Source organism: Cupriavidus sp. 8B (assembly GCF_054589115.1).
Genome location: NZ_BAAILO010000060.1, coordinates 9,622 through 67,292, shown reverse-complemented (window position 1 = coordinate 67,292; position 57,671 = coordinate 9,622). Strand labels below are relative to the sequence as shown.

Annotated in this window: 44 protein-coding genes and 1 tRNA gene (1 of these 45 running past the window's edge); 19 read left to right on the top strand and 26 right to left on the bottom strand. The window is 67.0% G+C overall.

What is annotated here, in order from left to right; genetic code table 11:
- A protein-coding gene (locus tag ACYP5B_RS05890; protein ID WP_400091639.1) for a 2-dehydropantoate 2-reductase crosses the window boundary here: on the top strand, positions 1-431 show its 3' portion. It extends 553 nt beyond the left edge of the window; only the last 431 of its 984 coding nucleotides appear in the window; its start codon lies off the left edge, out of view; it ends in the stop codon at positions 429-431.
- A gap of 242 nt (positions 432-673) precedes the next feature.
- Here the strand turns inward: ACYP5B_RS05890 and rarD are convergent, their stop codons facing one another.
- Together rarD and ACYP5B_RS05880 are read right to left on the bottom strand one after the other, a co-directional pair.
- Positions 674-1,564, bottom strand: coding sequence for an EamA family transporter RarD (gene rarD, locus ACYP5B_RS05885; RefSeq protein ID WP_267604834.1), 891 nt, complete (start codon positions 1,562-1,564; stop codon positions 674-676).
- 103 nt (positions 1,565-1,667) lie between these two features.
- Entirely contained in the window at positions 1,668-2,801 is a 1,134-nt protein-coding gene (locus ACYP5B_RS05880; protein ID WP_400091638.1) for a TRAP transporter substrate-binding protein, read from the bottom strand.
- Between the two features lie 480 nt (positions 2,802-3,281).
- Here ACYP5B_RS05880 and ACYP5B_RS05875 point away from each other — a divergent pair, with 480 nt between their 5' ends.
- On the top strand, positions 3,282-5,027 hold the full coding sequence (locus ACYP5B_RS05875; RefSeq protein ID WP_459568931.1) for a carbohydrate porin: 1,746 nt from the start codon (positions 3,282-3,284) through the stop codon (positions 5,025-5,027).
- On the opposite strand, the gene ACYP5B_RS05870 is transcribed toward ACYP5B_RS05875, so the two are convergent.
- The 10 genes from ACYP5B_RS05870 to def all read right to left on the bottom strand — a co-directional run bounded on the left by ACYP5B_RS05870 (position 5,011) and on the right by def (position 15,642).
- The gene (locus ACYP5B_RS05870) at positions 5,011-5,811 is read right to left on the bottom strand and encodes an aquaporin (RefSeq protein WP_459568943.1); all 801 of its coding nucleotides are present in this window, start codon (positions 5,809-5,811) and stop codon (positions 5,011-5,013) included. The two genes, ACYP5B_RS05875 and ACYP5B_RS05870, sit on opposite strands and share 17 nt — an antisense overlap.
- A gap of 542 nt (positions 5,812-6,353) precedes the next feature.
- A tRNA-Phe gene (locus ACYP5B_RS05865) sits at positions 6,354-6,429 on the bottom strand.
- A 60-nt stretch (positions 6,430-6,489) separates the two neighbouring features.
- Positions 6,490-7,194, bottom strand: a complete 705-nt coding sequence (locus ACYP5B_RS05860) for a response regulator (protein WP_267604836.1) — start codon at positions 7,192-7,194, stop codon at positions 6,490-6,492.
- Between the two features lie 52 nt (positions 7,195-7,246).
- Complete coding sequence (locus ACYP5B_RS05855) at positions 7,247-9,724, bottom strand: sensor histidine kinase (RefSeq protein ID WP_400091634.1); 2,478 nt, start codon at positions 9,722-9,724, stop codon at positions 7,247-7,249.
- Entirely contained in the window at positions 9,721-10,452 is a 732-nt protein-coding gene (locus ACYP5B_RS05850) for a DUF4390 domain-containing protein (protein WP_400091633.1), read from the bottom strand. Before ACYP5B_RS05850 ends, ACYP5B_RS05855 begins: the two co-directional genes overlap by 4 nt.
- 194 nt (positions 10,453-10,646) lie before the next feature.
- Positions 10,647-11,999: a 16S rRNA (cytosine(967)-C(5))-methyltransferase RsmB gene (gene rsmB / locus ACYP5B_RS05845; RefSeq protein WP_267604840.1), complete on the bottom strand. Its 1,353-nt coding sequence runs from the start codon at positions 11,997-11,999 to the stop codon at positions 10,647-10,649.
- A gap of 232 nt (positions 12,000-12,231) precedes the next feature.
- Positions 12,232-13,092: a zinc metalloprotease HtpX gene (gene htpX, locus ACYP5B_RS05840; protein ID WP_267604841.1), complete on the bottom strand. Its 861-nt coding sequence runs from the start codon at positions 13,090-13,092 to the stop codon at positions 12,232-12,234.
- Between the two features lie 187 nt (positions 13,093-13,279).
- Positions 13,280-13,921 carry a LysE family translocator gene (locus tag ACYP5B_RS05835; protein ID WP_459568930.1) on the bottom strand — a complete coding sequence of 214 codons (642 nt, stop codon included), beginning with the start codon at positions 13,919-13,921 and terminating at the stop codon, positions 13,280-13,282.
- 79 nt (positions 13,922-14,000) lie between these two features.
- A complete protein-coding gene (fmt, locus tag ACYP5B_RS05830; protein WP_459568929.1) occupies positions 14,001-15,014 on the bottom strand; it encodes a methionyl-tRNA formyltransferase in 1,014 nt (337 codons plus the stop codon).
- A gap of 112 nt (positions 15,015-15,126) precedes the next feature.
- A complete protein-coding gene (gene def / locus ACYP5B_RS05825) occupies positions 15,127-15,642 on the bottom strand; it encodes a peptide deformylase (protein ID WP_318234293.1) in 516 nt (171 codons plus the stop codon).
- Between the two features lie 162 nt (positions 15,643-15,804).
- On the opposite strand from def, the gene ACYP5B_RS05820 reads away from it, so the two are divergent.
- The 4 genes from ACYP5B_RS05820 (at position 15,805) to ACYP5B_RS05805 (ending at position 21,603) form a co-directional block, all read left to right on the top strand.
- The gene (locus tag ACYP5B_RS05820) at positions 15,805-16,977 is read left to right on the top strand and encodes a LysM peptidoglycan-binding domain-containing protein (protein ID WP_459568928.1); all 1,173 of its coding nucleotides are present in this window, start codon (positions 15,805-15,807) and stop codon (positions 16,975-16,977) included.
- The gene (gene dprA / locus ACYP5B_RS05815) at positions 16,974-18,116 is read left to right on the top strand and encodes a DNA-processing protein DprA (protein WP_459568927.1); all 1,143 of its coding nucleotides are present in this window, start codon (positions 16,974-16,976) and stop codon (positions 18,114-18,116) included. The genes ACYP5B_RS05820 and dprA overlap by 4 nt, the downstream gene beginning before the upstream one ends.
- Before the next feature lie 98 nt (positions 18,117-18,214).
- Positions 18,215-18,619, top strand: a complete 405-nt coding sequence (locus ACYP5B_RS05810; protein WP_459568926.1) for a thioredoxin family protein — start codon at positions 18,215-18,217, stop codon at positions 18,617-18,619.
- 269 nt (positions 18,620-18,888) lie between these two features.
- Positions 18,889-21,603: a DNA topoisomerase III gene (locus ACYP5B_RS05805; protein WP_459568925.1), complete on the top strand. Its 2,715-nt coding sequence runs from the start codon at positions 18,889-18,891 to the stop codon at positions 21,601-21,603.
- 75 nt (positions 21,604-21,678) lie between these two features.
- On the opposite strand, the gene ACYP5B_RS05800 is transcribed toward ACYP5B_RS05805, so the two are convergent.
- Complete coding sequence (locus tag ACYP5B_RS05800) at positions 21,679-22,581, bottom strand: LysR family transcriptional regulator (protein WP_267604846.1); 903 nt, start codon at positions 22,579-22,581, stop codon at positions 21,679-21,681.
- A gap of 192 nt (positions 22,582-22,773) precedes the next feature.
- Here ACYP5B_RS05800 and ACYP5B_RS05795 point away from each other — a divergent pair, with 192 nt between their 5' ends.
- Positions 22,774-23,079: a hypothetical protein gene (locus tag ACYP5B_RS05795; RefSeq protein ID WP_400091623.1), complete on the top strand. Its 306-nt coding sequence runs from the start codon at positions 22,774-22,776 to the stop codon at positions 23,077-23,079.
- Between the two features lie 330 nt (positions 23,080-23,409).
- Here the strand turns inward: ACYP5B_RS05795 and ACYP5B_RS05790 are convergent, their stop codons facing one another.
- The 3 genes from ACYP5B_RS05790 to ACYP5B_RS05780 form a co-directional block, all read right to left on the bottom strand.
- Positions 23,410-23,886, bottom strand: coding sequence for a hypothetical protein (locus ACYP5B_RS05790; RefSeq protein ID WP_267604848.1), 477 nt, complete (start codon positions 23,884-23,886; stop codon positions 23,410-23,412).
- Between the two features lie 229 nt (positions 23,887-24,115).
- Complete coding sequence (locus ACYP5B_RS05785) at positions 24,116-24,310, bottom strand: YbdD/YjiX family protein (protein WP_006162283.1); 195 nt, start codon at positions 24,308-24,310, stop codon at positions 24,116-24,118.
- A 69-nt stretch (positions 24,311-24,379) separates the two neighbouring features.
- Entirely contained in the window at positions 24,380-26,452 is a 2,073-nt protein-coding gene (locus tag ACYP5B_RS05780; protein WP_459568924.1) for a carbon starvation CstA family protein, read from the bottom strand.
- A 390-nt stretch (positions 26,453-26,842) separates the two neighbouring features.
- Between ACYP5B_RS05780 and ACYP5B_RS05775 the strand changes: the two genes are divergently transcribed.
- Both ACYP5B_RS05775 and ACYP5B_RS05770 read left to right on the top strand, forming a co-directional pair.
- Complete coding sequence (locus ACYP5B_RS05775; RefSeq protein ID WP_459568923.1) at positions 26,843-28,261, top strand: cache domain-containing protein; 1,419 nt, start codon at positions 26,843-26,845, stop codon at positions 28,259-28,261.
- Positions 28,258-28,926, top strand: coding sequence for a response regulator (locus ACYP5B_RS05770; protein ID WP_267604851.1), 669 nt, complete (start codon positions 28,258-28,260; stop codon positions 28,924-28,926). The genes ACYP5B_RS05775 and ACYP5B_RS05770 overlap by 4 nt, the downstream gene beginning before the upstream one ends.
- A 147-nt stretch (positions 28,927-29,073) precedes the next feature.
- Here ACYP5B_RS05770 and ACYP5B_RS05765 read toward each other — a convergent pair whose 3' ends face one another.
- Positions 29,074-30,930, bottom strand: coding sequence for a phosphoenolpyruvate carboxykinase (GTP) (locus ACYP5B_RS05765; RefSeq protein WP_459568922.1), 1,857 nt, complete (start codon positions 30,928-30,930; stop codon positions 29,074-29,076).
- A 569-nt stretch (positions 30,931-31,499) separates the two neighbouring features.
- On the opposite strand from ACYP5B_RS05765, the gene ACYP5B_RS05760 reads away from it, so the two are divergent.
- The 10 genes from ACYP5B_RS05760 to ACYP5B_RS05715 all read left to right on the top strand — a co-directional run bounded on the left by ACYP5B_RS05760 (position 31,500) and on the right by ACYP5B_RS05715 (position 47,691).
- Entirely contained in the window at positions 31,500-32,513 is a 1,014-nt protein-coding gene (locus ACYP5B_RS05760; RefSeq protein ID WP_318234284.1) for a D-2-hydroxyacid dehydrogenase family protein, read from the top strand.
- Positions 32,514-32,670: 157 nt separating this feature from the next.
- Positions 32,671-33,846: an MFS transporter gene (locus ACYP5B_RS05755; protein WP_459568920.1), complete on the top strand. Its 1,176-nt coding sequence runs from the start codon at positions 32,671-32,673 to the stop codon at positions 33,844-33,846.
- 118 nt (positions 33,847-33,964) lie between these two features.
- Positions 33,965-34,594, top strand: coding sequence for an MOSC domain-containing protein (locus ACYP5B_RS05750; RefSeq protein ID WP_318234282.1), 630 nt, complete (start codon positions 33,965-33,967; stop codon positions 34,592-34,594).
- A 198-nt stretch (positions 34,595-34,792) separates the two neighbouring features.
- A complete protein-coding gene (locus ACYP5B_RS05745) occupies positions 34,793-36,025 on the top strand; it encodes an efflux RND transporter periplasmic adaptor subunit (protein WP_459568919.1) in 1,233 nt (410 codons plus the stop codon).
- A gap of 18 nt (positions 36,026-36,043) precedes the next feature.
- Positions 36,044-39,241, top strand: coding sequence for an efflux RND transporter permease subunit (locus ACYP5B_RS05740; RefSeq protein ID WP_459568918.1), 3,198 nt, complete (start codon positions 36,044-36,046; stop codon positions 39,239-39,241).
- A gap of 282 nt (positions 39,242-39,523) precedes the next feature.
- Positions 39,524-41,803 (top strand): TonB-dependent hemoglobin/transferrin/lactoferrin family receptor, encoded by a 2,280-nt coding sequence (locus tag ACYP5B_RS05735; protein WP_459568917.1) that lies wholly within the window; start codon positions 39,524-39,526, stop codon positions 41,801-41,803.
- Between the two features lie 21 nt (positions 41,804-41,824).
- Positions 41,825-45,916 carry a cobaltochelatase subunit CobN gene (cobN, locus tag ACYP5B_RS05730; RefSeq protein WP_459568916.1) on the top strand — a complete coding sequence of 1,364 codons (4,092 nt, stop codon included), beginning with the start codon at positions 41,825-41,827 and terminating at the stop codon, positions 45,914-45,916.
- Positions 45,913-46,422, top strand: coding sequence for a MotA/TolQ/ExbB proton channel family protein (locus ACYP5B_RS05725; RefSeq protein WP_318234277.1), 510 nt, complete (start codon positions 45,913-45,915; stop codon positions 46,420-46,422). The genes cobN and ACYP5B_RS05725 overlap by 4 nt, the downstream gene beginning before the upstream one ends.
- Entirely contained in the window at positions 46,419-46,739 is a 321-nt protein-coding gene (locus tag ACYP5B_RS05720) for a DUF2149 domain-containing protein (protein WP_267604860.1), read from the top strand. The genes ACYP5B_RS05725 and ACYP5B_RS05720 overlap by 4 nt, the downstream gene beginning before the upstream one ends.
- 52 nt (positions 46,740-46,791) lie before the next feature.
- The gene (locus ACYP5B_RS05715) at positions 46,792-47,691 is read left to right on the top strand and encodes a ChaN family lipoprotein (RefSeq protein WP_400098212.1); all 900 of its coding nucleotides are present in this window, start codon (positions 46,792-46,794) and stop codon (positions 47,689-47,691) included.
- 14 nt (positions 47,692-47,705) lie between these two features.
- Here ACYP5B_RS05715 and ACYP5B_RS05710 read toward each other — a convergent pair whose 3' ends face one another.
- The 9 genes from ACYP5B_RS05710 to ACYP5B_RS05670 form a co-directional block, all read right to left on the bottom strand.
- Positions 47,706-49,190: a dihydrolipoyl dehydrogenase family protein gene (locus ACYP5B_RS05710; RefSeq protein ID WP_459568915.1), complete on the bottom strand. Its 1,485-nt coding sequence runs from the start codon at positions 49,188-49,190 to the stop codon at positions 47,706-47,708.
- Between the two features lie 80 nt (positions 49,191-49,270).
- On the bottom strand, positions 49,271-50,203 hold the full coding sequence (locus tag ACYP5B_RS05705) for a patatin-like phospholipase family protein (RefSeq protein WP_459568914.1): 933 nt from the start codon (positions 50,201-50,203) through the stop codon (positions 49,271-49,273).
- A 44-nt stretch (positions 50,204-50,247) separates the two neighbouring features.
- Positions 50,248-50,688 (bottom strand): PaaI family thioesterase, encoded by a 441-nt coding sequence (locus tag ACYP5B_RS05700; RefSeq protein ID WP_318234273.1) that lies wholly within the window; start codon positions 50,686-50,688, stop codon positions 50,248-50,250.
- Positions 50,689-50,727: 39 nt separating this feature from the next.
- Positions 50,728-51,786 carry an AbrB family transcriptional regulator gene (locus ACYP5B_RS05695; RefSeq protein ID WP_400098217.1) on the bottom strand — a complete coding sequence of 353 codons (1,059 nt, stop codon included), beginning with the start codon at positions 51,784-51,786 and terminating at the stop codon, positions 50,728-50,730.
- 144 nt (positions 51,787-51,930) lie between these two features.
- Complete coding sequence (locus ACYP5B_RS05690; protein ID WP_267604865.1) at positions 51,931-53,445, bottom strand: tripartite tricarboxylate transporter permease; 1,515 nt, start codon at positions 53,443-53,445, stop codon at positions 51,931-51,933.
- Positions 53,446-53,458: 13 nt separating this feature from the next.
- Positions 53,459-53,932: a tripartite tricarboxylate transporter TctB family protein gene (locus ACYP5B_RS05685; protein WP_318234270.1), complete on the bottom strand. Its 474-nt coding sequence runs from the start codon at positions 53,930-53,932 to the stop codon at positions 53,459-53,461.
- 242 nt (positions 53,933-54,174) lie between these two features.
- Entirely contained in the window at positions 54,175-55,143 is a 969-nt protein-coding gene (locus ACYP5B_RS05680) for a tripartite tricarboxylate transporter substrate binding protein (RefSeq protein ID WP_459568913.1), read from the bottom strand.
- 374 nt (positions 55,144-55,517) lie between these two features.
- A complete protein-coding gene (locus tag ACYP5B_RS05675) occupies positions 55,518-56,987 on the bottom strand; it encodes a sensor histidine kinase (protein ID WP_459568912.1) in 1,470 nt (489 codons plus the stop codon).
- Entirely contained in the window at positions 56,987-57,661 is a 675-nt protein-coding gene (locus ACYP5B_RS05670) for a response regulator (RefSeq protein WP_043352486.1), read from the bottom strand. Before ACYP5B_RS05670 ends, ACYP5B_RS05675 begins: the two co-directional genes overlap by 1 nt.
- Positions 57,662-57,671 lie beyond the last annotated feature (10 nt).

Genomic DNA, 57,671 nt, shown 5'->3' with positions numbered 1-57,671 from the left:
GCCTGCTCGCCAGCGGCGGCCTGGAGGTCGAGCGCAGCGTCGCGATCCAGCAGGACATCTGGTTCAAGCTGTGGGGCAATATGACGATGAACCCGGTCTCCGTGCTGACAGGCGCCACCTGCGACCGCATCCTCGACGATCCGCTGGTCAATCGTTTCTGCCTGGCGGTGATGGAAGAAGCCAGCAAGATCGGCGCGGTGATCGGTTGCCCGATCGCGCAGAGCGGCGAGGAGCGCAGCCAGGTCACGCGCAAGCTGGGCGCCTTCAAGACTTCGATGCTGCAGGATGCCGAGGCCGGGCGGCCGGTGGAGATCGATGCACTGGTGGCATCGGTGCGGGAAATTGGCGAGCACGTCGGGATCGCGACCCCCAACATCGATGCGCTGCTGGGGTTGGTACGGCTACATGCCCAGGTGCGTGGGCTTTACTGACCGGGTTTGGCGGGGTGAAAGGGTTTTGTTATTCTCCATATAAATCAACTGATCTTGTTTGTTTGGCTATTGATAAATAGTAAGAATGATTTTGCCGCGCACCGCCAGGCCTTGAGGCATTGCTTGCTTGGTGGATGGCTGCAAAGAGGCAAAATTCATTCGTATGAAGAATGTTTGCGTACAATCAACAATACATTTCATTGTTGGTGTAAATATCAAGGGGCCTCAATGAGGCCCCTTCTTCATCCTTGCGTCGCCAGCTTCGCCCGCTGGCGCCCCGCCCATATCCCCTCGATCGCATAGACAGCCAGCGATATCCAGATCATCGCAAAGCCGACCTGCTTGCTGGCCGGGAACGGCTCGTTCCAGAGCCACACGCCGAGCAGCAGCTGCAGCGTCGGGCCGGTGTACTGCAGCAGCCCCAGCAAGGACAGCGGGATACGCCGCGCGCCGGCCGCGAACAGCAGCAAGGGGACGGCGGTGACCGGCCCGGCGAGCAGCGCCAGCAACTGCACCCCGCCGCCGACCTCGGGAAAGTCGGCTTGGCCCGTCGCGAACAGGTAAGCCAGGGCGCTTGCCGCCAGCGGGAACAGCAGCATGGTCTCCAGCGAGAGGCCTTCCAGCGCGCCCAGCGTGGCGGTCTTGCGCAGCAGCCCGTAGCCGCCGAAGGTGGCGGCCAGCGCCAGCGCAATCCAGGGCAGCTGGCCCGCGGCCACGGTCAGCCAGACCACGCCTGCCGCAGCCAGGGCAATGGAGGCCCACTGGCCGGGACGCAGCCGCTCATGCAGGAACAGCACGCCCAGCAGCACGTTGAACAGCGGATTGATGAAGTAGCCCAGGCTGGCGTCCACCACCCGACCGTTCGATACCGACCAGATGTAGAGAAACCAGTTGCCGCTCAGCAGCAGCGCACTGGCAACGAAGCCGGCCAGCAGGCGCGGATTGGTCCAGACTCCGCGCAGCCAGCCCCAGTGGCGCCGCCAGGTGAGCACCAGCCCCAGGAACACCAGCGACCACACCATGCGGTGCAGCAGGATCTCCATTGGCGCGATGCCGTGGAGGGATTTGATATAGAGCGGCAGCAAGCCCCAGACGATGTAGGCGAGCAGCGCGTAGATGATGCCGGTTTGCATGAAGAGTCCCAAGGAATCGGGGGATTCTACCGGCGTAAAAAAGCCCGTGCTGGGCACGGGCTTATGGCTGGCTTGCGCCACCTCGCGGGAGGTGGCAGTGCACTTACAGCTTGTGCGCGAAGCTGAACTGCGAAAATGCTTGCTCGGCCACGTTGAACCACGCTGCTTCGTTGTTGCGGAAGACGCGCCAGTCGTCGTAGATCTTCTTGAACGACGGGTTCTTGGCGGTTTCCTCTGCGTAGGCGTCCTGGGTGGCCTTGAAGCAGGCCTCCATGATTTCCTTGGAGAACGGACGCAGCTTCACGCCGTTTTCCAGCAGGCGGGCCAGCGCTTGCGGGTTGACCGCGTCGTACTTGGCCATCATGTTGGTGTGGACTTCGATGGTGGCCGTTTCCAGCGCGCGCTTGTACAGCGCGGGCAGCTTCTCGTACTCGGTTGCCGAGGAGTAGAAGGACAGCTGCGCGCTGCCTTCCCACCAGCCCGGGTAGTAGTAGTACGGGGCAACCTTGTAGAAGCCGAGCTTCTCGTCATCGTACGGGCCGACCCATTCCGCCGCATCGATGGTGCCTTTTTCCAGCGCGGGATAGATGTCGCCACCAGCGATCTGCTGCGGCACCACGCCCAGGCGCGACAGCACCACGCCGGCGAAACCGGCAATGCGGTACTTCAGGCCCTGCAGGTCGGCAACCGTCTTGATTTCCTTGCGGAACCAGCCACCCATCTGCGCGTTGGTGTTGCCGCCAAGGAAGTTGACGACGTTGTATTCCTTGAAGAACTCGCGCATCAGCTTCATGCCGTTGCCCTGCATCATCCATGCATTTTGCTGGCGCGAGGTCAGGCCGAACGGGACGGTGGTGTCGAAGCACAGCGTCGGGTTCTTGCCGAAGTAGTAGTAGCCGGCGGTGTGGCCGATCTGCACGGTGTTGTTCTGCACCGCGTCCAGCACCTGCAGGCCCGGCACGAGTTCGCCGGCGGCGAAGACCTTGATGTTGAATTTGCCGTCGGTGAGTTCCTTGACCCGTTGCGACAGCAGCTCGGCGCCACCGTAGATGGTGTCGAGAGACTTGGGGAAGCTCGAAGCCAGGCGCCATTCCACGGCCGGATTGCTGCCGATCACGGCTGGTGCGCTGGCACCGGCGGCGGCCGGCGCAGCAGCCTTTTCTTCCTTGCCGCACGCGGCCAGCGCACCCGTGGCGGCCACGGCCGATGCCTTCAACAGAAAGGAACGACGTTCCATGACTTCTCCTCTTTTATAGATTTCTAGTGCGGCAGCAGGGGGTGGGCACGCCCGCGTCATGCGTGGGCATCCCGCTCTGTACCGTGACGCGCAGGCAGCCGGGGTACGGCGGCCGCGCAACAATGAGCCTGTTACGGAGACATAGCAGGAACGTGGCGTATCCTGGCATACCTTCGTAACAGGCTCGAGGGGCCGGTCCGTACCCGTTGGACAGGCCAGGTGATTATAGCGGTGGCCCTTTCGCCACGGGGGGCCGTGCAAGTCCGGGTTTTCGCTAGGAAAGTGCAGATTCGGAGGGTGCTGCACATCGTCCTGTCATCCTGCCGCGCTCCCATTGGCATGGCTGCACCGTGACATGCCAGGTGACGCAAGCGATGTATTCCATATGGTGAGAACGACGCCCCCACTGCGGATTTTGTAACCCCGCTTGCTGTCCAATTGGTCGACTGTTAAAAAATCACGCCTTACTGGTCTTGTCCTATGTTGTTTGCCGCCTCGCCCGCCTCCGGCCGCCTGCCGGCGTTCCGCTCGCGTTGTCTCGCCGTTGCCGTGCTGGCCGCCTGGGGACTGAACGCGTGCGCGCAGACCGGGACCGGGCCAAACCTGGCGGCGGCCGATGCGCAGGCCACGCCCGCGGCGATGCAGAGTCCGGCCACCCCGCCCGAAGCAGACCCGCTGGCAGCCCTGATCTCGGGCGAACAAGCCGCCCCGGCCCCGGTGGCTGCGGACGCCCCTGCAGCGGCTGCCGCACAGGAAGCGCCCGAAGCGCCTGGAGCGCCCAAAGCCGCCGCTGCCGAGGGAGCTTCGCCCACGCCCGCCGCCGCCCTGCCAGAGCCGCCCCCGCCTGCCACCTGGGCCAATGCCGGCCTGGATGACGACGGCATGGAGCTCGCCGGCCCGCCCGATCCACCCCTGCCCCCGGAGCCGGTTGTCGCGCCTCCCCCGCCCGTGGTGTTCTTTCCCAAGCGCCTTGGCGAGTTCGTGGCGGACGCCCCGCCGAATGTCGCCAAGCCCGCCGAGGGCGAGGCTGCCGACACGCCGGCAGCGGCCGGTGAAACATATGCGCTGGTTTCCCAGTTGCCCGCCGACGATCCTGCCGGCGATCAGGTCTGGCGGCTTGGCTACAGCGGGCGCGCCGCGTATGACGATCGCACCACCGCCACCCGTGCCTGCGCTGGCGGTGGCACCTTGTCCACCGGCATCGGCGGCGGGCTCGCGTGCCGCAGCACCGGCGAGGTCAAGGTCAAGGAGTCCCTGTTATCGCTCGACGGCGGCGCGCAGGTGCAACTGGTGGCGCAGGCCAAGGGGACCGATGCCACTTCGATCAATGGCCGCCCGGCCGCGGTCGATCCCTATGCCCTGCTGCCGCAGATCTATACCTCGGTCAGTGGCCTGTCGGTGCTGGACGGCGCCACCATGTGGGCCGGCCGGCGCGAGAACTCGTCGTTCCTGATGTCGTCGGGGCTGCTGCCGCCCACGTCGCCGGCGATGCGTTTCGGCGTGGACAATGCACGCTTTGGCGACATCGCGCTCAACTACCAGTACACCGCGCGCAATGACCTGAACGGCGCCAACCTGCCAAGCTATCATTCGCTGCGCACCGCGCCCATCGCCACCAACGAGAAAGGCTCGGTGCAACTGGGCTATACGCGTGTGGAAGCGCAGCCGCTGATCTTGCAGACCGGCAGCGCGTGGTGGGTGTCGGCCATGCACGAGCAGCAAGGCGTGCTCGCCGGCACCAACCGCTTCGGCATGCAGTTTGGCGAGGGCAGCCGTAACGCGTTGACGGGCTACACCGGCATGGGGCCCGCCTTGTCGCGCGTACGCGTGGCCGAATCAATGGAGTGGAAGCAGCGCTCGGGGCTGGGCCTGGCGGGCTCGGTCGAGTCCAGCATGCAGTTCGACCGCTCGCCGGTTGGCACGCTGCAATGGATGGCCACGCGCGTGCGCCCCGCCTATATCGCCAGTGACCAGTTCAAGCTGACCTTCGAGGTGGCGCACGACCAGATCTCTTCGGGCTTAGGCGCCAGCGGACAGCGCACGGCGGTGACCGTGGCGCCTACCTTCACGCTTGGCAAGGCGGCCGGCAATGCCAACTTGCGCGCCTTCTACACCTACAGCAAGGCCAACGACGTGGACGGCATCGCCTTTGCCTCGCCCACCGATACCTGGGCTTCGCAGACCTCAGGCTCTATCTTCGGCGTGCAGCTCAATCGCCGCTGGTAGGCGCTATAGCCGCTGTGGCCGCTGCTCGCCATGGCGTCTTTCGCGTGATCGGCGCACGGCCCGGCAGCACAGCCGGGGCTCGCAGCAACCAGTGGAAGACCAGCGTGGCGCTCAACCCGCCCGCTATCTGCGCCAGCACGAAGCCCGGCACATCGATGGCGCGAATGCCGGTGAAGGTTGCCGTCAGCGCGCACGCAAGGGTCAGCGCCGGGTTGGCGAATGACGTCGATGCCGTGAACCAGTACCCCGCCGTGATATAGCCCGCTACCGCGAACGGCACCAGCCCGGGCCGGCTGCGCCCGGTGCCGATCGCCACGCTGATGAGGCCAAAGGTGGCGACGAACTCGCTCCACCACATCGATGGTCCGGTCCGGCTTTGCGCCGACCAGGCCAGCATCGGCTCGCCAAACATCGCATGCGCGCAGGCGACCCCTGCAATGGCGCCGCCCATCTGCACCAGCCCGTAGCGCCAGGCATCGCGCGCCGGCAGCGCGCCGCGCACCATCGCCGAGAGCGTGACGACCGGGTTGAAGTGCCCCCCCGAGACCGGCCCCAGCGCGAGCAACAACGCAATCAGCCCGCCTCCCGTGGCCAGCGAGTTCGCCAGCAAGGCCAGCGCGACATTGCCGCCGGCCAAATGCTGCGCGCGAATGCCCGAGCCTACCACCACCGCCACCAGCAGCGCCGTGCCGAGTCCTTCCGCAACCAGGCGCTGACAGAGCGTGCTCGCAGGCGCAGGTACGCTTGCGCGGTGCTGTTCGGCAGCGTGGACGGGTTCGGCCATGGCATCGGGGGAAGGCGCGTGCATCGGGTTTGCAGTGATGGGCGGGAGCGCGCAGTGTTTCGTTTTTCGCCTTTCAGCGTCAATGCACGTGCGGCTTGTTTTGAATGAACCGGGAGTATCGAATGCGCGGCGTGTTTTGCTGAATCGCTATCGGGATGGCATGGATGGTGACATGACATCGCGAAAATCGGAGGTCAGGACCAAATGCGAAAGGCGGATTTTCGGGGTAATTGGCGCAATGCCGATAATCGCGGGCGCGATGGCATTGGATGAAAAAATTCGTGCCTGAACATTAGGCGGTGGCAGGCGATATTGCAAGGTCCGGCGTGCGTGAGGCGTGCCCCTGCAAAGGAGGCGATAGACGCGTCCTGGCCGTGTTCTAAGCGGCTACATGCGTGTGGGATGAGGAAGTGTTGTGCGCGCCAGGCTTCGTCTCTCGGACGCGCCTGAAAGGCCTGAACGGCCTGAAGGGCAGCGATGAAACCATGGGCACAATGAAAAAAGCCCAAGACCTTTTCAGATCTCGGGCTTTTTCGTAATGCTGGTGGCCTGGGACGGAATCGAACCGCCGACACAAGGATTTTCAATCCTCTGCTCTACCGACTGAGCTACCGGGCCAAAGAAGCGAAATCATAGCAGCGCTTTTCGACACGGTCAAGCGCTGCGTGCATCACCGCATCATTGTTCTGCAGGTTCCGGCTTGTTGCGGCCGAGTTCCACGCCAAGCTGCTTGAGCTTGCGATACAGGTGGGTGCGTTCGAGGCCGGTTTTCTCGGCGACGCGGGTCATGCTGCCGTGCTCGCGCAGCAAGTGGTATTCGAAGTAGGCGCGCTCGAACAGGTCGCGTGCTTCGCGCAGTGGCATGTCGAAGGAGAAATGCATCTCGGCTTCGGGCAAGCGCTGCGGGCTGCCGTTGGCGGTCTCGGCGGCGCTTTCCGCGGCAATCGCCGCAGTGCCCTCGCCATTGCCGCTCGCGGGCAGCGCCGCGCCTGCGGCCACGCCCGAGCGCGGACGCTCGATGCCACGCGCCAGGCCCTGCTCGACCGCCGACAGCAGCTTTTGCAAGGCAATTGGCTTCTCGAGGAAATTGAGCGCGCCAATCTTGGTTGCTTCCACCGCGGTATCGATGGTTGCGTGCCCCGACATCATGATGACGGGCATGGAGAGCAAGCCTTGGGCCGACCACTCCTTGAGCAGCGTGACGCCGTCGGTATCGGGCATCCAGATGTCAAGCAGCACCAGGTCAGGCGTATTGCCGGCACGGTACTCGCGCGCTTTCTGCGCGTTTTCTGCCACTTCGACCACATGGCCTTCGTCGCTGAGGATCTCCGAGAGCAACTCCCGGATACCCATTTCGTCGTCGACTACGAGGATGGTTGCCATACTTCCCCTCTTGACCCCACCGCGGCTTGCCGGGTTCGGGGCCGCACATTGACTATGCCAGTTTAACGAACAGGATGGAGATCTGCGCCCCGATGATTTCGGAGCCCTCCATGCGATTGCGCAACTCGATGCGTGCGCCGTGTTCGTCAATGATCTTCTTCACCATCGCAAGACCCAGGCCTGTTCCTTTGGCCTTGGTGGTCACATACGGCTCGAACGCGCGACTAAGGATGCGCGGAGCGAAGCCGGGACCATTATCCGCAATGGTGAGCTTGACGGCCTGCCGGTCTTCGCCGGCAGAATCTTTGTATTCTACAGTCTCGGTGTGCAGAGCGATATGGGGCGCCGCCCTAGCCGCGCTTACGTTGTCCGCCACGGCATCCTGGGCGTTTTGCAGCAGGTTGTGAATCACCTGGCGCAGTTGCGTCGGATCGCCCTTGATTTCAGGCGGGCTGCCCGCCAGCGACGGATGGATCACGGCATGCTCGTGCGTGCCCGTGTCGTCGATGCCGTAGAGATGCAGCACTTCGGCGACCAGGCCGTTGAGCTGCAGTGACTGCAACAGCGCTGGCGGCGTGCGCGCGTAATCGCGGAAGTCGTCGACCATGCGCTTCATGGCCGCCACCTGGTTGACGATGGTGGTGGCGCCGCGCTTGAGCACATCGACGTCGGCGCCCTCCAGTTTGGGCGAGAGCTTCATCTGCAGGCGCTCGGCCGAGAGCTGGATCGGGGTCAGCGGGTTCTTGATCTCATGCGCGAGGCGCCGTGCCACTTCGCCCCACGCTACCGAGCGTTGAGCGGAAATCACATCGGAGATGTCGTCGAATACCACCACGTAGCCGGGTTCGTCGCGCTCGTCGCCGCGCCCGCCCGGCAGGCGCGCGCCGCGCACCAGCAGCGTGAGTGCCTGTTCCTCATCGCCCTGCGGCAGCTCGATCTGCTTTTGCCAGTGCTGCGCGCCACCCAGCATTTCACTGGTGCTCTGCTCGGAGAAGGCCTGCCGCACGATGTCGCCGAACTCGCCCAGGGCCGGGATGCTGTCGATGGGCTGGCCCAGCGCGCCAGTAAACGGCTGGCGGAAAATGCGCTCGGCCCCGGGGTTGGCGGTGATCAGCACGAAGCGGCGATCGAACACGAACACGCCGGCGGTGAGGTTCTGCAGCACGCTCTCGAGATAGGCCGTCGATTTCTCGAGCGCGCTGCGGTTCTGCTCCACCGCGATGCGCGCTTCCGACAGCTGGCGCGTCATCATGTTGAATTGCTGGGTCAGCATGCCGAGCTCGTCGCGGCTCTTTAGCTCGCGCTTGGGCGAGAGGTCGCCCTCGGCCACTTCCTTGGTCCCTTGCAGCAACATGAGCAACGGCCGCGCCAGCTGCCCGCCGAGCAACAGCGCCAGCATCACGGCGATGAACACCGCGAGGAACAACGTGAGCGTCAGTGTGCCGATATACATCTTGCGCAGGCCGGTGCGGCCGAGCGCCTTTTCCTGGTACTCCTGGTAGGCGCGCTGGACTTCGTCGGCATTGCGCGCCAACGCTGCCGGCACCGGATGCACGACCTGCAGGTAGCGCTCCTCGCGCACCGTGTCGCCCACCAGCCCGAAGCCGGACGATGCGGCGTCCTCGGGGCGGCGCTCGACGGACAGCCCCGAGCCGGCCCAGCGGCTGGCGGCATTGAGGGGCGGCTTGCCCGCGGGCCGGCTGGCGCTATCCGCGGGTGTGGCTGCGTCGGTTTGCACGGTGGGCGCGGTGGGCGCGGGGCCCAGCGGCACGATGACGCGCAGCAGGTACAGGTGGCTGCCATCGGTACGCTCGGGCTGGTGATGGCTATCGACCGACGGATCGGTGCCCCCTTCCACCGCGGCATAGCCGCCGGCCAGCCGGGCCTGCTCGGCCAGCACGCCAGAGGGCAGGTCCGGCACCAGCGACGCATAGTTGCTCGACGCCGTGGCGATCACGCGGCCGCTGCCGGTGAAGATGGCGGCTTCCTGCACGCCGTATTGCTCGCGCAGCCGGTTGAGCTGCAGCGAAGTGGCGACATTGGGCGAGCTGGTGAGCTGGTCGGCCATCAGCCGCGCCTTGCCTTGCAGGTCCGACAGCGAGCTGTCGATGGTGGAGCGGCCAAGGTTGAGGCCTGCCTCGAGCGCGGTCTCGACCCGCACGTCGAACCAGGACTCGATGCTGCGCGAGACGAACTGCAGGGACACTAGGTAGATCAGCACGCCGGGCAGCACACCCACCACGCCGAAGAACACGGCGAGCTTGGTCATCAGCCGCGTGCCGAACTTGCCGCGGCGATAGCGCAGCCACAAGGTCAGCGCCAGCGCGCCGATGATCAGCACCAGCAGGATGCCGATCACCAGGTTGATCTTGAACAGCAGCGTGAAGTACCGATCGAAGAATTCGGTATTGGCCGAGGCGCCGGCAAGCAGCGCTACCAGCACCAGCGCCAGGAACACGATGATGCCCGCCACGACGCGGTAAAGCACGCGCCGGAACCGGCTGTCCCACAGGCTGGGGGGCGCGCTCATGGCTGGCCTGCGGCCGGCTGCACCAGGGTGGTGGGAGAGAGCACGGTCGATACGGTCTGCGCGAACGGCACCGCGCGCGTTTCGCCGGCCACCGGGGCGGATGCGGCGGACGCCGGCGCCGGCACGGGTGGCGGCACCGGTACGGGCACGAGTTGCGGCGCTGGCGTGGGCGCGGTCGGCGGCGGGAATTCAGTCGGCACGGTGAAGTTGAAGCGCCGCCATTCCGATGCCAGGTTCCACTCGCGCGTGTTGACGGCATTGATCTGGAACGGCTTGGGCAGTTGCGTCAGGTCCAGGCGCATGCGCGCTTCGGCCTGGTAGGTCTCGCCCGGCTTGACCATATTGCGCTCGAACACGCGCCAGCCACGCACGCGCTGGATGAACTGCAGCGCGCCCTTCAGGCGCATGAACGGCAATTGCAGGCCGCCGGTGGAAACGCGGTACTGGCGCGTGAGCGGATGGTAGGACAGCCGCACGCTGCGGCTGGCATTGACGGGCTTTTCGTCGAACCAGTACCAGCGTGGGCGGGTGAGCTGGAAATCGACGACGAAATACAGCGAGATGCCTTTGTTGAGCGCGTCTTCAAGTGGCGGCGGCAGATCGAAATCGAAACTCGCGGCCAGGTCGAAGCCGCCGTCCTGGTACTCGATGCGGGCCTCGTTGACTTCAATGCCGTCGGCGCGTGCCGTGCCCGGCAGCGCGATCAGCGTCATCAGCACGCCGAGCATGATCGTCGCCGCGAGCCACCACGACGCCAGCCGCGCGCGCGCGCTGCATGCCGGGCCGGGGCCGGCTATTGCACCAGCAGCACCAGTTGCACCAGCTGCAGCAAGGGGCACGCACGCACTGTCGTCTGGGACGCGAAGGACGAACAAGCGAAGCGGGTTCGGCATTGGGATCGATTGGGATCGATTGGGATCGGTCAGGGTCGTTTCTGGAAACGGGCGTAGAAGAAGCCATCGTGATCGGTGGGCAGGCCTTCCTGGCTGCCATTTCCGCCACCGGCCAACTGATCCTTGCTACCGGGCAGCATCTGGCCGGGCGCCTGCAATCGTATCGCATCTGGTAGCTGTGCACCAAACCAGCGCGCCTGCTCTTCATTCTCCGTTGGGAAAATAGAACAGGTGACATAGACCAGGATGCCGCCCGGCTTGAGCAGGTTCCAGAGCTGCGACACGATGCGCCGCTGCTCGGTGACCAGGCGGGGGATATCCACCTCGCGGCGCAGCCAGCGGATGTCCGGGTGGCGGCGCACGATGCCCGAGGCGGAGCACGGCACGTCGGCCAGGATGCGGTCGTACTGGCGGTTGTCCCACCAGTCTTGCGGGCGGCTGGCGTCGCCTACCACCACGGTGGCTTGCTGGCCCAGGCGCGCGAGGTTCTCGTCGATGCGCGTGGCGCGCTGCGCGTCGCTCTCGAGCGCGGTGACTTCTACGTTAGCGAGTTCCAGGATATGGCCGGTCTTGCCGCCGGGCGCGGCGCACGCGTCGAGCACGCGCTGGCCGTCGGCCAGGTCCAGCAGTGGCGCGGCCATTTGCGCGCCGGCGTCCTGCACCGAGACATCGCCCTCGGCAAACCCGGGGATCTGCGACACGGGGAACGCGCGTACCAGCCGCACGGCCTGCGGGCCGATGGCCACGCCCGCCATGCCGGCATTGAGCACGCGCTTGAGGTAGTCAGGCACCGAGACCCGCGCGGTGTTGACGCGCAGGGTCATGGGCGGGCGCACATTGGCGCTCTCGGCCAGTGCGGTCCACTGGTCCGGGTACGCCTTGCGCAGCGCGTCCAGCCACCATGCGGGCAGGTTCCAGCGCGCTTCGTCATCCTGGCGCACCTCGGCCAGGAGTGCCGTGCGTTCACGCAGGAAACGGCGCAGCACGGCGTTCACCAGCCCGCGCGCGTGCGCGGTCTTGGGCTCGGAGGCCGCCGCGCTGACGGCCTGGTCGACCACGGTGAACTCGGTATAGCCGCCCTCGCCCTGCTCGTCCTCGACCAGCAGCGCCAGGGCCACGGCCAGCAGCGAATCCACCAGCGCGCCGGGCGGCCGGGTCACCAGCTTGGTGACCAGCGCGCGCGCCGTGCCGAACTGGCGCATGGTGCGGTAGGCCAGGTCCTGCAGGGCGCCACGCGCGGCGGCGTCGCGCACGCGGTCCAGGCGGTACTGGGCGGCGGCGTTCTCGATGGCCAGCGGCAGCGCGCTGCCTTCGTTGACGCCGCGTACAGCAGCCGCGGCGGCGAGCATCTGGAAGGCGAGGGATTCGTGTTGCAGGCGCATGACAGTGGGGCAGTGAGACGGTGAAACGGGGTGGCAGGGGGCAAGCCGCAAGCGGCGAGGACTGGCGGCAAGGCCGGGCGAGGCCAAAAACACACTGCCCGCCGCTTCCGGGGAAGCACGGCGGGCAGTTTACCCTGTATGGGGCGGGGGCCGGCGTTTTTGCGCCGGACTGGCCGCTGCGAGGGGCTAGCGCAGGGGCCTGGACCGCGCTTAGGCCGCGCTTGGACCGCGCTTACACCGGATAGACGCCGGTCTGGGCCATCTGCATCAGCCGCGCCACCCGTTCCTCGGTCGCCGGGTGGGTGGAGAACAGGTTGGCGATGCCGCCGCCAGAGAGCGGGTTCATGATCATCATCTGCGCCGTGGCCGGGTGCTGCTCCGCCGTCTGGAACGGAATCCCCTGCGCATAGCGGTGGATCTTGTCGAGCGCCATCGCCAGCGCCTGCGGGTCGCCGCTGATGGTGGCGCCGCCGCGGTCCGCCTCGAACTCCCGGGCGCGCGAGATCGCCATCTGGATCAGCGAGGCCGCCAGCGGGGCCAGGATTGCCACCGCGATGCTGGCGATGGGGTTGGAGCGGTTGCCGTTCTCGTCGCGCCCGCCAAAGAACATGGCGAAGTTGGCCAGCGCGGCGATGGCGCCGGCCATGGTGGCGGCGATGGTCGAGATCAGGATGTCGCGGTGCTGCACGTGGGCCAGCTCATGGGCCATCACGCCGCGCAGCTCGCGCTCCGACAGCACCCGCAGGATGCCGGTGGTGGCCGCAACCGCGGCATGCTCCGGATTGCGGCCGGTGGCAAAGGCGTTGGGCGCATCCTCGTTGATCAGGTACACGCGCGGCATCGGCAGCTGGGCGCGCTGCGCCAGCTCCTGCACCATGCCGTAGAACTGCGGTGCGGTGCTCGCGTCGACTTCCTGCGCGTTGTACATGCGCAGGACCATCTTGTCCGAGAACCAGTACGAGAAGAAGTTCATGCCCAGCGCCATGATCAGCGCGAACATCATGCCGCTGCGGCCGCCGATCATGCCGCCGATGACGATGAACAGCGCCGTGATGGCGGCCATCAGCATGAAGGTCTTGACCCAGTTGAACATTGTCTTGATCTCCGAAAAAATCATCCTCGCGCGCACACCGGGTGGCCGGGCTGGCCATGCTACGGAAAGCGTGACGCGGTGCTGTTTAGATAGTACCCCGGCCCGGAAATTCAACCGCAGCCTGCCTAAAAAAAGGGCAGCAGGCGCCGGCGGCCGTTCGTTGCCCCGGCGTGTTCGGCAACCGTCCCTAGCGTTGGGCAAAGGCCAGGCGCGCGCCCAGCCCGATGAAGGCCACGCCCACAATGCGATCCAGCCAGCACTTGAGAAGCGGCACTTCGCTGGCGTGGCGGGTCAGGGTACCCGCCATCCATGCCACCAGGCTGTTCCATAGCGTCGACATCGCCACCATGACGCCGCCCAGGGCCAGGAATGCCAGGGCCTGGTGCTCGGCGTGGCGATCGACAAACTGCGGGAAGAAGGAAATGAAGAACAGGATCACCTTTGGATTCAGCACATTGGTGAGGAAGCCCTGCATGAACAAAGCGCGCAGGCCGCGCGTGCCCGGCTGCGCGGCGGGGGCCTCGTCTGCGCTGGGGGGCGCGGATCGCTGCCAGACCAGGCGTAGCCCAAGCCACACCAGGTAGGCTGCGCCGGCAAACTTGATCAGGGTAAAGGCGGTGGCCGAGGCCGCCAGCAAGGCGGTCAGGCCAAAGGCGATGGCCAGCGAGTGCACGCAGCAGCCGGCACTGACGCCGAGCGCGGAGACCACGCCCGCCGCCCTGCCCTGCGCCACGCTGCGCCCGACGATATAGGCCGTATCCGGGCCAGGCGTCACATTGAGCAGGAATACCGCGCCGACGAACAAGGGAAGGTCAGTAATGCCGAGCATGGTTGGCTGCCGGTGAATGGGAGGCAAAGTGCGCTGCCGGCAAGTCAGCCCTGGTGGCTTTGCCGCAAGCGCAGGGCGATTATGCCGTGCCTCCAGGCACGGCGCAGCGGGTACCCGGCGGCAGCGGCATGCTTTGCAGGAACTGCTGGGCCGGCACGCGGCGGCCGCCCGGCTTTTGCAGCTCGGTCACGCGCAGCGCGCCCTCGCCGCAGGCGATCACCACGCCGTCGGCATCCGCCGCGAGCACGGTGCCCGGCGCCTGCGGGTGGCTGGCCGTGGCCGCCAGCGGCTGGGCCTGCCAGCACTTGATGACGGTCTCGCCGACCTGCACGGTGGCGCCGGGGAACGGGTTGAAGGCGCGCACCTGGGCGGCCAGCACCGCAGCCTGGCGGCGCAGGTCCAGCGGCGCTTCTTCCTTGCCGATCTTCTCGGCATAGGTCACGCCCTCGGCCGGCTGCGGCGTGCCGGCGAGCGGCTGGCCCGCGCAGAGGCGGCGCAGCGCCTGCACCACCATGCGCCCGCCGAGCGCGGCCAGTGTGTCGTGCAGGGTGCCGGTGGTGTCGTCGGGGCCGATCGGCACTGTTTCGCCCTGGATCATCGCGCCGGTGTCCAGCCCTTCGTCCATCTGCATCAGCGTGATGCCGGTGTGCGCGTCGCCGGCCTCGATGGCGCGGTGAATGGGCGCGGCGCCCCGCCAGCGCGGCAGCAGCGAGGCATGGATGTTCAGGCAGCCGTAGCGCGGCAGCGCCAGCACCTCGGCCGGCAGGATCAGGCCGTAGGCGGCCACCACCATGACATCCGGGGCGATCTGCGCCAGCGTGTCCACGGCGGCGCCGGCCTCTTCGGGATACTTGCCGTTGCGGCGCAGCGAGCGCGGCTGCAGCACCGGGCCCAGGCCCTGCTCCAGCGCGTACTGCTTGACCGGGCTGGCCTGCAGCTGCAGGCCGCGGCCGGCTGGCCGGTCGGGCTGGCTGAGCACCGCCACCACCGGAAAACCAGCGGCGTGGATGGCTTCGAGCGCCACGCGGGCGAATTCGGGCGTGCCGGCAAAGGCAACGCGCAGCGCTTGGGATGGGCTTGCGGCTTGGGACATGGCGCGCTCCGGCATAAAGCGGCACCGGCCGCATCAGCGGCCGGTAACTTGATTCATCGGGAAGGCAATACGATAGCAGACCGGTACCGGAGCGCGGCCGGCGCCGGCTGCCTTACATGCGGGTGCGCTCGCGCTTGTGCAGCTTGGCCAGCTTGGCCTTGATGCGCTGGAGCTTGAGCGGCGACAGGTACTCGACGAAGACCTTGCCCTTGAGGTGGTCCAGCTCGTGCTGGATGCACACGGCAAGCAGGCCGTCGGCTTCGATCTCGAAGGGCTCGCCCTTCTCGTTCAGGGCGCGCACGCGCACATGGTCCGGGCGCTCGACGCGGTCGTAGACCTCGGGCACCGACAGGCAACCCTCTTCCGCCACCTTGCGGGTGTCGCTGGACCAGACGATCTCCGCGTTGATGAACACCTGCAGCGCGTCGCGGGTCTCGGAGATATCGATCACCACCACCTGTTCGTGCACGTCCACCTGGGTCGCGGCCAGGCCGATGCCGGGGGCTTCGTACATGGTCTCGGCCATGTCCTGCACCAGGCGGCGAATGCGGTCGTCCACCACGGCAACCGGTTTTGCCACGGTATGCAGGCGGGGATCGGGGTAGGTCAGGATATCGAGTTTAGCCATGATGCTGGGGCGCAACGCCTGCGGCTCACACATGTGACCCGCGCGTTGCGGCTACGGGTGTTTACATGCAGAATCGGGGCGCAAGTACAAAAATTCAAGGCGCGCCGCAACAGGCGCGCTCTCCAGGGTCAATCCGGCTGTTCTGCCAGCCGGTTCGAGAAAATGCGCGATCTTACCAAAGAACACCAGGCGGCGCCGGGCCGCAGGCCGTACGCGTTTGCCCATTGGATAATGTGTGCGGCCGGAATCACTGCCGTCACAGGGGCGCCAGTGCATGCCGCCGATCTTACCGTCACCACGGCCCAGCGGGCCCAGGCCACCGTCACCGCGCAACAAGGCATTGCCGCCGCCGACCTGGCTTCGGACGCGCCCCAGCAGTATGTCGTGCGCGGGGGCGACACGCTTTGGGGGATCTCCGGGCGCTTCCTGCGCCAGCCCTGGCGCTGGCCCGAGCTGTGGGGCATGAACCAGCAGCAGATCCACAATCCACACCTGATTTATCCCGGCCAGGTCCTGTACCTGATTCAGCGCGACGGCCGCGCCTGGCTCTCCACCAGCCCCGATGCCGGCGGCACGGTGCGGCTCACGCCGGCCGTGCGCAGCGAAGGCGGGCCCGAGGGCGCCATCGCCAGCATTTCCGCCAAGGACGTCGAGCCATTCCTGATCCGCCCGCTGGTGGTGGACGAGGGCACGCTGGAGACCTCGGCGCGCATCATCGCCCTGCCCGAGTCGCGGGTCTACCTGGGCATGGGCGACACCGCCTACGCGCGCGGCGTCTCCCCGCCCGAGGCGGTGGTCGGCAGCGACTGGCAGGCCTTCAAGCCGGTCAAGCCGATCAAGGATCCCGTCACCGGCATCGTGCTGGGCTACGAGGCCGAGTACCAGGGCAATGTCCGCGTGTCGCGCCTGCCGGAAGGCTTCGACGCGGTAACCACCGTCAAGGTCACCCAGGCCCAGCAGGAAATGGGCTCCGGCACCTTGCTGATGCCCCAGCCGGCGCGCGAGCCGGTGCGCTATGTGCCGCGTGCGCCGGATGTCATGCTCGATGGCCGCATCGCGGCGGTCTACGGCGGCGTGCAGTTCGGCGGCGCCAAGCAGGTGGTCGTGCTCAATATCGGCACCGCCGCGGGCCTGGAGCCCGGCCACGTGCTCGCGCTGTCGCGCGCCGGCCAGGTGGTGCGCGATCGCACGGACGGCAACCGCGCCATCCTGCTGCCCGACGAGCGCTATGGCCTGGCCTTCGTGTTCCGCGTGTTTCCCGGCGTGGCCTATGCCCTGGTCACCGATGCCTCGAACGCGATCGAGGTGGGCGACCGCGTGACATCGCCGCGTTGACCGGGCTGGCAGCAGCCGGCGCCAACCCGGCGCCGGTGCCCGCCACCACCCGCAGCGCTGCCGACATCGAGGCGTGGCTGCGGCTGACCGGTGCCCGCGGCCTGGGCACAGGCGCCTTGCGCCAGTTGCTGGCCATCTTCGGCCTGCCGCGCCAACTGCTGGCGCAAACCGTCAGCGCACTGGCGGGTGTCATTCCCGAGAAGCATGCCCGGGCACTGCTGGCACCGCCCGATGCCGTCACCATGGCGCTGGTCGAGCGCACCGTGGCCTGGGCCGCCGAGCCCGGCAACCATGTGGTGACGCTGGCCGATGCCGCCTATCCCCGCCCCTTGCTGGATCTGTCCGACCCGCCGCTGGTGCTGTACGTCAAAGGCCGGCTGGAAGCGCTTGGCGGCCCGGCCATTGCCATGGTCGGTGCGCGCAGCGCCACCGTGCAGGGCGTGGAGGACGCGCGGCGCTTCGCCCGCGTGTTGTCCGGCGCCGGGCTGGCCGTGGTGTCGGGGCTCGCGCTGGGCATCGATGGCGCGGCCCATGAGGGGGCGCTGGAGGGCACTGGCGGCACCGTGGCGGTGATCGGCACCGGCGCCGACCTGGTCTACCCTGCCCGCCACCGCGACCTGGCCCACCGCATCGCGTCCCATGGCGCCATCGTCAGCGAGTTCGCGCTCGGCATGCCCGGGCGCAGCCACCACTTCCCCCAACGCAACCGCATCATCGCGGCGCTCGCGCGCGGCGTGCTGGTGGTGGAGGCGGCGGCGCGCTCGGGGTCGCTGATCACGGCGCGGCTGGCGGCCGAGATGGGGCGCGAGGTCTACGCCATTCCCGGCTCGATCCATGCGCCGTTGTCCAAGGGTTGCCACCTGCTGATCCGCCAGGGCGCCAAGCTGGTGGAAACCGCGCAGGACGTGCTCGAGGAACTTGGCATGGCCGGGGATGCCGCCCGGCCGGTGGCGCCGGCACCTATGCCGGCGCTCGACGATGTCCTCGGCCTGACGCTCACCCACGACCCCGTCACGCTGGACGCGCTGTGTGCGCGCACCGCCCTGCCGCCCGAGCAAGTGGTGGCCAGCCTGCTGGCCCTGGAACTGGCGGGCGCGGTGGAGCGCCTGCCGGGCAATGTCTATCGGCGTGTAAGCTAGTGAGCGATCCCAGGACGGCGGGCCAAAATACGGATTTCCTGGCGGCCGCTACAATCAAACGATTTCCCGTGCCTGAAAAGGCTCATGTTTCCCCCGCCATGACCGTTTACTTTCCGGAGCAGGACCAGGGCGCGATCGCCCAGGCGCTGGCAGCGCGTCCGCAAGGCCGCCTGGTAGCCTGCCTGTGCGCAGCCTGGTGCGGCACCTGCGGCACCTACCAGGAGGCGTTCGCGGCGCTTGCCGCCCGGTTTCCTGGCGATTGCTTCGTTTGGATCGATATCGAAACCCATGCCGACCAGCTGGGCGACCTGGATATCGACAACTTTCCGACGCTGCTGGTGCAGCCGGCGGCGGGTGGAGTCCCGCAGTTCTACGGGACACTTTTGCCGCATATCGAAGTGCTCGAGCGCATGCTGGCGCGCGGCGCGGCCATGCCGGCGACAGCCGGCGCGGAAGTCCCGGACGTGCTCGAGTGGCTGGCGCCGCACGCTAACGACGTCTAACTCCGGTCATCGGCGCCAGGCGCAGGCCGGGAGCACCGCCGGAAAAATGCAGTCAAAAAACGAAGCGGGCAGCGGCTGTTCAGGGCCGGCCCGCATGCCAGCAGCGCCCGTTTGACGGCGACGGCGGAGGCAGCTTGCTTGCACCGCCGTCGGAACCGCGCTTATTATTGGCGCCTCAAAGCCCCAAGCTCGCTGTTTACATATAGTGCAGAGCCCTTAGTGGCAACAATTCGCAGGTCGCCAGAGTGCGGCCAGCAAGGATCCGATCCATGTCAAAAGCCCTCATCATCGCGGAAAAGCCATCGGTTGCGGCCGATATCGCCCGTGCCCTCGGGGGCTTTACCAAGCATGACGAATACTTCGAAAGTGACGATTACGTTCTTTCGTCGGCCGTCGGCCACCTGGTTGAAATCGCCGCCCCGGACGAATACGAAGTCAAGCGAGGCAAGTGGAGCTTCGCCAACCTGCCGGTGATTCCCCCCCACTTCGACCTGCGCCCCATCCCCAAGACCGAGTCGCGGCTGAAGGTGCTCAACCGCCTGATCAAGCGCAAGGACGTCACCGGCCTGGTGAACGCCTGCGACGCGGGGCGAGAAGGGGAGCTGATCTTCCGCCTGATCCAGCAGCAGGCCAAGGCCAAGCAGCCGGTGCAGCGCCTGTGGCTGCAGTCCATGACGCCGCAGGCAATCCGCGACGGCTTTGCCCGCCTGCGCGACGATGCCGACATGCTGCCGCTGGCGGACGCCGCGCGCTGCCGCTCGGAAGCCGACTGGCTGGTGGGCATCAACGGCACGCGCGCCATGACCGCGTTCAACAGCAAGGGCGGCGGCTTCTTCCTGACCACGGTTGGCCGGGTGCAGACCCCCACGCTGTCGATCGTGGTGGAGCGCGAAGAGAAGATCAAGAAGTTCATCCCGCGCGACTACTGGGAAGTGCGCGCCGAGTTCATCGCCGCCGCCGGCCTCTACGAAGGCCGCTGGTTCGACCCCAAGTTCAAGAAGAGCGAGTTCGATCCCGAGACGCGCGAGTCGCGCCTGTGGAGCGAGGCCGAGGCCAAGAGCATCGTGGCGGCCTGCCGTGACAAGACCGGCACCGTCACCGAAGAGTCCAAGCCGTCCTCGCAGCAGTCGCCGGCGCTGTTCGACCTGACCACGCTGCAGCGCGAGGCCAACTCGCGCTTCGGCTTCTCGGCCAAGAACACCCTCGGCCTGGCCCAGGCGCTGTACGAAAAGCACAAGGTGCTGACCTACCCGCGTACCGATGCGCGCGCGCTGCCCGAGGACTACCTGGACACGGTCAAGCAGACCATGGACATGCTGGCCGAGAGTTCGCCGAACTACCTGCCGCACGCCAAGAAGGTGCTGGCCAGCGGGTGGATCAAGCCCAACAAGAAGATCTTCGACAACAGCAAGATCAGCGATCACTTCGCTATCATCCCGACGCTGCAAGCCCCGAAGAACCTCTCGGAGCCGGAGCAGAGGCTGTATGACCTGGTGGTGCGCCGCTTCCTGGCGGTGTTCTTCCCGGCGGCCGAGTTCCAGGTCACCACCCGCATTACCGAGGTGGCCGGCCATCATTTCAAGACCGAGGGCAAGGTCCTGGTCAATCCCGGCTGGCTGGTGGTCTATGGCCGTGAAGCCCAGGGCGACGAGGCCAACCTGGTGGCGGTGGCCAAGGACGAGCGCGTCAAGGTCGACAAGGTCGACGGCGTGATGCTGACCACCAAGCCGCCCGCGCGCTACAACGAAGCCACGCTGCTGTCCGCCATGGAGGGCGCCGGCAAGCTGGTGGACGACGACGCGCTGCGCGAGGCCATGGCCGGCAAGGGCCTGGGCACGCCAGCCACGCGCGCGGCCATCATCGAAGGCCTGCTCGCCGAGAAATACCTGGTGCGCGAAGGCCGCGAGCTGATTCCCACCGCCAAGGCCTTCCAGCTGATGACGCTGCTGCGCGGCCTGGGCGTGCAGGAACTGACCCAGGCCGAGCTGACCGGCGAATGGGAGCACAAGCTGTCGCAGATCGAGCGCGGCGGCCTCAAGCGCGACGAGTTCATGCGCGAGATCGCGCAGATGACGCAGCAGATCGTCAAGCGCGCCAAGGAATACGACAGCGACACAATTCCGGGCGACTACGCCACGCTGGCCACGCCCTGCCCGCAGTGCGGCAGCCAGGTCAAGGAGAACTACCGCCGCTTTGCCTGCACCGCGTGCGAATTCTCGATCAGCAAGATCCCGGGTGGGCGCCAGTTCGAGATCGACGAAGTCGAAGAACTGCTGCTGAAGAAGGAAATCGGTCCGCTGCAAGGCTTCCGCAGCAAGATGGGCCGGCCGTTCGCCGCCATCCTCAAGCTGGGCAAGGACGACGAAGGCCATTACAAGATGGAATTCGACTTCGGCCAGAACGACGACGACAACGACGGCGAGCCGGTCGACTTCAGCGGGCAGGAAGCGGTTGGTGCCTGTCCCAAGTGCGGCGGCTCGGTGTACGAGCACGGCATGAAGTACGTGTGCGAGAACAGCGTGGCCGTGCCCAAGGCCTGCGACTTCACCACGGGCAAGATCATCCTGCAGCAGGAGATCTCGCGCGAGCAGATCGGCAAGCTGCTGGGCGTGGGCCGCACGGACCTGCTGACCGGCTTCAAGTCATCGCGCACCGGGCGCAACTTCAAGGCCTTCCTGGCCAAGCAGCCGGACGGCAAGATCGGCTTCGAGTTCGAGGCGCGCGAGCCCAAGGCGGGCGCCAAGACCGCGGCCAAGGGCGCAGCGGCCAAGACCACGTCCGCCAAGGCTGGCGGCGAGGATCAGGCTGCCGAAACGGTGAGCAAGGCCAAGGCGCCGGCCAAGAAGGTGGCGGCCAAGAAGGCCCCCGCCGCCAAGAAGGCACCCGCAGCGAAGAAAGCCGCGGCCAAGACGCCGGCAGCCAAGCGCGCTACCGGCAAGTCCCGCGCCGATGACGAAGCCACGGCCGACGCCGAGGAGGAGTGAGCCGCGCGCGGAGCCGGCGTCCTGCCGGCTCCGCGCTTGCCTTTTATCCCTTTATCCCTCGATCCTGCGATTCCCCTACTGGTTGTCGCTGCGGATCTTGCCCTCTTCGAGCAGGAAATCGATAAAGGCGCGGACCTTGGTCGGCAGGAACTTGCGGCTCGGGTAGACCACGCTGATATCGCGTTTCGGCAACTGGTACTGCGGCAGGATGTGCGTCAGCCGCCCCGCCTCGATATTGGGGCGCGCCAGGTAGGATGACAGCATCGCCACGCCCATGTCGGCCAGCGCCGCCTGGTGTGCCAGCTCGGCATTGCTGCACAGCAGGCCCGGGCGGATCGGCACCGTCACCTCGCCCTCCGGGCCCGACAGCGTCCACTCATGCTCCGCGGTGGGAAGGCGCATTGCGATACAGCGGTGGTTGGTCAGCTCGTGCGCGTGGCGCAGCGGCGGGTGCTTGCGCAGGTAGCCTGGCGAGGCGCACAGGATGATCTCGGCGGAGATCAGCGGGCGCGCCACCAGGTGCGAGCCCAGCCCCAGGTCCGACAGCACCACGCCCACGTCGCGGCCCTCCTCCACGATATCGACGATACGGTCCGACAGCTGCACGTCGAATACCACTTCCGGGTACAGGGCCTGGAAGCGCGCCAGCGTGTCCGGCAGCAGGTGCAGGCCGAACATCACCGGCGTCACCAGCCGTAGCGTGCCGGAGAGCGACTGGCTGCGTGCCGTCACCACGGCCTCGGCCTCCTCTACATCCTCCAGGATCTGCTGGCAACGCTGCAGGTAGGTTTCCCCGGCGTCGGTCAGCGACAGGCTGCGGGTGGTGCGATTGAGCAAGCGCGTGCCAAGGTGGCTCTCCAGGTCGGCCACGTAGCGCGTCACCACCGCATTGGACATTTCCAATTGTTGCGCCGCACGAGCAAAGCTGCCGAGCTCGACCACTTTGGAAAAGACGCGCATCGATTGCAGCCGGTCCATGACATAGTCTCCAGTCTTGCCCGCGAACTTTTACGGAAAGTGGGTTGTTTATTGTTAAAACTACAACTAATCATTGTCTGGGGCAATATTTATTCATATCAGGGAAATGCCTAATATGAAGCCATCGGATGCCGCATTGCAGCGAAGGCTGCTGAGAAGACTAGGTGTCCTGCCTGTGGAAAGGATTCAATCATGAAAAGCCAACGTTTCGCCCTGATCGCCGCTGCCACCACGCTTGCAGCCGCCCTGACCGCCGCCCCCGCATTTGCCAAGGCCGGTAAGTTCGACCCCTACACCGATGGCGCCCGCGCCACCCAGGCTTCGGTCTACAGCAACGGCGGCCGCGCTGGCAAGTTCGACAGCTTTACCGACGGCGCTCGTGCCGGCAAGTTCGACCCGTTCACGGATGGCGCCCGCGTTGGCAAGTTCGACCCGTACACCGACGGCGCCAAGGCCGGCAAGTTCGACGTCTTCACCGACGGCGCCGCTGCCCTGTAATTCAGGCGCCCTGTCGGCGGGAACCGCTTCTGATGGCGGTTCCATCCCTTTCGGCTGATCTCCACAGGCCGACGGGGAGGGAGCGAAAGCTCTCTCTCCGTACTACATGGAGGACACGCCCGTACCACGCCGGTATGGGCGTGTTTGTTTTTGGGACGCCGCTTGTGCCGCGTTCGCTCGCGCGTATCGGGTGATGCATGATACCCCCGGCCAGGTTTTCGGACCGGCGTCGGGGCATAAAAAAACGGGCCAGTCATGGCCCGTTTTTGTTGCCGGCGTCGTAGGCCGGCTGCCTGCGGGCGGGGGATGATCCCGCCTGCGCCATGCAGATCAATCGTCGTGATCGTGATGGTTGTGGCCACGGCCGTGCTTGCGCTTGTAGCCGCTGCGGTAGTAGCGGTCGTCGCGGTAGCCGCGGCCGCGTTCGTCCGCGTAGGAGTTGCTGCGCGAGACGTTGCCGCCCAGCGCAGCACCTGCACCGCCGCCAACCGCCGCGCCCAGCAGGCCGCCGGTGCGCCCGCCCATGGCGTTGCCCGCTGCCGTGCCTGCGCCGCCGCCCAGCGCGCCGCCGATGATGGCGCCAGTGCGCTCGCGGCGGTTGGATGTGACCGCGCCGCCTGCGCCGCCGCCAACGGCGCCGCCGATCACCGCACCGGTCGAGCCGCCAAGCGCGCCACCGACCGCCGCGCCGGCGACACCGCCGAGTGCGCCGCCGAGGGCATTATTCATATCGCCCGCAAACACCGGCAGGGCGGATGCCGCCAGGGCGATGGCCAGGGTGAAACTGCGAACGGGGTGCCGAGACATGTTCTTCTTCCTTGGGTTGAGCAACTGTGACGCAAGTGTAGAGATGTAGCCGCGACCTTGCTGTAACCACGTGTAAGGCGCTGTAACCGCTGCAGAAACGTCAAACGGTCCGCCAGCATTGGTGGACCGTTCTTTAACGGCGTGAAGCGCGGAGTTACTGCGGGGTTAGGATGGTTGTGCGGCTATGCGCACTCACATTCCTGTGTGCGTGCCGCACGCCACGTGCAGGTCAGCAACATTTTCCCTGCCCCCCGCCGTAGCGGGCCTCCTGCCGTTCGCGAAAGAATGCCTCGTAGGTCATGGGTTCGCGGTCGGGGTGGGTGGCCTCCATGTGCGCCACATAGGTCTGGTAATCCGGCAAACCCACCATCAGGCGCAGGGACTGGCCCAGGTAGCGTCCCATGGTTCCAAGTTGCTCAAGCATGATGGATCTCCTGTTTCCAAATCCAAGCCCGATATCGGGTTAGCGCTGGCCGGTGGCCAGCGCACCCACTCAATGCTGCGCCGAAGCCGAAGCCGGCATCGCTTCGAACGGCGTTTCGCGGTCGCTCGGGCGGCTCTGCGTGCGAGCCTTCATCGCGGTCTTGAAGCCGTAGAACACGATCGACAGCACCACGAACATGAACAGCGCGCACAGTCCGGCATCCAGGTAGTCGTTGAAGACGATGCGATGCATCTGCTCCATCGACTTGGCCGGAGCCAGCACCTTGCCTTGGGCGATGGCGTCGCTGAACTTGGCCGCGTGGGTCAGGAAGCTGACCTTGGGGTCGGCGTCGAACAGCTTTTGCCAGCCGGCGGTCAGCGTGCAGATCAGCAGCCAGATGGTGGGCACCAGGGTGACCCAGGCGTACTGGCCGCGCTTCATCTTGACCAGCACGCAGGTGCCGAGCACCAGCGCCACCGCAGCCAGCATCTGGTTGGAGATGCCGAACAGCGGCCACAGCGTGTTGATGCCGCCCAGCGGGTCAACCACGCCCTGGTACAGGAAATAGCCCCAGAACGATACGGTCAGCGCGGTGGCGATCAGGTTGGCCGGCAGCGAGTCGGTGCGGCGAAACGACGGCACGAAGCTGCCCAGCAGGTCCTGCAGCATGAAGCGGCCCGCGCGGGTGCCCGCATCTACCGCGGTCAGGATGAACAGCGCCTCGAACAGGATGGCGAAGTGGTACCAGAAGGCCATCATGGCCTGGCCGCCCACCACCTGGTGCAGGATGTGGGCAATGCCCACGGCCAGCGTCGGTGCGCCGCCGGCGCGCGAGATGATGGAGTTCTCGCCAACGTCCTTGGCGGTCTGGATCAGCACGTCGGGCGTGATCACGAAGCCCCAGCCCGAAACCACCTGGGCTACCGTTTCCGGCGAGGTGCCGATCACGGCTGCCGGGCTGTTCATGGCGAAGTAGACGCCCGGCTCGATCACCGAGGCGGCCACCAGCGCCATGATGGCGACGAAGGACTCGGCCAGCATCGCGCCATAGCCGATAAAGCGCATATGCGCTTCGCTCTCAAGCAGCTTGGGCGTGGTGCCCGAGGAGATCAACGCGTGGAAGCCCGACACCGCGCCGCAGGCGATGGTGATGAAGAGGAACGGGAACAGGTTGCCCGACCACACCGGCCCGCCGCCCTTGGCGAACTGTGTGAACGCCGGCATCTTCAGCTCCGGCGCCACGATCAGGATGCCGATGGCCAGCGCGATGATGGTGCCGATCTTCAGGAAAGTGGAGAGATAGTCGCGCGGGGCCAGCAACAGCCACACCGGCAGCACGGCGGCGATAAAGCCGTAGATGATCAGCATCCACGTCAGCGCCTTGCCGTCGTAGGTGAACAGTGGCGCCAGCACGGCGCTCTCATGCACATACTGGCCGCCGATGATGGCGAGCATGAGCAGCACGAAACCGATCACCGACACCTCGCCGATGCGGCCCGGGCGGATGTAGCGCGTGTAGATACCCATGAAGATGGCGATAGGAATCGTCACCCCCACCGTGAAGGTGCCCCAGGGCGAGTCCGCCAGCGCCTTCACCACGATCAGCGCCAGCACTGCCAGGATGATGATCATGATCATGAAGCAGCCGAACAGCGCGATCATGCCGGGCACCGTGCCCATCTCGGACTTGATCAGGTCGCCCAGCGAGCGGCCGTCGCGGCGCGTGGAGATGAACAGCACCATGAAGTCCTGCACCGCGCCGGCAAACACCACGCCCGCCAGGATCCACAGCATGCCGGGCATATAGCCCATCTGCGCGGCCAGCACCGGGCCCACCAGCGGGCCGGCGCCGGCAATGGCGGCGAAGTGGTGGCCGAACAGCACCGCCTTGTTGGTCGGCACGTAGTCCAGCCCGTCGTTATGGCGCCAGGCCGGCGTCATGCGTTTGGGATCGAGCTGCATCACCTTCTCGGCGATGAACTTGCTGTAGTAGCGGTAAGCGATCAGATAGATACAGATCGCGGCGACCACGATCCACAAGGCACTGACGGCTTCGCCGCGAGACAGTGCAACGGTGGCAAAGGCAAAGGCGCCAAGGACGGCGACGGCCAGCCACACCAGGTGTTGCCCGATGCGATTCATGATGAGGGTCTCCTCAGACCATTTTTAGGAATGCCGGCGGCGGCAGGTGCCGGAAGCAAGGGGGGCGCGGGTGGCGTCCCCTGGTGGCGGCGGGCGGAGGGGTGGGCGGCGGGTTGGTTCCTGCCATGTCTCCGTCGACGCCCGGTATGTCTCGCAAGATCCGGATCTGGTCGTCGCAGGCGGGCGATGCAAACAGCTCAGACGCTAGCCGCACCCACTGCGCAGGACGCATGCATTGCGCCGCCTGTGCGGCACTCGCGCGTCCGGCGTGTAGTATTGACACCCGTCCCTGGCGGCACAAGCGCGGAACTACGCAGCGATGCTGCGTGTTACTACGTAGATCGACGCTCGCATGCCGCTTGCGCGTCATCCGTGTTTACCCCGGTCCCGATGAAACTCCGTCAGAAAATCCTGTTACTGGCCGTCGCGCCGCTCGCCGTGGCCATGTTCGGCATCGCGCTGGCCGTGCGTTACCAGGCCACCCAGCTGGCAAGCCACGAGCGCGCGCTGGTCGAGGCGGCCTACCTGCAGAGCAAGGAAGTCGAGCTGCGCCACTACGTAGAACTGGCGCAAAGCGCGATCGCGCCGATGGTGCGCTCGGGCCACAACGATGCGGCCACCCGCGACGCCGCCATGCAGGCCCTGGCGCGCCTGGACTACGGCCCCGACGGCTACTTCTTTCTCTACGACCTGCAGGGCCGCAACCTGATGCACCCGCGCCAGCCCGAGCTGGTCGGGCAGGATTTGTGGAGCTTGCGTGACCCGCAGGGCGCGCTCACCATCCAGAAGCTGATCGCCGCGGCCCGCGCCGGCGGTGGGTCGGTGCGCTATATGTGGAGAAAGCCCTCCTCGCAGCAACTGGCCCCCAAGCTGGGTTACGTGGTCGCCGTGCCGGAGTGGAACTGGATGCTGGGCACCGGCATCTATCTCGACGACGTGGAGCGCACCCTGCGCCAGCTCGATGCGCGGGCGGAGACCGATATCCGCGAGACCATGGCCTGGATCGGCGTGATTGCCGCGATCAGCATCCTGCTGGTGGCCGCCAGCGGCCTGGCGCTCAATGTGAGCGAGCACCGCGAGGCCGACGCCAAACTGCGGCAGCTGGCGCAGCGCGTGGTGCAGTCGCAGGAAGAAGAACGCGCGCGGCTGTCGCGCGAGCTGCACGACGGCATCAGCCAGTTGCTGGTGTCGGTCAAGCTGCTGCTGGAGACCGCCACCAACCGCCTGCGCATGGCCCCGGCCGAGGGCGCCTCGGTTGCGCCCGTGCTTGGCACGGCGCTGGTCCGGCTGGATACGGTCTTCAATGAGGTGCGCCGGGTGGCGCGCAACCTGCGCCCTGCCCTGCTTGACGACCTTGGCCTGTTCGCGGCGCTGCAGCACCTGGCACGCGAGATGCAGGAAGGCAGCGGGCTGCAGATTGCGGTGTCGCACACGGGCAAGCCGCGCGAACTCGCCGACGAGCAGGCCACGGCCCTCTACCGCATCGCCCAGGAGGCGCTGACCAATGTGGAGCGGCATGCGCATGCGCGCCATGTCACGCTGGTGCTGGCGTTTGACGCCAACGCTACCCGGCTGACCGTGCAGGACGACGGCGCCGGCTTCGACGTGGCACGCATGCAGCTCGATCCGAAGCGCGGCATCGGCCTGCGCAATCTGCGCGAGCGCGTCGCCGCGCTGGGCGGCGAGTTCGATATCGTCTCCGGGCCGGGCGCGACCAGGCTGAGCGCCGCGGTTCCGGTAGTGCCGGTGCAGTCGACCATACGCCACAACCCAAATTTGCCAGATTCACCAGGAAACACCCACTCATGACCCCCGCCCCCGCCCGCGTCCTGCTGATCGACGACCACGCGCTGGTGCGCGACGGCATGCGCATGCGTCTTAGCCTGCAGCCCGAGCTCACGGTGGTGGGCGAAGCCGACGACGGCGAGGCCGCGCTGGCCTGGCTGGCGCGGGCCAGCGCCGAGCACATGCCTGAGCTGGTCATCACCGATATCGGCATGCGGGGCATGGGCGGCATCGCACTGGCCGCCGCGTTGCACGAGGACTATCCCGAACTGGCCGTGCTGATCGTGTCGATGCACGACAACCTCGAATACGTGCGCCAGGCGATCCGCGCCGGCGCGCGCGGCTATGTGCTCAAGGATGCGCCCGCCGACGAACTGATGGCCGCCATCGCCGCAGTGCTGGCCGGCCGCGTGTTCTACAGCGCCCGCATCGCCCGCAGCATGGCCGAGCAAAGCCCGGCCGCCGGGCCGCTCGACGCGCTTACTCCGCGCGAGCGCGACATCTTCAACTGCATCGGCCGCGGCCAGGCCAACAAGGACATTGCCGCCGCGCTGGGCGTGTCGGTGCGCACCATCGAGACCCACCGGCTCAACCTGCGGCGCAAGCTGGGCATCGAGGGCCGCGCCGAACTGGTGAAGTTCGCCGTGGAACATGCCGGCGCCGAGGGCGGACCGGGCGGGCCCAAATGAAAAAAGCCCGCCCCGTTTCCGGGGTGGGCTTTCGAGATTGCTGGCAAGGCTGGAGCGACAGCCGTCGTCGTAGCGTGTGGTTTTGGCCTGTTCGACGGCTCCGGCCGATGCATCAGGTTTGTCAGCGAGGCCGGGCCTGCCTGTTATTTAGGCAGCCAGACGCTTGGCCAGCGCGGCCTTGGCATCCACCAGGGCTTGCGGCAGGTTGTGCTTGAGTTGCGTGAACAGCTCCTCATGCAGCGCCAGTTCCTGTTGCCAGGCGGCGTGGTCGATCGAGGTGACTTGCTCGAATTGCTGCTGGGTGAAGTCCAGGCCTTCCCAGTTCAGGTCCTCGAAGCGGGGCGAGGTGCCGAACACGTGGTCGGTGCCCTTGCCGCGGCCTTCGACGCGGTCGATCATCCACGACAGCACGCGCATGTTCTCGCCAAAGCCCGGCCACACGAAGTTGCCGTCCGCGTCCTTGCGGAACCAGTTGACGCAGTAGATGCCCGGCAGCTTGGCGCCGGCAGCTTCCAGCTTCTTGCCCAGCGCCAGCCAGTGGCCGAAGTAGTCGCTCATGTTGTAGCCGCAGAACGGCAGCATGGCGAACGGGTCGCGGCGCACCACGCCTTGCTGGCCGGCAGCGGCGGCGGTGGTTTCCGAGCCCATGGTGGCGGCCATGTAGACGCCTTCGGTCCAGTTGCGGGCTTCCGTCACCAGCGGCACGGTGGTGGAGCGGCGGCCGCCGAAGATGAACGCATCGATGGCGACGCCGGCCGGGTTGTCCCAGTTATCGTCGATCGACGGGCACTGCACGGCCGGGGCGGTGAAGCGGGCGTTCGGGTGGGCAGCCTTGGCGCCGTTTTCCTTGGCGATGGCCGGGGTCCAGTCCTTGCCTTGCCAGTCGGTCAGGTGCGCCGGAGCTTCCTTGGTCATGCCTTCCCACCACACGTCGCCGTCGTCGGTCAGCGCCACGTTGGTGAAGATGACGTTTTCCTTGAGCGTAGCCATCGCGTTGAAGTTGGTCTTCTCGCTGGTGCCCGGGGCCACGCCGAAGTAGCCGGCTTCCGGGTTGATGGCGTACAGGCGGCCGTCCTGGCCCGGCTTGATCCAGGCGATGTCGTCGCCGATGGTGGTGACCTTCCAGCCTTCGAAGCCCTTGGGCGGGATCAGCATGGCGAAGTTGGTCTTGCCGCAGGCCGACGGGAACGCAGCGGCCACGTGGTACTTCTTGCCTTCCGGCGACGTCACGCCCAGGATCAGCATGTGCTCGGCCAGCCAGCCTTCGTCGCGGCCCATGGTGGACGCAATGCGCAGTGCGAAGCACTTCTTGCCCAGCAGCGCGTTGCCGCCGTAGCCTGAGCCGTACGACCAGATTTCGCGCGTTTCCGGGAAATGGACGATGTACTTCGTCGGGTTGCACGGCCACGCCACGTCTTTCTCGCCGGCAGCCAGCGGCTTGCCCACGGTGTGCACGCACGGCACGAACTCGCCGTCGGTGCCCAGCACGTCGAACACGGCGCGGCCCATGCGCGTCATGATGCGCATGTTGACGGCAACGTACGGCGAATCCGACAGTTCCACGCCAATGTGGGCGATCGGCGAGCCCAGCGGGCCCATCGAGAATGGCACCACGTACAGCGTGCGGCCGCGCATGCAGCCGTCGAACAGGCCGGACAGCGTCTGGCGCATTTCAGCCGGGGCGGTCCAGTTGTTGGTGGCGCCGGCGTCTTCCTTCTTCTGCGAGCAGATGAAGGTGCGGTCTTCCACACGTGCCACGTCGGACGGATCGGACAGCGCCAGGAACGAGTTCTTGCGCTTGGCCGGGTTCAGGCGCTTCATGGTGCCGGCGGCGACCATCTGTTCGCACAGGCGGTCGTACTCTTCCTGCGAGCCGTCGCACCAGTAGATATTGTCGGGTTTGGCAAGGGCGGCGAACTCGGCGACCCAGGCGACCAGCTTCTGGTGCTTGACCCAGGCTGGAACGTTGAGTGCGGGCGTGCCCTGCATGGCGGGGTGGTTCATACTGCAACTCCAAAGCGTAAAGGAAAATCTTGCAAAGCCTGGCCGGTTGCCGCGTCGGGAGACGGCTGGCGGCGGCCCCACGACCAGGGCAGACCGCGGCAATTCGCCGCTGGTTCCGCACCGGGCCGGGTAGGATGGCTCAGGCCAGGATCGTCACATCCCGTTACAACTCCACAGCGACCGGAACTGCGCAAAAGGTCGCGACAGGCCCCGCGGCTGCGCTACAGTGGCGCTTCGCCTGTGACAGGGCCGGGCAGGCTTTGTCCGATGTGGCCCGGGTGACGGGAGCAAGGCTCGACCGACAATCTGGGGCGGCATCGGAACCGGCAAGGATACCACCGCCGCACGCCGCTGTTTTTTGCTCCGCAGCAATGTTCGTGCGCGATTCCGGGCCATGCCGTATTGTCTCGTTTGCCTGTCCGTCGGCTCACTTTCGCGTCGCGCGGGATTGTTCCCGCAGCGTGCTGCATCCGGTGCGATGTCGGGCGGCAGATGCTAAAACTATAACGTTGATGGGTGCGCCGCAATGTGGGTGTGCGCACCTTGCGATAGCCAAACTAGAGTTTCCGATGAAGATTGCCGTACTCGACGATTATCAGGATGCCGTTCGCAAGCTGTCATGCTTCAGCCTGCTCGATAGCCATGACGTCAAGGTGTTCAACAACACCGTCAAGGGCGTAGGCCAGTTGGCGGCACGCCTGTCCGACGTGGAAGCCGTGGTGCTTATCCGCGAACGGTCGCGCATCACCCGGCAACTGCTGGAAAAACTCCCCAAGCTCAAGATCATCAGCCAGACCGGGCGCATTGGCGGCCATGTGGATGTCGAGGCCTGTACCGAGCGCGGCGTGGCGGTGCTGGAAGGCGCGGGCTCGCCCGTGGCCCCGGCCGAGCTCACCTGGGCGTTGATCATGGCGGCCCAGCGGCGCATTCCCCAGTACGTGGCCAGCCTCAAGCATGGCGCCTGGCAGCAGTCCGGGCTCAAGTCCACCACCATGCCGCCCAACTTCGGCCTGGGCCAGGTGCTGCGCGGGCAGACACTCGGGATCTGGGGCTATGGCAAGATCGGCAAGCTGCTGGCGGGCTACGGCCGCGCCTTCGGCATGAACGTGCTGGTATGGGGACGCGAGAACTCTCAGAAAAGCGCGCGCGAGGACGGCCTGGCCGTGGCCGAGTCGCAAGAGCAATTGTTTACCGACAGCGATGTCCTGTCGCTGCACCTGCGCCTGACTGACGAGACCCGCGGGCTAGTCAAGCTGGCCGACTTCTCCCGCATGAAGCCCACCGCGCTGTTCGTCAACACCAGCCGCGCCGAGCTGGTCGAGGAAAACGCCCTGCTGGCCGCGCTCAACCGCGGGCGCCCCGGCATGGCGGCGGTCGACGTGTTCGAGTCCGAGCCCATCCTGCAGGGCCACGCCCTGCTGCGCATGGAAAACTGCATCTGCACGCCGCACCTGGGCTATGTCGAGCGCGAAAGCTATGAGATGTACTTCCGCATTGCCTTCCAGAACATCCTCGATGTGCTGAGCGGCAAGCATGACAGCATCGCCAATCCCAAGGCGCTGACCCCGGCGCTGTCGCGATAAGCGCCAGGCCGTAGACGCTAGCCCCGCCGGCCCCCCTCGGCCGGCGAGTGCGCTACGCTCAACGCGAACAAGGCAAAACCGCTACACTCGGACTTCCCGCGCGGCCTCTGGCCGCGCTTTTCGTCCTGCCCACCTCCTTTTCCCTGCCCCGGTCGCCATGGATCCCAGGCTCGTGATGCTGTGCCTTGGCAATTTTGTCATCGGTACCGGCGCGATGATCGTCACCGGCATGCTCAATGACATTGCCGGCGATTTCCAGCTCGGCGCCGGCACCGCCGGCCAGCTGATCTCCGTGTTTGCGCTGGCGACCTGCGTCGGCGCGCCCTTGTTCGCCACGCTTGGCTCGCGCATCGACCGCCGGCTGCTGCTGGCGGGCGCGCTGCTGGTCTATGCCGCGATGCACCTGGCCGCGGCCTTCGCGCCGAGCTTTGCCAGCCTGATGGCGATTCGCTTCCTGAGCGCGATCGGCGCGGCCATCTACACCCCGCAAGCCGCTGCCACCTTGCCGTTGCTGGTCAACGCGCAGACGCGCGGGCGCGCCATCAGCTTTGTCTTCCTGGGCTGGAGCGTGGCCAGCGTGGTGGGCGTGCCGATGGGGACGTGGATCGCCAGCACGCTGGGCTGGCGCTTCAGCATGGGGCTGGTGGGTTTGCTGGCGCTGGGCGCATCGGTGGGCGTGTGGCGGGCCTTGCCGCCGCGGCTGTATGTGGAGCCGGTGGGGCGGGCGGCCTGGGGCGCGGTGCTGCGGCACACGCCGATGGTGCTGGTGGTGGCCACCACCATGATCCAGTCGGCCGGGATGTTTACGCTGTTTACTTATATTGCCCCGCTGCTGCGCGACGTGCATGGCATCAGCGGCGGCACGCTCAGCCTGATGTTCCTGGCTTATGGCGCCTGCGGCGTCAGCGGCAATGTGCTGGCGGCTTCGCGCATGGACCGGGCCACGCCCGCGCGCATCGTCCAGTTCGCCATGCTGACGTCGCTGGCGGCCATGTTGCTGTGGCCGCTGGCCACGCTGGGGCCGGTGGCGCTGGTGCTGATCTTCATGTTGTGGGGCGTGGGCGGCTTTGCTACCAACAGCGCGCAGCAGGCGCGGCTGGTGGCGCTGGCGCCGGAGCGCGCGGCGGTATCGATCTCGCTCAACTCGTCTTCCATCTACCTCGGCCAGGCCCTGGACGCGATGGGCGGCGCGGCGATCTACGCCACAGCCGGCGCCGACTCCCTGCACTGGGGCGCGGCGGCACTGATGCTGCTGGCGCTGGTGGTATCGCAGCAGGCGCGGGTGCTGGGACGGCGCTGGAGCCTGTGCGAGGCAGCGCGGCAGCAGGCCTGACCCAACCTACCCGGACAAAGCGGCCAGCCGTGCGGCACCACACACGCGGCAGCCGCTTGATACCGCTGTTCGGAAAATCCCGGCGCTAAGATAAAGGACACAGGATCAAGGAGACGGCATGAGCACATCCAATGGCATGCGCCTGCTCGCCATCAGCGTCGGCAAGGCGGTCCCGCTCTTCGTGGCGGCGGTGGGTACCGAAGCGGTGGTGATGTCGGGCATCCGCAAGCACCCGCTCAGCACCTTGCTGCATCCGCTGTCGGTGGCCGTGCGCCCGCTGGGGCTGGCGGGCGACGAACAGGCCGACCTGAGCGTGCACGGCGGCCTGGACAAGGCGGTCTACGCCTACCCGGCCGAACACTACGCCTGGTGGAACGAGCGCCGCCGGGAAGCGCGCCTGCCCGAGGCCGGGAAGCCGCTCGTCCCCGGCGCCATGGGCGAAAACCTGACCCTGGAGGGCGTGCTCGAGACCGACCTGTGGGTGGGGGATCTGCTGCGCATCGGCGACGTGGTGCTCAAGGTGGAGTCGCCCCGCCAGCCCTGCTACAAGCTCAACGCCGTGATGGGCTACCGCCATGCGATCAAGCATATGGTGCAAAGTGGTTATTCAGGCATTTACCTGAGCGTGGTCACCCCGGGCGATCTCCAGGCCGGCGCCGCGGTGGCCGTCGAGCCCGGACCGCGCGATGTGTCGATAGAAAGCATCAACACCCGGCAACGCAATGGCCGCCAGAGCCAGCTTTTCTGATAATGTTTGGCTCTCGATACAAGCAGGTATCCGCTCGCGCTGTAATAGTTTGTAATGGCGCGGATTGCGCGGGCACTGGCCTTCAGCGCCCCTGATCCTGTACTACTAGCGGTCTTCCGCAGCGCGGCACCGGCTTCCCAGAAGGCCGGGCCACGGGGGAGCGGGCGCATTTTGCGCGCACTGTAAGAGAGTCCTCACATGAAAACGAACGGGATCGACCAGGCCAAGGGCTTTGTCGACGCTAAGTGGAGTCCGGCGATGGGTACCGGCAAAGGGGTTTCGCCCTGGTTGCTCGGCGCGGTCTTGATCGCGCTGGCCGCGGGTGGATGGTTCGGCTGGCGTGCCTGGACGGCGCCCAAGCCGGCGACCAAGGCGCCGCCCGTGGTGGTGGTGGCCACCGCCTTGGTGCAGCAGGGGGACGTGCCGCTGCGGGTGACGGCTAACGGCACGGTGAGCGCGCTCGCCACGGTGGAGATCCGCCCGCAAGTGTCGAGCACCGTGCGCACCGTGCATATCAAGGAAGGCCAGACCGTCAAGCCGGGCGACCTGCTCTTCACGCTGGACACCCGCATGGACGAGGCCAACCTCGCCAAGGCGCAGGCCCAGCTGATGCGCGACCAGGCCGACCTGTCCGATGCGCGCCGCACCCTGGCGCGCAGCAAGGAGCTGCTGGAGCGCAATTTCATCTCCAAGAGCGCGGTGGATACGGCCCAGGCCAAGGTCGACGGCTTCGAGGCCACAATCCGCGCCGACCAGGCCGCCATCGAGGCCGGCCGCGTGGCGGTCAGCTATGGCGCCATCCGTGCCACCATCGGCGGGCGCACCGGCGTGATCAATATGTTCCCCGGCTCGCTGGTGATGCCCAACAGCGCGCTGCCGATGGTCACCATCGCCCAGGTGCAGCCGATTGCCGTCACCTTCACGCTGCCCGAGCGCCAGCTCGCCGCACTGCGCGAGGCCCTGCACGCCGGCCCGGTCGCCGTGACCGCGCTGCCCAACGACGGCAGCAAGACCCCGGTCACCGGCAAGATCAGCTTTGTCGACAACACGGTGGACGCGCAGTACGGCAGCATCCGCATCAAGGCGCAGTTCGGCAACGACGAGCAGCGCCTGTGGCCGGGTACCTACGCCAACGTGGACGCGGTGGTGCAGACGCTCAAGGATGCGCTGTCCGTGCCGCCGCAGGCGGTGGTGACGGGACCCGAGGGGCGCTTTGTCTACGCCGTGCAGCCTGACAACCGCGTCAAGCCGATGCCGGTCAAGGTGCAGGTCTCGACCGCCAGCGCCGCCGTGATCGAGGGCGTGCCGCCCGGCACGCGCGTGGTGGTGGAAGGCGCGCAGAACCTGCGCACCGGCAGCCTGGTGCGCGAAGCGACTCCCGCCGCCAAGGCAGGCGCCGCCAGCGCCGCCGTGGCGCACGCCAAGCATTGAGTCCAGAGCACTAACACCATGACCTTGTCCGAGCTCTGTATTCGCCGTCCGGTGATGACGATACTGCTGTGTCTTGCAGTGATCGTCACCGGCATCGCGCTCTACCCCACCATCCCGATCGCGGCGCTGCCGTCGTTCAACTCGCCGGTGATCCAGGTCACGGCCACCTTGCCCGGGGCCAGCCCCGAGACCATGGCGGCGTCGGTGGCGACCCAGCTGGAAAAGCAGTTTGCCACCATCCCCGGCGTGTCGGTGATCAGCTCATCCAACACGCTCGGCAACTCCAGCATCACCATCGAGTTCAACAACGACCGCGACATCGACGCCGCGGCCGTGGACGTGCAGGCGGCGCTGTTCCGCGCCCAGCGCGCGCTGCCGATCGAGATGACGGTGCCGCCGTCGTACCGCAAGGTCAACCCGGCCGATGCGCCGGTGCTGCTGCTGGCGATCAACTCGCCGGCCATGAGCCTGGCCGAGTTGAATGCATTCGGCGACAACCTGATCTCGCCCAGCCTGGCCACCCTGCCGGGCGTGGCGCAGGTGCAGGTGTTCGGGCAAAAGCGTTTTGCCGTGCGCGTGCGCGCCCACCCGGACGCCCTCGCCGCGCGCGGCCTCACGCTGGATGAGCTGGCCACGGCGCTCAACCGCGCCAACGCCAATACGCCGGTGGGCACGCTGGACGGCGCGCGCCAGACGCTCACCATCCAGGCCAACCGCCAGCTCGCCAGCGCCGACGCCTTCCGCAACATCATCGTGGCCAGCCAGCCCAGCGGCGCGCTGGTGCGGCTCTCGGACGTGGCCGATGTGGAAGACAGCGTCGAGACCATCAAGACCGGCAGCTGGCTCAACAACGAGCGCTCCATCGTGCTGGCCGTGCTGCGCCAGCCGGATGCCAATACGGTGGCGGTGGTGGACGCCATCAAGAACGCGCTGCCCCGCCTGATCCAGCAGATGCCGGATTCGGTCAACGTGGCCGTGGTCAACGACCGCTCGCAATCGATCCGCGAATCCATCCACGACGTGCAGTTCACGCTGGCCCTGACCGTCGGGCTGGTGGTGATGGTGATTTTCCTGTTCCTGCGTCGCGCTGCCGCCACGCTGATTCCCACTGTGTCGCTGCCGATCTCGCTGATCGGCACGGTGGCGCTGATGAAGGCCTTCGGCTACAGCCTGGACAATGTGTCGCTGCTGGCCATCACGCTTGCCGTGGGCTTGGTGGTGGACGATGCCATCGTGATGCTGGAAAACATCGTGCGCCACATCGAGGAAGGCGTGCCGCCGCTCAAGGCCGCGCTGGTCGGCTCGCGCGAGATGGGCTTCACCATCTTGTCGATCTCGATCTCGCTGGTGGCGGTGTTCATCCCCATCTTCTTCATGCCGGGCGTGATCGGCCTGTTGTTCCACGAGTTCGCGGCCGTGGTGTCGCTGGCCATCCTGGTGTCGGCGCTGGTGTCGCTCACGCTGATCCCGATGCTGTGCGCGCGCTTCCTGTCGGCCGAGAACGTGCCGATCGACGAGTCGCAACATGCCTACGGCGACCACACGGGTGCCAGCCACGCGCCGGCCATCGTGCAGAAGCAGACCATCGGGCTGCGCTCCACCCAGTGGTTCGAGAACCTGTTCGAGTTCACCCTGCATCGCTACGCGCGCGGGCTCGACTGGTGCCTGGCGCACCGCAAGTCGGTGCTGGCGGTGGCCGGCCTGACCTTCGTGCTGACCGCGGTGCTGTTCGTGATCATCCCCAAGGGCTTCTTCCCGGAAGAAGACATCGGGCAGATCCAGGTCAATGCCGAAGGCCCGCAGGATATTTCCTTCGACGCCATGGCCGACCGGCTGCGCGATGCGGCCGAGCGCATGCGCAAGAACCCCGCCGTGCGCAGCATCGTGATCTCGATCGGCGGCGGGCCCTCCCCTGCCATCAACACGGGCCGCATGTTCGTCGAGCTCAAGCCGCTGGGCGAGCGTCCCAAGATGGCCAAGGTGGTGGAGTCCTTGCGCAAGGACGTCTCGGGCATCGCCGGCCTGGCGGTTTACTTCTCGCCGGTGCAGAACCTGCGCCTGGGCGGGCGCCAGAGCAAGAGCCGCTACCAGTACACGCTGCAAAGCGTGAAGGCCGGCCAGCTGCAGGAGTACTCCGACAAGCTGATGGGCAAGATGCGCGCCGATCCGCTGTTCCGCGACGTCACCAGCGATTCGCAGCAATCGGGCCTGGAGGCCCAGCTATCGATCGATCGCGACAAGGCCAACGCGCTGGGCGTGCAGATCCAGGACGTGCGCCAGGCGCTGTACTCCGCCTTTGGCGAGCGCCAGGTGTCCACCATCTACACGCCGATCGACAACTACTACGTGATCCTGCAGGCGGCCGATATCGACCGCGCCGACGAGACCGCGTTCTCCAAGATCTACGTGCGCAGCAAGACCGGGCAGATGGTGCCGATCTCCGCCTTCGCCACCACCGAGCGCCGGGTCGGGCCGATTGCCGTGAACCATCAGGGCCAGCTGCCCTCGGTGACGGTGTCGTTCAACCTTGCGCCGGGCGCGGCGCTGGGCGCGGCCTCCACCAAGATCGATGCCTACAAGCAAGAGATCGCCATGCCCACCGCGATCTTCACGAGCTGGGGCGGCGACGCGGCGGTGTTCCAGTCGTCCCAGGCCACGCAGGTGCTGCTGCTGGTGGCGGCGCTCGCCGTGATCTACACGCTGCTGGGCGTGCTGTATGAGAGCTACATCCATCCGCTGACCATCCTGGCCGGCCTGCCCTCGGCGGCCGTCGGCGCGCTGCTCACGCTCTTCATCTTCAATGTGGAGCTGTCGCTGATCGCCACCATCGGCGTGCTGATGCTGATCGGCATCGTCAAGAAGAACGCCATCATGATGATCGACTTCGCGCTGGCGGCGCAGCGCGAGCAGGGCATGGCCCCGGCGCACGCGATCCGGCAGGCCTGCCTGTTGCGCTTCCGCCCGATCATGATGACGACCTTCGCCGCCGTGATGGGCGCGCTGCCGCTGGCGCTCGGCCTGGGCGCGGGCGCCGAGCTGCGCCAGCCGCTGGGCCTGGCGGTGGTGGGCGGCCTGCTGTTCTCGCAGGTGATCACGCTGTTCATCACCCCGGTGATCTACCTCGCGCTCGATCGCTTCTCGGGCACCGGCCCGCTGCAGATCGATGAACAAGGCAATCGTCTACCGGCCCTGGTGGGCGGCGAGGCTGCGCACTGAGCGTGCCGCCGTAGCAAATCGCGACGCCTCGGGGGCGGTGCCGGAACGGTCGGCACCGCCCTTTTTGTTTCTGCTTCGTTGCGGCATTGCCACCAAGCGGCGCGCTTCGTACGCAGGGGCATGGATTGTGGTGATCCATGCTTTACAAATCGTTACTAATTGATAATAATTCGCATTCTCAATAGTGCGTGGCCGGGTCCGCCGAGCAACGCCTGACCACGCGAGCCAGCCGCCGTTCTTCGCACCAGCCAGCCAGCGTTTCGTTTTTTTTGGGGAAAATCCATGAAACGCCGCTGTCTGGCGCGCTTGCGCGCCTCTGTCCGAGTCACGCCCGTTGCCGCCGTCTGCGCCGCCCTGGGCGGTCCTGCCCTGGCTGCCGAGCCGGCCGCCGATCCGGCCGGCCGCTTGAGCGAGGTAGTGGTCACCGCCACCCGCACCGAGGAGCGCGCCGACGCCGTTGCCTCCACCATCACCGCCATCGACGCCAGCCGGATCGAACGCGCCCAGCCTGTCGACGAGGCCGCCCTGTTCGCCGATGAGCCCGATATCGACGTGCCCCGCGACCGCCGCCGCTTTGGCGCCGGCAGCATCAATGTCCGCGGCATCGAGGGCAACCGCGTGCTGCTGATGGTCGACGGCGTGCGCCTGCCCGACTACTACAACGGCGGCGGCCCTTCCAACCTGTCCAGCGCCACCCGCGACGCGCCCGAATTCTCCTTCCTCAAGCGGATCGAGGTGCTGCGCGGGCCGGCTTCCAGCCTGTACGGCTCGGACGCCATCGGCGGCGTGGTGTCGTACGTCACCAAGGATCCCGAGGACCTGATGCGCGCTCGCGCGGTGGGTGGCGAGGCCGGCCTGTCGTGGAACGGCGTCGACCGCAGCTTCGGCCAGACCGCGGGCGTGGCCGGTGGCAACGAGACCATCAAGGGCATGTTCATGTACGCGCACCGCAAGGGGCACGAAGTGGAGAGCATGGGCGGCAACGACACCACCTCGACCGGCCGCACCAAGGCCAATCCGCAGAACAGCGAGACCAACGCGTGGCTCGGCAAGATCGTGCTCGATCCCGCCGCCGGCCATCGCTTCAGGCTGACCTACGAGCATCGTGACAACGATACCTTCACCGATATCCGCCGGCTGTCCACCGCGCTGCCGCGCGTGACCTCCGCCAGCGGCACCGAGGACCTGTCGCGCAACCGTGTCAGCCTGGACTACGAATGGAAGCCGGCCAGCCGCGTCATCGACCGCCTGAGCGCGGCGGTGTTCTACCAGCAGAGCGAGTCCGACACCGTGACCAACCAGGTACGCAGCAACACCAGCGCCGGATGCTCGGGCTCCACCGCGGGCAGCAGCCTGTGCGACGTGAACCTGCTGTTCGGCTTCCGCCAGCAGCAGACCGGCTTCAATGTGCAGGCCGACAAGTCGTTCAACACCGGCATCGTTGGCCACCGGCTGATCACGGGCGTGGACTTCCTGCGTACCCAGACCAGCGAGATGCGCGACGGCACCACCTACAACCGCACCACCGGCGTGGTGTCGAAATCGCTGGCCGGCGACAACTTCCCGATCCACGATTTTCCCAAGGGCGAAACGCGCCAGACCGGCATCTTCGTGCAGGATGAACTGCAGTTCGCCGGCGGCCGCTTCACGCTCACGCCCGGCCTGCGCTTTGACCACTACTCGCTCGGCCCGGACGACGACAAGCTCTACAACAACGTGGCCTCCAAGCCCGCCATCAGCAAGAGTGATTCGGCCCTGTCGCCCAAGCTCTCCGCACTGTGGCAAGCCACCGACCGCATCAACCTGTGGGCGCAGTACGTGTTCGGCTACCGCGCGCCCAACTACCAGGAAATCAACGGCAGCTTCCGCAACACCATCCAGGGCTACGGCGCCGCGCCCAATGGCGACCTGAACCCGGAGAAGAGCCGCTCGTTCGAAATCGGCGCGCGCTATACGGATGAGCGCGTGCAGACCAGCGTCGCGGTGTTCGACAACCGCTACAAGGACTTCATCGAGCAAGTCGCGCTGAGGTGCCCGTCGGACCCCGCCTGCCTCGCCGGCCTGCGCGCGACGTACCAGTACCGCAACCAGAGCAGCGTGCGCATCTACGGTGCCGAGTGGCGCGGCAGCTATCGCTTCCTGCCGCAATGGCGCGTGGACAGCGCCGTGGCCTACGCGCACGGCAACAACGAGCAAACCGGCCAGCCGCTCAACAGCGTCTCCCCGCTGCGCGCCAGCGCGGCGCTGACGTGGGAGCGCGGCAGCAACAGCCAGGGCCAAGGCGCAAGCCTGCGCTGGCGCGGCGCGCGCGCCGTGACGCGCACCGACGACACCTCCTTTGCCTACTTCAAGCCGGGCGGCTATGGCGTGGCCGACCTCCAGGGCTGGTGGCGCTTCAACCGCTACGCCAGCCTGGTGCTGTCGGTGAATAACGTGTTCGACAAGAAGTACTGGCTGTGGGGTGATGTGCGCCAGGGCAGCGTGGCCGCCAGCGAGCCGGGCCTGGACTTCTACACGCAGCCTGGACGTACCTTTGCCGCCAGCGTGAAGCTGTCGTTCTGACCGGAAGCGATACGACCCGACATGTCCCCACAAAACAAGATCAAGATGCGGTGGCTGCGCACACTCTGCCTGCTGTGGATAACCTGGCTGATGCTCGGCATGCAGCCTGCGTCGGCCGCGCCGCGCATCGCGGTGCTGACCACCTCGCCGGTGCCCGCCGGCAAGTTCGAGCCGCTGCAGGCCATGGCGCGCGCGCACGGCATGGCGCTGGACGCGCGCTATCTCGAGCGCATGAGCGCGCAGGACATCGCGCCGTTCATCGACGGCGCCGGCCTGCTGATCCTGGACGCGCCGCGCGACCATATCGTTACCGAGATGCTGGCCAAGCTCGGGCCGCTGTGGACCCATGCGCGCGTGCCGCGCCTGCTGATCGCCACCGACCGCTTCGAGGCGCACGGCGTGGATAACGCGCTGGGTGCAACGCTGCAGGCGTACTACGTCAACGGCGGCCGCGCCAACTTCGACGCGATGATGCGCACGCTGGCCGCGCAGCAGTTCAAGCTGCGCGCGGACAGCGGCATTCCCGCGCCGGTGGTCTTTCCCAAGGCCGCTTACTACCATCCGCGACTCGCCAGCGTGGTGACTGCCTCGCCGGAAGACGCGCTCAAGGTGTCCGGCCACGCCGGCGAGCCGGTGATCGGCGTCGCCATCCACCAGGCCTACGTGTCCGGTCTCGACAGCGCCTTCATCGACGACCTGATCGCGCGCATCGAAGCGCGCGGCGCGCGTGCTCTGGTCTTCTACAGCGGCGTGATGGATGCGCACGGCGTGCTGCGCATGGCCGCGCCCGGCGCAAAGCGCATCGTCGACGTGCTCATCAACGGCCAGATCATGCTCAACGCGGCGGGCCGCAAAGCGGAGTTCGAAACACTCGGCATCCCGGTGCTGCAGGTCATGCCCTATCGCAAAGGCGACGTGCAAGACTGGGAGCGCGACCCGCACGGCATCAGTCTCACCGACACGCCCTTCTACCTCGTGCAGCCCGAGCTTGCCGGCGCGAGCGATCCCATGCTGGCCGCCGCCACCTCGCACAAGGACGGCAGCATCGTCAGCCTGCCGGCGCAGCTCGATGCCGTAGCCGACAAGGCGCTGGCGCTCACGCGCCTGCAGCGCACGCCGAATGCGGACAAGCGCGTGGCGATCCTGTTCTACAACTATCCGGCCGGTGAGAAGAACCTGTCGGCATCGTTCCTCAACCTGCCGCGCAGCCTGTCGTCCACGCTGGCCGCACTGCATGCGGCTGGCTACCGTACCGACGCTGCGGATGCGCTCACGCTGCAGCGCGATCTGGGTGCATTGCTCGCCCCGTTCTACCGTGATGGACAGCTCGCCGCGCTGCTCGACGCGGATCGCGCGGTGTGGATGCCGATGGCGCAATACCGCCGCTGGTACGACGCGCAGCCCGCCGCGTTCCGCGCCGAGGTCAGCGCGCGCTGGGGCGAGCCCGAATCCTCGTCGATGGCGATCAGGCGCAATGGCGTGGCCGGCTTCGCCATCCCGCGCCTGCAGCTCGGTAACATCGCGCTGATGCCGGTGCCACCGCGCGGCGAGCGTGACGAAGCCGCCGAGAAAGCGCTCTATCACTCCACCAAGACGCCGCTCAACCACTTCTACATGGCGGCCTACCTGTGGGCACGCGAAGACCGCGAGGCGCTGGTGCACTACGGCACCCACGGCACGCAGGAATGGACGCCCGGCAAGGAGCGCGGATTGTCCGTGACCGACCAGCCCTACCTGGTGCTGGGCAGCGTGCCGGTGATCTATCCCTACATCGTCGATGACGTGGGCGAAGCATTGCAGGCCAAGCGCCGCGGCCGCGCCACCATCATCAGCCACCAGACGCCGCCGTTCAAGCCGGCGGGCCTGCACACCGATCTGTCGGTGCTGCACGACCAGTTGCACAACTACCTGCAGCAGGACGACGGTGCGGTGAAGGACACGCTGCGCGAGGACATCCTCAAGCGCAGCGCGCGCATGCACCTGCTCGACGACATGGGCTGGCCGCAGGCCCGCGCGGGCGCGCGGTTCACCGAATACCTCGATGCGCTGCACACGCATCTGCACGAGCTAGCCGGCGCGTTGCAGCCCTATGGCCTGCACACCTTCGGCCAGTCGCAGGATCCCGAGCTGCGGCTCTACACGGTGATGGCCATGCTCGGGCAACCGTGGCTCAAGCGCGTGTTTCCCGATGAGCCGGAAGAACTGTTCGCGCTCGACTACAAGCAGCTCGCGCAATCGGAGCCGTACGCCCTGCTGCGCAAGTACGTGATCGACGGCGCGCCGCTGACGAACCTGTCCGATCCCAGGCAGCGCGAAGACATGCAGCGCGCCCGCGCGCTTTACGCCAGCCTCGACGCCGCGCCGGAGAGCGAGTCCATCCTCATCGCGCTGGCCGGCCGCTACGTGCTGGCCGGCACCGGCGGCGACCCGGTGCGCAATCCCGATGCGCTGCCGACCGGACGCAACCTGTATGGGTTCGATCCTTCCAAGGTGCCCAGCCGCGAGGCCTGGACAGCAGGACAAGCTGCGGCTGAAGCGATGATCGCCGACTGGCGCAAGCGCCACGGCAAGTGGCCCACCAAGCTGGCCTTCTCGCTGTGGAGCGTGGAGACCATGCGCCATCAAGGCATGCTGGAAGCCCAGGCGATGGCCGCCATGGGGATCCGCCCGAAATGGGACGGCGGCGGCCGCGTGGTCGGCGTGGAAGCGATTCCCGCCGCCGAGCTCAAGCGGCCGCGCGTGGATGTGGTGCTGTCTGCTACCGGCCTCTATCGCGATCACTTCCCCAACCTGATCAAGTGGCTGGCCGAAGCGGTGAAGCTCGCCGCCGCGCAGCCCGAGCCCGACAACGCGGTTGCCGCCAGCACGCGCGCAGTCAGCACGCGGCTGGCGCAACGCAAGGCGGCGGACATGACCCCGGAGCGCATCGAGTCGCTGGCGCTCACGCGCATCTTTGCCAGCGAGACCGGCAACTATGGCACGGGGCTGAACGACGCTACATTGGCCAGCGACAGCTTCGGCAGCGGCAAGGAAGCGGACGCCAAGCTGGCCAATCTCTATCTCGCGCGCATGCAGTACGGCTACGGGCCCGACGAGAAGACGTGGGGCGAGAAGCTGCCGCAACTCAACCTCTACGCGGAGAACCTCAAGGGCGTGGAAGGCGCGCTGCTGGCGCGCAGCTCCAACCTGTACGGCATGCTGACCACCGACGATCCCTTCCAGTATCTCGGCGGCATCGGCCTGGCCGTGCGCCACCTGACGGGCAAGGCGCCGGAGCTGCTGATCTCCAACCTGCGCGACGCGGGCAATGCGCGCACGCAGACGGCCGCATCGTTCCTCGCCACCGAGCTGCGCACGCGCTATTTCCATCCCGGCTGGATCGAAGGCATGAAGGCCGAAGGCTATAGCGGCGCGCTCAACGTGCTCGACACGGTGAACAACTTCTGGGGCTGGACCGCGGTTGCGCCGGAGATCGTGCGCGACGACCAGTGGACCGAGTTCGCCGAAGTCTATGTCAAGGACAAGCACGAGCTCGGCCTGGACGAATGGTTCGAGAAGAACGCGCCGCAGGCGCAGGCACAGGTGATCGAGCGCATGCTGGAAGCCGCGCGCAAGGGCTACTGGAAAACAGATCGGGAGATGTTGAAGACGCTGGCGGATCGCTGGCAGACGCTGTCGCAGCGGCACGATATCCGCAGCGACAACCGCAGCTTCAATCGCTACGTGCAGCAGCAGGCCACGGCGCTCGGCGCCGCAGGCTATGGCATGCAGGCACCGGCGGCACCGCCCGCCGGCGCGCCCAGGGCAGCAGCCCCGCAGGCGGCGCCACGGCCCGCGCCGCAGCAGGCGCAGCCCAAGCCGCAACCAGAGCCGCAGTCAGAGCCGCAGCCCGAACCCAAGGCACAACCGCAAACCGTGCCGGTGCAAGGCATGCAACTGGTGGAGAAAAAGCCGCCCACCGCCGCGCTCGTGCCCGTGCTGTCGTGGCTTGCCGCCGGCATCGCACTGGCCGGCGCCATGCTGGGGGGCGCCATCAGCGCGCGCCGCCGCGCCGCCGATCCGGTTCGGCGCCCTTCTTCCAGAAACAATCCAGAACCCACTGAGGCATCATGACTCCCACCCTGCTTGAAACCCTGATGTACGACGTCGGCCAGTTGTTCCTGTTGCCGACGCTGGCCCTGATCGGGCTGCTGTTCCTCTACGCCTTCTGGGCGCTCGGCGAGTTCATCATGCAAGGCTGGCAACGCCGCCGCCACGGCATCGAGACCGGCCGCGGCTATGTGCTGGTGGCGTTCGCGCTGCGCCACCGCATCCAGGACCCGGACACGCTCGACGTGACCGCGCACCGGCTGCTGGAGTGGCCGCGCATTGCCACGCGCGTCGCGCCGATGCTGGGGCTGGTGGCGACCATGATCCCGATGGGCCCGGCGTTGAAGGGCTTGTCCGGCGGCAACCTCGCCAACGTGGGCGAAAACCTCACCATCGCGTTTTCCGCGGTGATTCTTGCGCTGATCGCTGCCAGCATTACCTTCTGGGTGGTCAACGTGCGCCGCCGCTGGCTCGCCGAGGAACTGGTGTGGCTGGGCAAGCATCAACCGCAGTGGGAGGTGGACGCATGAAGTTCCTGGAAGAGAGCGAGGCCGACGACCCCATCCTGTCCGTGGTCAACCTGATCGACGTGTTCCTGGTGGTGATCGCCGCGCTGCTGGTGGCCATCGCGCAGAATCCGATGAACCCGTTTACCCACGCGGACGTCACCGTCATTACCAATCCCGGCAAGCCCGATATGGAGATCGTCTCCAAGCAGGGCGAGAAGGTCGTGCGCTACCAGGCCAGTGGCCAGGTCGGCAGCGGTGATGGCACCAAGGCCGGCGTGGCGTACCGGCTGCAGGACGGATCGATGGTGTATGTGCCGGAAGCGGCGGCTGCGCAGTAAAACTGCGCAATAATGAGCACGAGCGAGCCATCGCAACCAGGATTACTCAGCCATGCAGATTCGTCACAGCTTTGCCCGCCTAGCCAGCTTTGTTCCTGCCCGCGCCGCCGGACTGGCGCTCGCGGCCGCCATGTTCGCCGCGCTCGCCGGCTGCGCGGGCACGCCGCCGGCCGCCGTGGCCGGCGATGTCGCGCATCAGTTCACCGGCAAGACCTACGTGTTGCTGGGCGAGGTCCACGACAACGCCGATGGGCAAAAGCGACGCCTGCTGGCGTTGTCCGACGCACTGGAAGCCGGTTGGCGCCCGGCCATCGCGATGGAGCAGTTCGACCGCGAACGCCAGGCCGATATCGATCGCGCCCGCCGTGAGCGGCCCGGCGATGCGGCGTATGTCGTGGCGCAGGCGGGTGGCAAGAACTGGCAATGGGAGCTTTACACGCCGGTGGTGGCGCTGGCCTTGCGCTACGACCTGCCGCTGGTGGCGGCCAACCTGTCACGCGCGGATGCGAGCAAGATCGTGCGCGGCGGGCTGGATGGCGTGTTCGATGCGGCAGAGCGTAAGCGCCTCGGCCTCGCCGCGCCCTTGCCCGCGGACGTGGTGACCGAGCAGACCGCGGTGCTCGACCGTGGTCACTGCGGCAATTTCCCCAAGGCCATGCTGCCCGGCATGCTGGACGCGCAGGCCGCGCGCGATGCGGTGATGGCCGCGGCGATGCGCACGTACGCCGAACGCGGCGCCGTGCTGATCGCCGGCAACGGCCATGTGCGGCGCGACGTGGGCGCGCCGCGCTGGCTCGCCGCCCCGCCGGGCGAAATCTACAGCGTGGGTTACCTGGAGCAGGCCAGCGGCCACGAAATCGGTGCCTATGATCGCGTGGTGCTGGTGCCCGTGCACAAGCGGCCCGATCCGTGCGAAGGCGCCAAGCCGGCGGCGATGGCCGAGCCGGCCTGAATCCAGCGGCGCGCTTAGCCGAACAGCTCCTCGGCCACGGTCGGATGCAACTGCACCGTGGTCTGCAGGTGCGCCAGCTTCACCCCGAGCCGCACCGCCACGGCAAATGCCTGCACGATCTCGGGGGCGGCGTTGTCCATCATGTGCGCGCCCAGCACGCGGCCGCTGCGCGCATTCACCACCAGCTTCACCATCGAGGCCTGCTCGCTGCCGGCGAAGCGATTCTCCAACGAGACGAAGCGGCGTACCACGGTGTGGATGCGCTCCGGCTTGCCGGCTTCCTCGATGGCCGCGTGCTCCGTCAGTCCCACGCTGCCGATGGCCGGCTCGCAGAACACCGCCGTTGGCACCAGCTCGAAATCCGCGCGGTCGCCGCGGCGGCCGAACAGGCGGTCGGCCAGCCAGCGGCCCTGCGCCCCGGCGACCGGCGTGAGGTGCTGGCCGTCGATGACATCACCAATGGCATGGATCGAACGCACCTTGGTGCGAAACGAGCGGTCCACCTGGATGCCGCCCTTCTCCGTGCTTGCGATGCCCAGCGTTTCCAGGCCCAGCCCGCCCCAATGCGGATCGCGCCCGATGGCGGCCAGCGCCGCCTGCGCGCGCACGGTCTGGATGCGGTCGTTGCCATTGCCACGATTCGCGCCATTCGCGTGATTGCCATGCTGCCGGTAGCACACATCGATGGCCCCGTTGGCCTGGTTCAGCAGCGTCACCTCGGTATTGAAATGCAGGCGCACGCCCTTGGCGGCGAGCGCCTCGGCCAGCGCGTCGGACACCTCGTGGTCGAAGCGCGCCAACAGGCGCGCCTCGCGCACCAGCATCTCCACCTTGACGCCGTAGCGCGACAGGATCGAGGCTTGCTCCACCGCCACGTAGCCGCCGCCGATCACCACCAGCGAGGCCGGCAGGCTTTGCCAGGTGAAGATGTCGTCGGAAGTGCAGGCAAGATCAAAGCCGGGTACGGGCAACGCGCGCGGCCGCGCGCCGGTGGCAATCAGGATGCGTTTGGCGCGGATGGTCTCGGCGCCGACCTGTACCTGGTCGGCGGCGCTCACCGTGGCGTCGCCGCGCAGCAGTTCCACGCCGGCTTGCTGCAGCCGGTGCGTGTAGGCCACGTGCAGCCGCGCCATCTCGGCATTGACGCGTACGATGGCATCGCTCCAGTCCTCCTTGCCGCCGGTATGCGACAGGCAGCCTGACAGGACGGCCGCGAGGCTGGCGCCATACGAGAGCATTTTCTTGGGAACGCAGCCGCGGTTGACGCAGGTGCCGCCGATCGCGTCGCGCTCCACCAGCACCACGCGCGCGCCTAGCGTGGCCGCGCGCCGCGCTGCCGCCACGCCGCCCGAGCCGGCACCGATCACCACGAAATCCGCTTCGCGCTGGGCGCCGGGCTTGCGCTTGCCGCGACGGGGGACATGCTCGACCGCTTGCTCGGTGCTAGCCCTGCGGGCGCTCTGACGCTCGGTCGTGGATCTTGCCTGGCGTTTTGTCATCAATGCCTCCTGTAGCGGCGCGAAGGCCGCATTGCACATCGTGATGACGGAGCCGCGAGCACGGCCGGCGCGCTGGAGCGCTATCCGGCGGTGCCAAGCTCCGTCTTCATGACAGACGGCCAATCACGCAAAAAGGTTTCCCCGTCGCGCCGGCCGAGTTCGTAGGCACCGATCATCGCGCCGGGCTGGGTATAGTCCCAGCTCGAGATCGGAACCCGTTGCGAAGGTTGCAGGTAGAGCCGGCGCTGCGCGCCGTGTTGCAGTACAAAGCGGCGCGGGCGCGGATAGAGCCGCGTCACCAGCACCAGCACGTTGCCGGGCGTGGGGTCGAGCGCGTCGACCGGCACATTGTCGACCATGCCGCCATCCAGCACGGGCCGGCCATCGCGCCGCAGCACCGGCGTGAAGGGCGGGGTCGAGGACGATTGCAGCAGCAGGTCCGCCAGTTGCTCGGGCGAGCCGCAGTCCTGCGCGCGAACGAACTCGGGATGAAAGCCGAGCTTGCGGCCCAGGCGCGGGTGCAAGGTCTTGAGCCAGTGCTTCTCGATGTTGTAGGCGACCAGCCCGGCCATCACCGCCAGGCGCGGGCCGCTCCAGCGCGGGATGTGGGCCACGCCGATGCGGATCTCCGGCGCCGTCTGCAGGTTTGCCAGGCGGCCCTCGCCGAAGATGTTCAACAAGGCGGTTCGGTAGATGCCGTAATGCGGAAACACCCGCCGCTTGCTCAGCAGGTTGCCCCAGTACGCATTGCGCCGGTTGCCGGCGAGCACCTCGCCGTAGTACTCCATCACCTGGCGGGAGTCGTGCGTGTAGATCATGCACGCCGTGGCGGCCCCGGCCGAAATGCCCGCGATCACGCGCGGGCGCAGCCCCAGCTCGGGCGCCACCGTATCCCACCAGCCTGCCTGCCACCAGCAGCGGTTGCCGCCGCCGGCAAACACCACCTGGTCGAAGGGCGAGGCTGCGGTGGCGGGCTGGATGGGGGCAGGCATCAGGCTGCGGGGCTCATGCATGGAGATGGCTTGGGAGGGTAGCGTGCAATTTGGTGATGCGCCGCTCACAGCAGCGCGTAGGTGGTGGTGGCCTGCACGGCCAGCTTGCCATCGGTGCCGGTCAGCTCGATCTCGCCGAACACCACGGTCTTGCCCAGGCGCAGCACATTGGCGCGCACCAGCACATCGCCCTCGATCACCGGGCGCATGAAGTTGGTGGTGAGCGTGACGGTGGTCATCGGCCTGAAGGCGCCGAGTGCACTGGCGACGGCCACGATCATGGCGGTATCGGCGGCGGACATCAGCACCTGGCCGCACACCACGCCACCCGCGTGGCGAAATGATTCGTCAAAAGGCAGGCGCAGCGTTACGCCCTGTGCATCAACGTGCTCGGCCCGCAGCCCGAGCTGGCGCACCCATGGCGCCAGTACGCGCTGCAAGGTGCGGTCGATATCGGCAAGCGTGAAGCCGGATTCCGGCTTTGGTTCTAGCGTTGGCTCTGGCATGGCACGCCCGTTTGTCTGGGATGAGGCCGGGCCAGGTTGCTATTCCGTCTCCTGCGGCGCGGCACGATGTTTGAGCCAATGATACAGGGGGCCGGTGCACAGCACCACGAAGGCCATCCGGATCACGTGGAAGGCCGTGACCAGCGGCACGCCAAGCTCCAGCACCTTGGCCGTGATGCACATCTCGGCAATGCCGCCTGGCGTGGTGCCGAGGATGGCTGTTGCGGGATGCACGCCGGACAGCGCCGACAGGCCCCAGCCGAACAGCGCGGAGAGCACCAGCGCCACCAGCGTGTACACCGCCACGCCGCCGAGAAAGCGCGGCGCGGTATGGAGGAAGTCGCGCGAGAAACGCGCGCCCAGCGACACGCCGATCATCAACTGCCCGGCGCGGCTCATCCACGTGGGAATGGCGGACAGCTCGAAGCCCGACGCGGTCAGCACGGCGGCCGCCAGCAGCGTGCCGATCACGAAGGGATTGGGCAGGTTGAAGTGCTTGAGCACCAGCGCCACGCTGACCGTGATCGCGATCAGCACGGGCAGCCACAGGTAGTCCACCGTGCGTGGCCCGGGCACGTAAGGGTCAAGCCCGTGGATGCCGCCGTACTGGAACAGCGCGGGCACGGCTACCACCACCACCAGCACGCGCAGCGAATGCGCGGCAGCCACCTGGTCGATGCGCGCGCCGTTGCGCTCGGCCAGGTTGGCCATCTCCGACGCGCCGCCGATGGCTGTTGAGAAGTACGCCGTCTTGAACGCCACGCCGGTGGTCTTGCGCAGCAGCCAGGCGCCGCCGCAGCCAAGCAGCAGCGCAAACAGCGAGCCCGCGACGATATACGGCAGGAACTCGATCAGCCGCGCCACCACGTCGGACGTGAAGTAAAGCCCGAGCGAGGTGCCGATGGCCCACTGCCCGGCATTGCGCGCCTGCGTGGGCGCGCGCAGGTCGGCGCCGCGCATGCGCGCGATGGCGACCGCCAGCAGCGGGCCGATCATCCACGGCAGCGGTGTGTGCAGCAGCGTGCAAAGCAGCGCGGCGGCCAGGCCGAGCAGCAGCGTCGAGAGGACCGGACGCCAGCGGTGAAGGAGAGAGGGCATGTCGCAGCGGCCTGGCGCGCGGGCGCCGGCGCGATGTTCTTGTGATGGAGCGCAATGTAGAGACAAAGGCGCCGATGCCATGACGCCACAAATGAAAAGGCCCGGCACCCTGGAGTGCCGGGCCTTGCCCGCATTTTGCGCTAATCAGGTTGTGGCGTCAGCCACTTTGCCGCGCGCCGAGCGCCGGGCCAGCCAGCCCAGGATGCGCGGGATCAGCACCACCGCCACCGTCATGGCCAGGATGGTGGCCGAGATCGGCTGGGTCACGAAGATCGACCAGTCGCCCTGGCTGATCGACAGCGCATTGCGCAGCTGCTTCTCCGCGATGGGGCCGAGGATCATGCCCACGATCACCGGCGCGGTGGGGAAGTCGAAGCGGCGCATGGCCATGCCCAGCACGCCGATGATGAACAGCAGCAGCAGGTCGAACCACGACTGGCGGATGCCGTAGGCGCCCAGGCCCGCGAAGATCAGGATGCCGCCGTACAGCAGCGGCGTGGGGATGCGCAGCATGCGCACCCACAGGCCGATGGCCGGCAGGTTCAGCACCAGCAGCATCACGTTGCCGATGTACAGCGAAGCCAGCAGGCCCCACACCAGGTCGCCCGAGGTCTGGAACAACATCGGGCCCGGCTGCAGGTTGTAGTTCTGGAACGCCGCCAGCAGGATCGCGGTGGTGTTCGAGGTGGGGATGCCCAGCGTCAGCAGCGGGGCCAGCGTGGCGGTCACCGCTGCGTTGTTGGCGGCCTCGGGGCCCGCCACGCCTTCGATCGCGCCCACCGTGCCGAACTCATCCTTGTGCTTGGACAGCTTTTTCTCGGTAGCGTACGACAGGAAGGTCGGGATCTCCGCGCCGCCGGCCGGGATCAGGCCAAAGGGGAAGCCGATGATGGTGCCGCGGATCCATGCCGGCACCGAGCGCTTCCAGTCCGACTTGGTCATCATGACCGAGCTGAGCTTGTTGAAGCCGCCCGCGGGCTGCGGGAAGAAGGCGTTGAACAGCGCCTCGCCCACCGCGAACAGGCCGACGGCGACCACCACGATGTCGATGCCGTCGTACAGCTCCTGCACGTTCATCGAGTAGCGCGTCTGGCCCGACAGCGAGTCCATGCCGATCAGGCCGATGCCCAGGCCCAGGAACAGGCTGGTCATGCCGCGCAGCAAGGACGAGCCCAGCACCGCCGACACCGTGGTGAAGGCCAGCAGCATGATCATGAAGTATTCGCCGGGACCGAACTGCAGCGCCACGTCGGCCGCGACCGGCGCGAACATCGACAGCAGCACGGTGGCGATGGTGCCGGCGGCGAACGAGCCGATGGCCGCGGTGGCCAGCGCCGGGCCGGCGCGGCCGCTCTTGGCCATCAGGTTGCCTTCCATGGCCGTGACCATGGTCGACGACTCGCCCGGCGTGTTCATCAGGATGGACGTGGTGGAGCCGCCGTACATGGCGCCGTAGTAGATGCCGGCGAACATGATCAGCGCAGCGGTGGGTTCCACCTTGGCGGTCAGCGGCAGCAGCATCGCTACCGTGAGCGCGGGGCCGATGCCCGGCAGCACGCCGATGGCGGTGCCCAGGAAGCAGCCCACCAGGGCCCACATCAGGTTCATCGGCGTGATCGCGATGGCAAAGCCATGCATCAGCAGGTTAAGAGTATCCATGGATCAGCTCCGTTCAGAACCCGGCGACGGGCAGCAACGGCAAATTGATGCCGAGCAGGAATTCAAACAATGCCCACATTGGCAACGTAATGCACAGGCCAATCAGGCCATCGCGCAGGAAGCGCTTGCTGCCGTAGCCGCGTGCCACGCAGATCATCAGCAAGGTCGACGCCAGCACGAAGCCCAGCGTGCCGATCAGCGCCATATTGGCTACCAGGCCGGCAGCCACCCACAGGAAGCCGCGGAAATTGTGCGGAGCGTTGGGCAGTTCGGCGTCTTCTTCCGGCATGTTGCGAAAGCCGCCGCGAATGCCTTGCCAGGTCAGCGCCGCGCCGCATACGGCCAGGCCGATGGCAACCAGCGTGGGCATGAAGCGCGGCGACAGGCCGGCATAGCCTTCGTCGCCGGAGATGCCCGACAGGCCCACGAAGTAGAAGACGGAGAGCAGCAATACGGCTATGCCGATCGCCAGGTGTGAGGGTTTCATGATTGGAAGTGGCTCCTTCAAGCGGTGCCTGCGGCCGTGCTGTCCGGCCCTTGGCGTCCCGCGGTTTGTCGTCCCCGCTTAAGGCGGGGGCCCGGCGATTTGTAGTTTGGTTTTTGGGTATCGCAGGTGGACACCGGACCCCCGCCTGCCGCATGCGCACTGAGCGTTACGGTGCGCCGCAGGCAGGGCCGACAGGTAAAACGCTGAAACGATCAAGCCGTGAAACGTGGTGGCGGTGTTGCTTACTTCGCCACGCCCAGCTCGCGCAGCGAACCGCCCAGGCGGGCTGACTCGCTGTCCACGAACTTGCCGAACTCGTCGCCGGTCAGCAGGAACGGGGTCCAGTCATTCTTGGCAAGCGTTTCCTTCCACAGCGGGGTTTCGGTCGCCTTGACCACCGCATCGATCAGCGCCTTGCGTTGCTCGGCGGTGATGCCCGGCGCGCCGTACACGCCGCGCCAGTTGTAGATCTCCACGTTGATGCCCTGCTCCTTGAGCGTCGGGATATCGGCGGTGCGCTCCTTGGAGGTCACGGCCAGCGCGCGCATCTTGCCGCTCTTGATGAAGGGCAGGAACTCGGACACGCCAGCAAGGCCGACGGTCACGTGGCCGCCCAGGATCGAGGCCGACGCTTCACCACCGCCCTGGAAGGGCACGTAGTTGATCTTCTTCGGGTCCACGCCGCTTTCCTTGGCTACCAGGCCCGCCAGGATGTGGTCGATCGAACCCTTGGAGCCACCGCCCCAGCTCACGCTGCCCGGGTTGGCCTTGAGCTGCGCGGTCAGGTCCTTCATGGACTTCAGCGGCGAATTCGCCGGCACGGTGATCACCATGGTGTCGGCGAACAGGCGAGCGATCGGGGTGGCGTTCTTCAGCGTGACCGGCGGATGGTTGGTCTCGATCGCGCCGACCATCACCGCGCCGGTGACGATCATCGCGTTGGGGTTGCCCTTGTCGGTATTGACGAACTGCGTCAGGCCGATGGTGCCGCCCGCGCCGCCCTTGTTGTCGTAGGAGGCCGTCTTGGCCACGCCGGCGGAAACCAGCGCCGCGCCCAGCGAGCGGCCGGTCTGGTCGAAGCCGCCGCCCGGGTTGGCGCCGATCATGAACTTCACGCTGTCGAGCGCGAATGCGGGCGCGGCAGCCACGGTGGCGGTGATCGCGGCCGAAGCCATGACAACATGGGCAAAGCGATGAATCGAACGACGCATAACGGTCTCCTGTTCTTTTTCAGAGGATTGCCGGTGAACGGTTGCCGACGATGCTGGCGAGGACCGACCCGGAGGTGTCCGGCTGGCACCGAGGCTGGCTGTCGGGGGCGGGAGAGTCGTGCGATGCGTCCGGCGCTGAGTGCGTCGACCGGCCGGCTAGGCGTTGTCTCCTGTCCCTGGCAGCGCTTGCATGCCGGACTTGTTCTTTGGCTTTCTGACTTGGTCTGGCCAGTACGGCGGCCATGGCGCGATTCTAGGGGGTAGAAACTGTCAAAAGGCTGTCAATTTGCCAGGGAATGGGGTGGGGTTTACGTGGGGTCGGATGTATGGACATTTGACGCTTTTGGATCTTTTGGCCTTTCCAGCGTGCCCTTTCATTCCCCGCTCGGCAGCGCCAGGACCGCCCGAACCCCCTTGCCCTGTACCGCCACCCCCAGTTCCACGGTGCCCCCGAAGCGCGCGGCCATCTCGCGGGAAATGGCCAGGCCCAGGCCCGAGCCCGGCTCCACATTCCCGACCCGCCGGTAGAACCGCGCAAAAACCTTCTCGCGTTCCTCGGCAGGAATGCCCGGCCCATCGTCCTCCACCACCAGGCAGGCGCTATCCGCGACGCGCGCGGCGGAAAGCGTGATGCGGCTGCCGCGCGGCGAATACTGGATCGCGTTGTGGACAAGGTTGGCAAAGGCCTCGCGCAATAGCGCCGCATCCGCGCGTACCGGCAGCGCCAGCCCCTGCGGCCGCTCCCAGCCAAAATCCTGCTGCTTGCCGCGCGCCAGCGGCAGGTAGTCCAGCGCCACCTGCTCGGCCACGGCCACGGCGTCGATCAGCTCCAGCGGTTCGGCGTCGCCTGGCGCGTCGCTGCCCGGGTGTTGCCGTACCCGCGCCAGCGCCAGCAGCTGGTTGGTCAGGCGCGCGGCCTGCTCCAGCTGCGTGACGATGCCGCCGACCGCTTCCTCTGCGGCATCGCGCGCGCGCGCCGGGTCGGTGCCGGCGCAGAGCTGCCGCTGGGCGAATTCGGCTTGCGTCTTGAGAATGGCCAGCGGCGTGCGCAGCTGGTGCGCGGCGTCGGCGATGAATTGCGCCTGGGCCTGCGTCATGGTGGCGGAGCGCGAAACGTGCAGGTTGACCGCATCGACCAGCGGGCGGACTTCCATCGGCACATGGTCGAAGGCCAGCGGCGTGAGGTCGTCGGCGGAGCGCGCCTGCACATCGTCGCGCACGCGCGCGAGCGGGCGCAGCACGTAGGTGATGCCGCCCACCAGGATCCCCGCGCTGATCAGGATCAGCAGCACATCGCGCGCCAGCGCGCCGCGCCACACGGTGGCGATCAGCGCAAAGCGCGGCTCGGCGGTTTCGGCCACCTGCACGATCACGCGCATGTGCGCGTTGGGGCGATACACCGGGTGCGCCAGCACGGCGATGCGCACCGGGTCGCCGCGATAGTCGGCGTCGTAGAAGCGCGGCTGGTTGCTGGCGATCTCTCCCTTGGGCAGCGGCAGGTCGTCGTAGCCGGTGACGGTTTCGATCTTGCCGTTGCGCTCCAGCGAAACGCGGTAGAAGACATGGGTCTGCGCCGCGGTCTCGAACATCTCCATGGCGGCGTCCGGCAGCGCGATCTGCACGCTTTCGCCGGCCATGCCGATGGCATTGTCGATGGCGCGCACCGAGCCGTACAGCGAGCGGTCGTAGGCGGCGTTGGCGGCGTCGCGCAGCGTGCCGTAGGTCAGCCACGTGTCGAGCGCCATCATGGCCGCCAGCGCGGGCACCAGCAGCAGCAGCAACTGGCGGCGCAGGCTGCCCTGCAGCCAGCGCCGCAGCCAGTGCCGGGGCAGGCGGCGCAGCATCAGGGCTGTCCTTCCGGTTCCAGCAGGTAGCCGAAGCCGCGCAGCGTGACGATGGTCACGCCATGGCCCGAGAGCTTCTTGCGCAGCCGGTAGACCAGCACTTCGATGGCATCGGGGCTGACGTCGGCATCGAGCGAGAACACCTTGTCGAGCAGTTGCGCCTTGGTCAGCGGCTGGCCGCTCTTGGCCAGCAGCGCACCCAGCAGGGTCGATTCACGCGGGGTCAGCGCGAGCGGCGCACCTTCGAGCGTAAAGCTGCGCGTTTCGCCGTCGAACACCAGCGTGCCGCACTGCAGGCGCGGATGGGCGCGGCCGCGGCTGCGCCGGATCAGCGCCAGGATGCGCGCTTCCAGCTCGGCAATGGCAAAGGGCTTGGGCAGGTAATCGTCCGCGCCGAGGTTGAGGCCGCGCACGCGCTCGTCGAGCGTGTCCTGCGCGGTCAGGATCAGCACCGGGGTGCGGTCGTCGCGCCCGCGCATGGACTTGAGCACGGCCAGGCCGTCCTTGCCGGGCAGGCGCAGGTCCAGCACCACCACGTCGTATTCCTCGGCCATCAGCCGCGCTTCGGCCTGCAGGCCGTCGGCCACGTGCTCGATGACGAAGCCGCCCTGCTCCAGGGCGCGCGCCACCCAGCGCGCCAGTTCAATCTCGTCTTCCACCAGCAATAGGCGCACGGCGGTCCTC

Excerpts from the sequence above, each read along its gene's own strand:
- ACYP5B_RS05800 (WP_267604846.1), bottom strand. The coding sequence starts at position 22,581 with ATGGACCGGCTGCAATCGATGCGCGTCTTTTCCAAAGTGGTCGAGCTC.
- ACYP5B_RS05750 (WP_318234282.1), top strand. The coding sequence starts at position 33,965 with ATGAGCACATCCAATGGCATGCGCCTGCTCGCCATCAGCGTCGGCAAG.
- ACYP5B_RS05760 (WP_318234284.1), top strand. The coding sequence starts at position 31,500 with ATGAAGATTGCCGTACTCGACGATTATCAGGATGCCGTTCGCAAGCTG.
- ACYP5B_RS05880 (WP_400091638.1), bottom strand. The coding sequence starts at position 2,801 with ATGGAACGTCGTTCCTTTCTGTTGAAGGCATCGGCCGTGGCCGCCACG.
- ACYP5B_RS05775 (WP_459568923.1), top strand. The coding sequence starts at position 26,843 with ATGAAACTCCGTCAGAAAATCCTGTTACTGGCCGTCGCGCCGCTCGCC.
- ACYP5B_RS05780 (WP_459568924.1), bottom strand. The coding sequence starts at position 26,452 with ATGAATCGCATCGGGCAACACCTGGTGTGGCTGGCCGTCGCCGTCCTT.
- ACYP5B_RS05785 (WP_006162283.1), bottom strand. The coding sequence starts at position 24,310 with ATGCTTGAGCAACTTGGAACCATGGGACGCTACCTGGGCCAGTCCCTG.
- htpX (WP_267604841.1), bottom strand. The coding sequence starts at position 13,092 with ATGTTCAACTGGGTCAAGACCTTCATGCTGATGGCCGCCATCACGGCG.
- ACYP5B_RS05720 (WP_267604860.1), top strand. The coding sequence starts at position 46,419 with ATGAAGTTCCTGGAAGAGAGCGAGGCCGACGACCCCATCCTGTCCGTG.
- ACYP5B_RS05850 (WP_400091633.1), bottom strand. The coding sequence starts at position 10,452 with ATGCTCGGCGTGCTGATGACGCTGATCGCGCTGCCGGGCACGGCACGC.
- ACYP5B_RS05770 (WP_267604851.1), top strand. The coding sequence starts at position 28,258 with ATGACCCCCGCCCCCGCCCGCGTCCTGCTGATCGACGACCACGCGCTG.
- ACYP5B_RS05685 (WP_318234270.1), bottom strand. The coding sequence starts at position 53,932 with ATGAAACCCTCACACCTGGCGATCGGCATAGCCGTATTGCTGCTCTCC.
- ACYP5B_RS05710 (WP_459568915.1), bottom strand. The coding sequence starts at position 49,190 with ATGACAAAACGCCAGGCAAGATCCACGACCGAGCGTCAGAGCGCCCGC.
- ACYP5B_RS05740 (WP_459568918.1), top strand. The coding sequence starts at position 36,044 with ATGACCTTGTCCGAGCTCTGTATTCGCCGTCCGGTGATGACGATACTG.
- fmt (WP_459568929.1), bottom strand. The coding sequence starts at position 15,014 with ATGTCCCAAGCCGCAAGCCCATCCCAAGCGCTGCGCGTTGCCTTTGCC.
- rsmB (WP_267604840.1), bottom strand. The coding sequence starts at position 11,999 with ATGCGCCTGCAACACGAATCCCTCGCCTTCCAGATGCTCGCCGCCGCG.
- ACYP5B_RS05765 (WP_459568922.1), bottom strand. The coding sequence starts at position 30,930 with ATGAACCACCCCGCCATGCAGGGCACGCCCGCACTCAACGTTCCAGCC.
- def (WP_318234293.1), bottom strand. The coding sequence starts at position 15,642 with ATGGCTAAACTCGATATCCTGACCTACCCCGATCCCCGCCTGCATACC.
- ACYP5B_RS05680 (WP_459568913.1), bottom strand. The coding sequence starts at position 55,143 with ATGCGTCGTTCGATTCATCGCTTTGCCCATGTTGTCATGGCTTCGGCC.
- ACYP5B_RS05700 (WP_318234273.1), bottom strand. The coding sequence starts at position 50,688 with ATGCCAGAGCCAACGCTAGAACCAAAGCCGGAATCCGGCTTCACGCTT.
- ACYP5B_RS05795 (WP_400091623.1), top strand. The coding sequence starts at position 22,774 with ATGAAAAGCCAACGTTTCGCCCTGATCGCCGCTGCCACCACGCTTGCA.
- ACYP5B_RS05690 (WP_267604865.1), bottom strand. The coding sequence starts at position 53,445 with ATGGATACTCTTAACCTGCTGATGCATGGCTTTGCCATCGCGATCACG.
- cobN (WP_459568916.1), top strand. The coding sequence starts at position 41,825 with ATGTCCCCACAAAACAAGATCAAGATGCGGTGGCTGCGCACACTCTGC.
- ACYP5B_RS05695 (WP_400098217.1), bottom strand. The coding sequence starts at position 51,786 with ATGCCCTCTCTCCTTCACCGCTGGCGTCCGGTCCTCTCGACGCTGCTG.
- ACYP5B_RS05875 (WP_459568931.1), top strand. The coding sequence starts at position 3,282 with ATGTTGTTTGCCGCCTCGCCCGCCTCCGGCCGCCTGCCGGCGTTCCGC.
- ACYP5B_RS05820 (WP_459568928.1), top strand. The coding sequence starts at position 15,805 with ATGCGCGATCTTACCAAAGAACACCAGGCGGCGCCGGGCCGCAGGCCG.
- ACYP5B_RS05675 (WP_459568912.1), bottom strand. The coding sequence starts at position 56,987 with ATGCTGCGCCGCCTGCCCCGGCACTGGCTGCGGCGCTGGCTGCAGGGC.
- ACYP5B_RS05715 (WP_400098212.1), top strand. The coding sequence starts at position 46,792 with ATGCAGATTCGTCACAGCTTTGCCCGCCTAGCCAGCTTTGTTCCTGCC.
- ACYP5B_RS05745 (WP_459568919.1), top strand. The coding sequence starts at position 34,793 with ATGAAAACGAACGGGATCGACCAGGCCAAGGGCTTTGTCGACGCTAAG.
- ACYP5B_RS05705 (WP_459568914.1), bottom strand. The coding sequence starts at position 50,203 with ATGCATGAGCCCCGCAGCCTGATGCCTGCCCCCATCCAGCCCGCCACC.
- ACYP5B_RS05835 (WP_459568930.1), bottom strand. The coding sequence starts at position 13,921 with ATGCTCGGCATTACTGACCTTCCCTTGTTCGTCGGCGCGGTATTCCTG.
- ACYP5B_RS05805 (WP_459568925.1), top strand. The coding sequence starts at position 18,889 with ATGTCAAAAGCCCTCATCATCGCGGAAAAGCCATCGGTTGCGGCCGAT.
- ACYP5B_RS05735 (WP_459568917.1), top strand. The coding sequence starts at position 39,524 with ATGAAACGCCGCTGTCTGGCGCGCTTGCGCGCCTCTGTCCGAGTCACG.
- ACYP5B_RS05870 (WP_459568943.1), bottom strand. The coding sequence starts at position 5,811 with ATGGCCGAACCCGTCCACGCTGCCGAACAGCACCGCGCAAGCGTACCT.
- ACYP5B_RS05790 (WP_267604848.1), bottom strand. The coding sequence starts at position 23,886 with ATGTCTCGGCACCCCGTTCGCAGTTTCACCCTGGCCATCGCCCTGGCG.
- ACYP5B_RS05860 (WP_267604836.1), bottom strand. The coding sequence starts at position 7,194 with ATGGCAACCATCCTCGTAGTCGACGACGAAATGGGTATCCGGGAGTTG.
- ACYP5B_RS05755 (WP_459568920.1), top strand. The coding sequence starts at position 32,671 with ATGGATCCCAGGCTCGTGATGCTGTGCCTTGGCAATTTTGTCATCGGT.
- ACYP5B_RS05810 (WP_459568926.1), top strand. The coding sequence starts at position 18,215 with ATGACCGTTTACTTTCCGGAGCAGGACCAGGGCGCGATCGCCCAGGCG.
- ACYP5B_RS05855 (WP_400091634.1), bottom strand. The coding sequence starts at position 9,724 with ATGAGCGCGCCCCCCAGCCTGTGGGACAGCCGGTTCCGGCGCGTGCTT.
- rarD (WP_267604834.1), bottom strand. The coding sequence starts at position 1,564 with ATGCAAACCGGCATCATCTACGCGCTGCTCGCCTACATCGTCTGGGGC.
- ACYP5B_RS05725 (WP_318234277.1), top strand. The coding sequence starts at position 45,913 with ATGACTCCCACCCTGCTTGAAACCCTGATGTACGACGTCGGCCAGTTG.